Origin of the sequence: Bradyrhizobium sp. Pha-3 (assembly GCF_042258615.1) — a bacterium.
Taxonomy (GTDB): Bacteria; Pseudomonadota; Alphaproteobacteria; order Rhizobiales; family Xanthobacteraceae; genus Bradyrhizobium.
In genome coordinates, this window is record NZ_CP170152.1 from 2,122,080 (window position 1) to 2,179,750 (window position 57,671).

Annotated in this window: 47 protein-coding genes, 1 tRNA gene and 3 pseudogenes (1 of these 51 only partly in view); 26 read left to right on the forward strand and 25 right to left on the reverse strand. The window is 60.6% G+C overall.

The features are described from left to right. Positions 1 to 111: 111 nt before the first annotated feature. The 5 genes from ACE10Z_RS09940 to ACE10Z_RS09960 all read right to left on the reverse strand — a co-directional run bounded on the left by ACE10Z_RS09940 (position 112) and on the right by ACE10Z_RS09960 (position 5,411). The gene (locus tag ACE10Z_RS09940) at positions 112 to 876 is read right to left on the reverse strand and encodes a cupin domain-containing protein (RefSeq protein WP_375787761.1); all 765 of its coding nucleotides are present in this window, start codon (positions 874 to 876) and stop codon (positions 112 to 114) included. Next, a complete protein-coding gene (locus tag ACE10Z_RS09945; protein ID WP_375787762.1) occupies positions 873 to 2,714 on the reverse strand; it encodes an acyclic terpene utilization AtuA family protein in 1,842 nt (613 codons plus the stop codon). The genes ACE10Z_RS09940 and ACE10Z_RS09945 overlap by 4 nt, the downstream gene beginning before the upstream one ends. 31 nt (positions 2,715 to 2,745) lie before the next feature. After that, positions 2,746 to 3,522 carry an enoyl-CoA hydratase/isomerase family protein gene (locus tag ACE10Z_RS09950; protein WP_375787763.1) on the reverse strand — a complete coding sequence of 259 codons (777 nt, stop codon included), beginning with the start codon at positions 3,520 to 3,522 and terminating at the stop codon, positions 2,746 to 2,748. A 42-nt stretch (positions 3,523 to 3,564) separates the two neighbouring features. Further along, the gene (locus tag ACE10Z_RS09955) at positions 3,565 to 4,803 is read right to left on the reverse strand and encodes a CaiB/BaiF CoA transferase family protein (RefSeq protein WP_375787764.1); all 1,239 of its coding nucleotides are present in this window, start codon (positions 4,801 to 4,803) and stop codon (positions 3,565 to 3,567) included. Between the two features lie 131 nt (positions 4,804 to 4,934). After that, positions 4,935 to 5,411 (reverse strand): ABC transporter permease, encoded by a 477-nt coding sequence (locus ACE10Z_RS09960; protein ID WP_375787765.1) that lies wholly within the window; start codon positions 5,409 to 5,411, stop codon positions 4,935 to 4,937. 86 nt (positions 5,412 to 5,497) lie between these two features. Between ACE10Z_RS09960 and ACE10Z_RS09965 the strand changes: the two genes are divergently transcribed. Beyond that, positions 5,498 to 5,854, forward strand: coding sequence for a hypothetical protein (locus ACE10Z_RS09965; protein WP_375787766.1), 357 nt, complete (start codon positions 5,498 to 5,500; stop codon positions 5,852 to 5,854). 80 nt (positions 5,855 to 5,934) lie between these two features. Continuing rightward, the gene (locus ACE10Z_RS09970; RefSeq protein WP_375787767.1) at positions 5,935 to 6,519 is read left to right on the forward strand and encodes a TetR/AcrR family transcriptional regulator; all 585 of its coding nucleotides are present in this window, start codon (positions 5,935 to 5,937) and stop codon (positions 6,517 to 6,519) included. 17 nt (positions 6,520 to 6,536) lie between these two features. Here ACE10Z_RS09970 and ACE10Z_RS09975 read toward each other — a convergent pair whose 3' ends face one another. Beyond that, entirely contained in the window at positions 6,537 to 7,199 is a 663-nt protein-coding gene (locus ACE10Z_RS09975) for a TetR/AcrR family transcriptional regulator (protein ID WP_375789793.1), read from the reverse strand. A 206-nt stretch (positions 7,200 to 7,405) separates the two neighbouring features. On the opposite strand from ACE10Z_RS09975, the gene ACE10Z_RS09980 reads away from it, so the two are divergent. From ACE10Z_RS09980 to ACE10Z_RS10015, 8 genes are all read left to right on the forward strand, one after another. After that, complete coding sequence (locus ACE10Z_RS09980; protein ID WP_375787768.1) at positions 7,406 to 8,272, forward strand: histidine kinase dimerization/phosphoacceptor domain -containing protein; 867 nt, start codon at positions 7,406 to 7,408, stop codon at positions 8,270 to 8,272. 71 nt (positions 8,273 to 8,343) lie between these two features. Continuing rightward, on the forward strand, positions 8,344 to 9,399 hold the full coding sequence (locus tag ACE10Z_RS09985) for an efflux RND transporter periplasmic adaptor subunit (protein ID WP_375787769.1): 1,056 nt from the start codon (positions 8,344 to 8,346) through the stop codon (positions 9,397 to 9,399). Next, complete coding sequence (locus ACE10Z_RS09990; RefSeq protein WP_375787770.1) at positions 9,396 to 10,472, forward strand: efflux RND transporter periplasmic adaptor subunit; 1,077 nt, start codon at positions 9,396 to 9,398, stop codon at positions 10,470 to 10,472. The genes ACE10Z_RS09985 and ACE10Z_RS09990 overlap by 4 nt, the downstream gene beginning before the upstream one ends. Continuing rightward, entirely contained in the window at positions 10,469 to 13,621 is a 3,153-nt protein-coding gene (locus tag ACE10Z_RS09995; protein ID WP_375787771.1) for an efflux RND transporter permease subunit, read from the forward strand. Before ACE10Z_RS09990 ends, ACE10Z_RS09995 begins: the two co-directional genes overlap by 4 nt. A 13-nt stretch (positions 13,622 to 13,634) precedes the next feature. Further along, complete coding sequence (locus tag ACE10Z_RS10000) at positions 13,635 to 14,144, forward strand: hypothetical protein (protein ID WP_375787772.1); 510 nt, start codon at positions 13,635 to 13,637, stop codon at positions 14,142 to 14,144. Positions 14,145 to 14,578: 434 nt separating this feature from the next. Continuing rightward, positions 14,579 to 15,730, forward strand: a complete 1,152-nt coding sequence (locus ACE10Z_RS10005; RefSeq protein WP_375789794.1) for a DUF3734 domain-containing protein — start codon at positions 14,579 to 14,581, stop codon at positions 15,728 to 15,730. Positions 15,731 to 15,769: 39 nt separating this feature from the next. Beyond that, positions 15,770 to 16,561 (forward strand): acetoacetate decarboxylase, encoded by a 792-nt coding sequence (locus tag ACE10Z_RS10010; protein ID WP_375787773.1) that lies wholly within the window; start codon positions 15,770 to 15,772, stop codon positions 16,559 to 16,561. A gap of 31 nt (positions 16,562 to 16,592) precedes the next feature. Then, a complete protein-coding gene (locus ACE10Z_RS10015; RefSeq protein WP_375787774.1) occupies positions 16,593 to 17,381 on the forward strand; it encodes a 3-hydroxybutyrate dehydrogenase in 789 nt (262 codons plus the stop codon). A gap of 601 nt (positions 17,382 to 17,982) precedes the next feature. Here ACE10Z_RS10015 and ACE10Z_RS10020 read toward each other — a convergent pair. Further along, the gene (locus ACE10Z_RS10020; protein ID WP_375790126.1) at positions 17,983 to 18,291 is read right to left on the reverse strand and encodes a hypothetical protein; all 309 of its coding nucleotides are present in this window, start codon (positions 18,289 to 18,291) and stop codon (positions 17,983 to 17,985) included. A gap of 335 nt (positions 18,292 to 18,626) precedes the next feature. Further along, positions 18,627 to 19,523 (reverse strand): LysR family transcriptional regulator, encoded by an 897-nt coding sequence (locus tag ACE10Z_RS10025; RefSeq protein ID WP_375787775.1) that lies wholly within the window; start codon positions 19,521 to 19,523, stop codon positions 18,627 to 18,629. A 279-nt stretch (positions 19,524 to 19,802) separates the two neighbouring features. On the opposite strand from ACE10Z_RS10025, the gene ACE10Z_RS10030 reads away from it, so the two are divergent. From ACE10Z_RS10030 to ACE10Z_RS10045, 4 genes and pseudogenes are all read left to right on the forward strand, one after another. Beyond that, positions 19,803 to 20,537 (forward strand): SDR family NAD(P)-dependent oxidoreductase, encoded by a 735-nt coding sequence (locus tag ACE10Z_RS10030; RefSeq protein WP_375787776.1) that lies wholly within the window; start codon positions 19,803 to 19,805, stop codon positions 20,535 to 20,537. 30 nt (positions 20,538 to 20,567) lie between these two features. Further along, on the forward strand, positions 20,568 to 20,978 hold the full coding sequence (locus ACE10Z_RS10035) for a nuclear transport factor 2 family protein (RefSeq protein WP_375787777.1): 411 nt from the start codon (positions 20,568 to 20,570) through the stop codon (positions 20,976 to 20,978). 80 nt (positions 20,979 to 21,058) lie between these two features. Continuing rightward, a pseudogene (locus ACE10Z_RS10040) lies at positions 21,059 to 21,651 on the forward strand (malonic semialdehyde reductase). A gap of 135 nt (positions 21,652 to 21,786) precedes the next feature. Further along, positions 21,787 to 22,419: a class I SAM-dependent methyltransferase gene (locus ACE10Z_RS10045; RefSeq protein WP_375787778.1), complete on the forward strand. Its 633-nt coding sequence runs from the start codon at positions 21,787 to 21,789 to the stop codon at positions 22,417 to 22,419. A gap of 246 nt (positions 22,420 to 22,665) precedes the next feature. Here the strand turns inward: ACE10Z_RS10045 and ACE10Z_RS10050 are convergent, their stop codons facing one another. Then, a complete protein-coding gene (locus ACE10Z_RS10050; RefSeq protein ID WP_375787779.1) occupies positions 22,666 to 24,042 on the reverse strand; it encodes a tyrosine-type recombinase/integrase in 1,377 nt (458 codons plus the stop codon). Between the two features lie 118 nt (positions 24,043 to 24,160). On the opposite strand from ACE10Z_RS10050, the gene ACE10Z_RS10055 reads away from it, so the two are divergent. After that, positions 24,161 to 24,235 (forward strand) — tRNA-Glu (locus ACE10Z_RS10055). Positions 24,236 to 24,549: 314 nt separating this feature from the next. Beyond that, positions 24,550 to 24,909, forward strand: a pseudogene (locus ACE10Z_RS10060) (transposase); the annotation flags it as partial. Positions 24,910 to 25,375: 466 nt separating this feature from the next. Here the strand turns inward: ACE10Z_RS10060 and ACE10Z_RS10065 are convergent. Continuing rightward, the gene (locus tag ACE10Z_RS10065) at positions 25,376 to 27,616 is read right to left on the reverse strand and encodes an NADP-dependent isocitrate dehydrogenase (protein ID WP_375787780.1); all 2,241 of its coding nucleotides are present in this window, start codon (positions 27,614 to 27,616) and stop codon (positions 25,376 to 25,378) included. 1,183 nt (positions 27,617 to 28,799) lie between these two features. Between ACE10Z_RS10065 and ACE10Z_RS10070 the strand changes: the two genes are divergently transcribed. After that, positions 28,800 to 30,539, forward strand: coding sequence for a PHA/PHB synthase family protein (locus tag ACE10Z_RS10070; protein WP_375787781.1), 1,740 nt, complete (start codon positions 28,800 to 28,802; stop codon positions 30,537 to 30,539). A gap of 131 nt (positions 30,540 to 30,670) precedes the next feature. On the opposite strand, the gene ACE10Z_RS10075 is transcribed toward ACE10Z_RS10070, so the two are convergent. From ACE10Z_RS10075 to ACE10Z_RS10100, 6 genes are all read right to left on the reverse strand, one after another. Next, positions 30,671 to 30,817 (reverse strand): hypothetical protein, encoded by a 147-nt coding sequence (locus tag ACE10Z_RS10075; RefSeq protein ID WP_375787782.1) that lies wholly within the window; start codon positions 30,815 to 30,817, stop codon positions 30,671 to 30,673. 47 nt (positions 30,818 to 30,864) lie between these two features. Beyond that, positions 30,865 to 31,020, reverse strand: coding sequence for a hypothetical protein (locus ACE10Z_RS10080; RefSeq protein ID WP_375787783.1), 156 nt, complete (start codon positions 31,018 to 31,020; stop codon positions 30,865 to 30,867). Positions 31,021 to 31,104: 84 nt separating this feature from the next. Continuing rightward, positions 31,105 to 31,227, reverse strand: coding sequence for a hypothetical protein (locus ACE10Z_RS10085; RefSeq protein ID WP_375787784.1), 123 nt, complete (start codon positions 31,225 to 31,227; stop codon positions 31,105 to 31,107). A gap of 544 nt (positions 31,228 to 31,771) precedes the next feature. Then, positions 31,772 to 32,125: a hypothetical protein gene (locus tag ACE10Z_RS10090; protein ID WP_375787785.1), complete on the reverse strand. Its 354-nt coding sequence runs from the start codon at positions 32,123 to 32,125 to the stop codon at positions 31,772 to 31,774. Between the two features lie 76 nt (positions 32,126 to 32,201). Beyond that, positions 32,202 to 37,034, reverse strand: coding sequence for an NAD-glutamate dehydrogenase (locus ACE10Z_RS10095; RefSeq protein ID WP_375787786.1), 4,833 nt, complete (start codon positions 37,032 to 37,034; stop codon positions 32,202 to 32,204). A gap of 313 nt (positions 37,035 to 37,347) precedes the next feature. Then, on the reverse strand, positions 37,348 to 37,527 hold the full coding sequence (locus ACE10Z_RS10100; RefSeq protein WP_375787787.1) for a hypothetical protein: 180 nt from the start codon (positions 37,525 to 37,527) through the stop codon (positions 37,348 to 37,350). 490 nt (positions 37,528 to 38,017) lie between these two features. Between ACE10Z_RS10100 and ACE10Z_RS10105 the strand changes: the two genes are divergently transcribed. Beyond that, a complete protein-coding gene (locus tag ACE10Z_RS10105; protein WP_283018008.1) occupies positions 38,018 to 38,218 on the forward strand; it encodes a hypothetical protein in 201 nt (66 codons plus the stop codon). Positions 38,219 to 38,647: 429 nt separating this feature from the next. Further along, a pseudogene (locus ACE10Z_RS10110) lies at positions 38,648 to 38,810 on the forward strand (aldehyde dehydrogenase family protein); the annotation flags it as partial. A gap of 740 nt (positions 38,811 to 39,550) precedes the next feature. On the opposite strand, the gene ACE10Z_RS10115 reads toward ACE10Z_RS10110, so the two are convergent. Then, positions 39,551 to 40,810 (reverse strand): ATP-binding protein, encoded by a 1,260-nt coding sequence (locus ACE10Z_RS10115; RefSeq protein ID WP_375787788.1) that lies wholly within the window; start codon positions 40,808 to 40,810, stop codon positions 39,551 to 39,553. A gap of 687 nt (positions 40,811 to 41,497) precedes the next feature. After that, on the reverse strand, positions 41,498 to 41,932 hold the full coding sequence (locus tag ACE10Z_RS10120; protein WP_375787789.1) for a DUF2721 domain-containing protein: 435 nt from the start codon (positions 41,930 to 41,932) through the stop codon (positions 41,498 to 41,500). 613 nt (positions 41,933 to 42,545) lie between these two features. Here ACE10Z_RS10120 and ACE10Z_RS10125 point away from each other — a divergent pair. After that, positions 42,546 to 43,847, forward strand: coding sequence for a TAXI family TRAP transporter solute-binding subunit (locus ACE10Z_RS10125; RefSeq protein WP_375787790.1), 1,302 nt, complete (start codon positions 42,546 to 42,548; stop codon positions 43,845 to 43,847). Here the strand turns inward: ACE10Z_RS10125 and ACE10Z_RS10130 are convergent. The 6 genes from ACE10Z_RS10130 to ACE10Z_RS10155 form a co-directional block, all read right to left on the reverse strand. Beyond that, positions 43,844 to 44,668, reverse strand: a complete 825-nt coding sequence (locus ACE10Z_RS10130; protein WP_375787791.1) for an LssY C-terminal domain-containing protein — start codon at positions 44,666 to 44,668, stop codon at positions 43,844 to 43,846. The two genes, ACE10Z_RS10125 and ACE10Z_RS10130, sit on opposite strands and share 4 nt — an antisense overlap. A 374-nt stretch (positions 44,669 to 45,042) precedes the next feature. Beyond that, positions 45,043 to 45,555, reverse strand: a complete 513-nt coding sequence (locus ACE10Z_RS10135) for a helix-turn-helix domain-containing protein (protein WP_375787792.1) — start codon at positions 45,553 to 45,555, stop codon at positions 45,043 to 45,045. A gap of 136 nt (positions 45,556 to 45,691) precedes the next feature. Then, complete coding sequence (locus ACE10Z_RS10140; RefSeq protein ID WP_375787793.1) at positions 45,692 to 46,309, reverse strand: response regulator transcription factor; 618 nt, start codon at positions 46,307 to 46,309, stop codon at positions 45,692 to 45,694. Between the two features lie 1,920 nt (positions 46,310 to 48,229). Next, positions 48,230 to 49,534: an ABC transporter substrate-binding protein gene (locus ACE10Z_RS10145; RefSeq protein ID WP_375787794.1), complete on the reverse strand. Its 1,305-nt coding sequence runs from the start codon at positions 49,532 to 49,534 to the stop codon at positions 48,230 to 48,232. Positions 49,535 to 49,555: 21 nt separating this feature from the next. Further along, positions 49,556 to 50,497, reverse strand: coding sequence for a helix-turn-helix domain-containing protein (locus ACE10Z_RS10150; RefSeq protein ID WP_375787795.1), 942 nt, complete (start codon positions 50,495 to 50,497; stop codon positions 49,556 to 49,558). A gap of 223 nt (positions 50,498 to 50,720) precedes the next feature. Then, complete coding sequence (locus ACE10Z_RS10155) at positions 50,721 to 51,716, reverse strand: helix-turn-helix domain-containing protein (protein ID WP_375787796.1); 996 nt, start codon at positions 51,714 to 51,716, stop codon at positions 50,721 to 50,723. Between the two features lie 417 nt (positions 51,717 to 52,133). On the opposite strand from ACE10Z_RS10155, the gene ACE10Z_RS10160 reads away from it, so the two are divergent. From ACE10Z_RS10160 to ACE10Z_RS10185, 6 genes are all read left to right on the forward strand, one after another. Continuing rightward, positions 52,134 to 52,634: a DUF992 domain-containing protein gene (locus ACE10Z_RS10160; protein WP_375787797.1), complete on the forward strand. Its 501-nt coding sequence runs from the start codon at positions 52,134 to 52,136 to the stop codon at positions 52,632 to 52,634. A 123-nt stretch (positions 52,635 to 52,757) separates the two neighbouring features. Beyond that, positions 52,758 to 53,060 (forward strand): hypothetical protein, encoded by a 303-nt coding sequence (locus tag ACE10Z_RS10165; RefSeq protein WP_375787798.1) that lies wholly within the window; start codon positions 52,758 to 52,760, stop codon positions 53,058 to 53,060. A gap of 393 nt (positions 53,061 to 53,453) precedes the next feature. Next, positions 53,454 to 54,203 carry an outer membrane protein gene (locus ACE10Z_RS10170; RefSeq protein ID WP_375787799.1) on the forward strand — a complete coding sequence of 250 codons (750 nt, stop codon included), beginning with the start codon at positions 53,454 to 53,456 and terminating at the stop codon, positions 54,201 to 54,203. 202 nt (positions 54,204 to 54,405) lie between these two features. Beyond that, positions 54,406 to 54,759 carry an HdeA/HdeB family chaperone gene (locus ACE10Z_RS10175; protein WP_375787800.1) on the forward strand — a complete coding sequence of 118 codons (354 nt, stop codon included), beginning with the start codon at positions 54,406 to 54,408 and terminating at the stop codon, positions 54,757 to 54,759. Positions 54,760 to 54,881: 122 nt separating this feature from the next. Beyond that, positions 54,882 to 55,835 (forward strand): helix-turn-helix domain-containing protein, encoded by a 954-nt coding sequence (locus ACE10Z_RS10180; RefSeq protein WP_375787801.1) that lies wholly within the window; start codon positions 54,882 to 54,884, stop codon positions 55,833 to 55,835. Between the two features lie 129 nt (positions 55,836 to 55,964). Then, positions 55,965 to 56,711 carry an outer membrane protein gene (locus ACE10Z_RS10185; RefSeq protein ID WP_375787802.1) on the forward strand — a complete coding sequence of 249 codons (747 nt, stop codon included), beginning with the start codon at positions 55,965 to 55,967 and terminating at the stop codon, positions 56,709 to 56,711. A 487-nt stretch (positions 56,712 to 57,198) separates the two neighbouring features. On the opposite strand, the gene ACE10Z_RS10190 is transcribed toward ACE10Z_RS10185, so the two are convergent. After that, on the reverse strand, positions 57,199 to 57,671 hold the 3' portion of the coding sequence (locus ACE10Z_RS10190; RefSeq protein ID WP_375787803.1) for a phospholipase D-like domain-containing protein. It continues 532 nt past the right edge of the window; the window shows 473 of its 1,005 coding nt (coding positions 533-1,005); its start codon lies off the right edge, out of view; its stop codon occupies positions 57,199 to 57,201.

Sequence of the window (57,671 nt, forward strand, 5' to 3'; positions counted from 1 at the left end):
CTGCGAGATCATGGCGGCCCAAAGCGCGTCAAATTGCTTTGCGGCGCGGCAACAACGTCGCCCGGGCTAACTCGGCTTTGCACGCGGCGTGATGCGGAAAGTAGCTGCAGGTCAGATCGGTAAAGGGTTCGCGGCAAAGCCGTCGATCACGAAGAACGTCGAGCCCGCCCGGCCGGATCGCCATTGCCAAACAGCCCCCTCCGGAATGAAAACCAAGCTCCCGGCGCCCGCTTCGAAGGCGCGTTGATCCGCCTGCCCCTCGACCGCGCCCTCGAGAACGTAGAGCACGCGCTCCTGGTTCTCCAATTGTCTCGCGCGCCCGCGGGCGCCGGCAACTGCAACGACGCGATGGATCGCAAGGTGCTGCGCGCCTTCGGTAGCGGTGTCCACAATGGTCTCAACCCGCGCGCCCTCGGTGCCTTCCCAACGGACGGGTACCGGCGCCACAGCAGTCTTTACCGGTGGCCGAGGCTCCGGCTGCGGATACGCCGGGTTGTGCACGACGACGGCCTGCGGATTCTCCTGGTAAGGTGGCGCGTAGACGACGAGCACCTGCGCCGGTTCTTCGCTGGTGACTGTGAAGGAGTGGAACACGCCCTTCGGGCTAAAGCCCCAGTCGCCTGCACTGAGGTGCTGCTCTTGCCCGTATACCTCGCTAACGCCGGCGCCGCGCAGCAGATAGGAGGCCTGTTCGAGGGGCGGGTGGGCGTGTCGTTGCGCGCCGTGTCCCTTGGAGATGGTTCCGATCAACACTTCCAGGTGCCGCGCGCCAACAGTGTCGCGGCTGATAATACGGCGATTCGAAGTACCCGTGTGATTGGCCGGCTGATAGGGGGCGACCTGATCGGGGTAGAGGACGTGAGGCGAGGTGTTCATTGGCCTGTTCCTTGGGTGGGTCCATTGACGGTGCGAACGAGAGACAAGAGGGCAACCGGAATGCGCACGGGCATTGCCAGGAGAATCTGCGCCATGCCCTTGCCCAGCGCATCGTTGCGCAGGGACTTCATGCCGCCGCCGCGGAGCGCCTGCTCGCAAACGAAATTGAAGGCGTGGATGCCCGGCACTTCGTGGCGCGTGACGGGGCCACGGACCAGATGCGCCAGGTGCCCTGCGACGCGCTCGGGCGTGAGCTGGCCGCGAAGGAACGGCAGCAACCGGGGATGCCGCGCGATGATGCCGATGTTCGAGCTATCGCCCTTGTCGCCGCTGCGTCCCCAAGCCACGCGGATCAGTGGAAGCTCGATCGCGTCCATGCCGGAATCCGCAACGTCCTGGGGCGCAGCGGGCGCGCGGGGCGCCGCGACGCCCTGCGCCGTGCCCTCAGGCACGCGAACATTCAGAGTGCGGCCGTCGATGAGAACCCGCGGCCGCAACCGGGATTTGTCGAGCAGGAACGCGTATTGACTGATGGACGGCGAAGCCGAAGCGCGGCCGCCCCCGCCCGTCGTGCCGGGCGCCCAGGACGTTCCCGCCGGGGCCACCTCGCGGGCCAGCAGTTCGAGTGCCGCCTTGTCGCGGTGCGTCGCCGTCAGCCGTAGCACCGCTTCGCGCGTTCCGCCCGCGCGCGCATGGGGCCCGTAGCAGGATTCCGTGCCGAGCATCTCGATCATCGTCTCGGTATAGGGCGGGAGTCCGCGCGCGCTTAGCAACTCGCTGGTGCGCTCGAGAATCGCCTCGCCGGTCCGCCGGGCCTTGGCGTTGGCATCGAAGCCGACGATGGTCAGTTGCGCGGAGAGCTTGAATCCATTCACGTACGTGGCGCAGACCTTGTACGTCGAAGTTGGCGCGCGACCGCGGGCACCACTCACGCGGACACGGTCCGCCCCTTCGGTGTTCAGCGTAACGCCAGTGAAGTCGCAGGTGACGTCCGGCAGCAGGTAGGCGGAGGGATCGCCGATCTCATACAGTATCTGCTCCGCCAGCACTGCCGGTGCGACGAGGCCACCGGTTCCCGCCGGCTTCGTGACAGTGAAGTCGCCATTGAGGCTGCATTCGACGATCGGGTAGCCGATGTGCGCCCAGTCAGGCACGCAATCCCAGTCGGTGAAGAGACCCCCGGTAGCCTGACAGCCGCATTCGAGGATGTGGCCAGCAAGGCTACCTGCCGCGAGTCGATCGAGGTCGTCGACGGACCAGCCGAACTCGTGCATCAACACGCCCAATGTCACGGCAGAGTCGACGCACCGACCGGTGATCACCACGTCGGCCCCCGCATCTAATGCCGCCTTGACCGGCAAGGCACCGAGGTACGCATTCGCCGAGACGACGCGCTCGGGGAGTAGCACGCCGCTTTGCAGCTCGCGCGGGGGCTCGTTCGCCTCTCGCAGCTGCGGGATGAGTGGCATAACGTCGTCACCGGTGACCACCGCGATCTTCACGTTCACCCCCAGTTCCTCGGCGAGGGTCTGAAGTGCCGCCGCGCAGGCCTGCGGGTTGACGCCGCCCGCATTGCTGACCACGCGGATCCCACGCTGGACGACGTCTTTCAGGACGGCGCGCATGGCCACGGTCACGAAGTCGGTCGCGTAGCCGAGCGCGGCGTTCTTCTGCCGCGCCGCGGCCAAGATCGACATGGTCAGTTCGGCCAGATAGTCGAAGACCAGATAGTCGATTTGCCCGCTGGCAACGAGCTGCGGCGCACCTACGCTACTGTCGCCCCAGAATCCCGAGGCTCCACCAATGCGGACGGTTCGTTGTTGCGGCGATAGGTTCACTGCCATCTCCTCGTCAATTGCTCGTGCGTCATCAGCGTCCGGTCCAGTTCGGCGCCCGCTTTTCGCGGAATGCGAGCTGCCCCTCCGCAGCATCTTCCGTCAAAGCAAACACTGCGATTTGGCTCTCGGTGAAGCGCATCGACTCTTCGAACGACATCGCTTCGATGGCTTTCATCGTGTACAGGCCGCGACGGATCGCGGCCGGCGACTTGTCGAGAATACGGCCCAGCAGGGCCTGCAGGCCTGTATCCAGGTCGTCGACGACCGTATTGACTAGCCCCCAGTTCAGCGCCTGCGCTGCGGAGATGGGTTCGCCCGTCAGGCACATCTGCGCCAGTGCGCGCCGAGGCAGCAGATCATCGAGTACGCTCAGGACCTGCGCCGGGAGCAGGCCGACTTTCACTTCGGGCAGGCCGAACACCGCGTGCGGTGCTGCCACAGCGAGATCGCACATGGCCAGCAAGCCCATGCCGCCGGCCATGCAGGCGCCGTTCACGCGGGCGACCAGCGGGACAATGCTACGTCGCGCCAGCCGGAGCAGATCTGCAAAAGCTGCATAGGGCTCGGAATGGTCAAAGCGAAAGGCCGTGCCGGCCGCAAGGTCGGCTCCGGCGCAGAAGGCCTTGTCTCCGGCACCCGTGAGGACGACAGCCCGCACATCGCGTTCATGTTGGACACGCTCGATCGCATCGCAAAGGCCTCTGAGCACACCTGGACTGATCGCGTTGCGGCGCGCCTCCCTCGATATCGTGAGCCAGAGGACATCGCCGCGGCGCTCATCGAGCAGTTCTGAAGAAGGGTTGGTCATGAATCCCCCGGATGCGGATCGAACGCGAAGCGAGATATGAGCTCAGGCAGCTTGCGGCGGCTGGAGCACGACCGGCCGCTGGAATACGATGTTGTCTGCCACCAGTTGATGGATCCGCTGCTCGCCGAGCCCCGCCTCACGCAAGACATCGACCGTGTGTTCGCCGAGCGCGGCCGCCGGATGTCGATTGAGCGGTACGGTGCCTGACCACTCGCTCGGAACCGCGGTCTCGCGGATCCTTCCGACGATCGGATGCTCCACCTCCGTGAAGAAGCCCGTGGCGGCCAGGTGCTCGTCCTCGAGAAGTGTTTCCAGCGTGTGCATCGGGAAGATCGGAATCTCGTTTTCCGGCAGGAGCTCGAGCCATTCGCGCGTGGTCCGCTGCTCGAGTTCTTCAGAGACCAACTGGTAAAGCTCGTCGATGTGCGCCGTGCGGTTACGGATGTCGGCGAAGCGCGGATCCGTCTTCAGCAGATCGCCCTTGCCCACCGCCGTCAGGAAGATCTTCCATTGCCGGTCGGTGTAGATGAGACAACACACATACCCGTCCTTGGTCTTGTACGGACGGCGGTTCTTTGCCGTCAGCCGCGGATACCCGAACTCCCCCTGGCTGGGAACGAACGTGTGACCGTAGAGGTGGTCCCCCAACACATACGGCACCATCGTCTCGAACATCGGAATGTCGACGCATTGCCCCTTGCCGGTCCGAGTTCGCGCGTAGAGCGCCGCGGCAATGACGCCGAAAGCGTAGAGGCCTACCGAGCGATCGGCGATCGCCAGCGGCATATAACGCGGTTCGCCCTCAGCCTGCTGACCCATCACCGCGGCCAAACCGGTCGCCGCCTGCATCATGTCGTCGTATGCGGCCTTCGGACCGTAGGGCCCCCTCTGCGAGAAGCCGACCATGCTGGCGTAGATGAGCTGCGGGTTCAGTTCGGCCAGGCGCGCGTATCCGAGGCCGAGCCGCGCCATCGCCGCGGGTCGGATGTTGGTGGCAAGCACGTCCGCAGACTTGGTAAGTTCGAGCAGCAACTCCGCGCCGGCAGCCGACTTCAGGTCGATGACGATGCTGCGCTTGTTGCGGTTGAGGCCAAGAAACAGCGGCCCCAGACCATGCTCGCCGTTCGGCCCAAGTGTCCGGGTCGAGTCGCCACCGGGCGCCTCCACCTTGATGACATCGGCGCCGAGGTCGCCCAGCATCTGTGTCGCAGAGGGCCCCATGAAGACGGTCGTGAGATCGAGTACCTTGATGCCTGACAGCGGCCCGGAAAATTCAGTCATTTGGTTTACCTCCCTAGGCGCGCAGACAGCCGCCCTCGTGCATTCGCCTAGATTTTTTAAAGTACGCCGCGTTGCCGTGTCTCGCCGTGCTGTTCGCGGTCAAATTTGTGGTGGGATGAACATCATCCTTCTTATCGCCACCTGAGCAGGCGGTTTTCCAGCGAGGTCATACCCCAGCTGATGCCAACGCCGATCATCGACAACAGGAAGATGATGCCAAACACGCCATCCGTCTTGAAGCTGGCAGCGAGCACCGACAACGTCTGACCAAGGCCATGCTCGGATGCGAAGATCTCCGCGCCGATCACGCCGAGAAGCGCGAACACGAGACCGAGTCTGAGCCCATTGAAGATCACCGGCACGGCGCTAGGCAGCACGAATTTACGGAAGATCTGGCTTTCGCTTGCGCCTAGCGTGTGCGCCAGCGTGGTGTGATCCGGATTGACGCCACGGCCGCCCGCCACAGTCGAGGTCAGCACGATGAAAAAGGTGAGGCTGAAGCCGACTGCGACTTTGGATCCGAGTCCGAGACCAAACCAGATGATGAACAGCGGCGCCAGCGCAATGCGCGGCATGGCATTCAGGGCAGTGAAAATCGGGTTGAACACCGCTTCTGAACACGATTTATGCTCCCGCTTTCGCCGCGTTCGGCGGCTCGGCCTTCGGCGCGATCTCCACGATCATAACTGGATGGGTGACCCGGCGCCGCAGGCTTCGCGAGCGTCACTATTCCCGGTCGATTTCCAAGCGCGAGCGGCTCTATCGAAGCTTCATCGAGGAAGCCTCCCGAGTCTACGCCGACGCGCTCGTCAGTGACCGATCCGAGATTCTGCAACTGGTCAATCTGTATGCGCTCATCGGGCGGATGCGGATTCTGTCCAGCGATCAAGTGGTACAGGCCGCGGAGCGAGCAGGTCGCCTGATCATCGAAACCTACCTGTCACCTAACCGGGAATTTGGCGATCTTCCTGAATTTCTGGAGGAAATGGATCCTTTGCGTGGCTTCGGAGAAGCCTGCCGACGCGAACTGCATTCGATCCCATCTCACTGAGGTCCCAGGCAATGAAGGAACGCATACCTCAGCCCGGATCGCCGTGCATTCGTCAGAGAATCCTACAAGCAGCGATCCGATTGTACCGCCAAATCGGGTTCAAAAAGACCACCGTCGCCGATATCGCTCGCGGAGCGTCGATGTCGCCCGCCAACGTCTACCGCTTCTTTGCTTCAAAGCAGGCGATCGAGGAGGCGGTCGTGGCGGATTTGTTCAAACAGGTCTCAGCGGCCGCAACGCTTGCGGCTCTCTTGAGCGGCTCGGCTCTGGAACGTCTAACGGCCGCATTGAGCGCAATCGCGCAGCTGCACGAACATCGGCTGGAGAACGACCGCAAGCTACACGAATTGGTCGCCGCGGCGGTACGCGGGAATTGGGCAGTCGCGCTGTCTTACGCAGACCGGATCCGAGGGCTGGTGCGCACGATCATTGCTGGCGGACAGGCGAGCGGCGAACTGCGACCGGGTAGTCCGATGGCGATGACATGTTGCCTGCTTGAATCAATGGACGGATATCTCAATCCGTCGCGTATCATCGCGACTACCGTTAGTCCCACGTTTGACGAGATGATGGATTTCTGCGCAAGCGCCCTGCATCACGTACCTTGGGTTCAGTCGATCGACCTGGGCGCCGACTTAAGTCCCCAAGCCGTGGCCCAAGGATAGCGAGCGAGGTGGTTGATTCACGGCCTCCAGTCCGCCTCGCAAGCCGCGAGAAAGAAATTGACCCGTTCGTGCAGGAACGTCGGCAGCTCTTTTCTGAGGTCCTTCAATTCCTCACCCATCAGCGATCTCATGAGCATCGGAAGCAGAATGAGGTCCATGAACATCTGCGCGGTCGCTACGCTGCGCTTTGCGCTGAAAGGTCCCTTGGGTGAGCGCGCGACCTTCTGCGTTGCCTCGTTCAAGAGCTGCGATACCGCCCCAGCCGCACGGTCGCGCGCCGCGTCGTGAACATTTCGGCTCAGTTCGGGAAATCGCCGCGCCTCGGCGATCGTCGCACGAGTCAAATCCAACGTGTCCTCGACGAATCTCTCCACGATCTCGATGCCAAGATTGGTGAGCTTTTCCTGGATGGTGCGGCCTGCCGGCGTGAATCCCTCAAAATCCGTCAATCCGCTGATGGTCCGGGCCACCACAGCCACGAACAGCGCCTCCTTGTCGGAGAAATGGGCATAGATGGTCGGTTTGCTCGCAGGGGCCAACGCGGAGATGTCGTCGATGCTGGCACTCCGAAAGCCCTTCTCGAGAAAGAGCTGCTGGGCTGCATCGAGAATCCGCGCCTGGACGTCGCCGGCAAGGTCCTTGGACGGTCTGCCGCGTTTCGGGCTTTTGTTCTTCGCCATCACGATCTCCTAATTGCGAGTTTGTAAATCCCGCTTGACATGCACGGAAAGAAAATGCAAGAAAAAGAAAATATACGGTTTAGTGTAGTTTAAATCGCTGCGGACGGCTTTGATTGCTTGGGTCTGCGGCGACTCATCCAGACGACCGGCGGGCCGCCAAATGCGCATTCGGCCGCTGATCATCCGGACAACCAGAGGAGATCACAGTGAGTGTGTGCAGCCCGGACTCGCCGATCGTGGAGCAGGGCATTCTGCTGCGTGAATTGAATCACCGGATCAATAATGGGCTCGCGTCGGCAATCAGCCTGGTCTCGGCCGCGGCCGTCCGGGTTGAGGGGGCGGAGGCCAAGCGCGCCCTAAGCGACGTGGTCGAACTGTTGCATGGTCATGCCGATGTGCAGCAGGCGCTCGCCATACCCAAAGGCAAGGCGCTGATCGACGCCGCGACATACGTCCGCATGATGGGCAGCGCCATGCGCCGTTCGCTGCTGGATCGAATGAATATCGGGTTGGTACTCGCCACCGAATCTCTTCCGCTCCAACCAGATCGATGCCGGCGGCTCGGATTGATCGTCCATGGGCTCGTAGCTGACGCCGCGAAGCATGCGTGCTTCGAGACGCGGACCGGAGAAATCAGGATCAAACTGTCACGAATCGGCACGCTGGTGAATTGCGTCATTCTGGACAATGGGTCGCGGTCGGCACGGGGCGCCGAGGGGCGCGAACACCGGATCAGTAATGATCTTGCCAAGGGTCTCGGCGGCCGGGTCGAACACGGCTTTGGCGACGAATTCACATCCGTCGTCCTTTCATTTCCGCTGAGAGAGCGTGAGCGGCAGGCGAACTGTGCGATCGAAAAGCGTCGCATCATACGCTCGCCCCGCCGGTCGAAAGTCAACCCACCCGAAGGCCCGGCGCTTTGCACGCAAGCAAGCTCCCGGGATCGGGGCAGCCCCGTTGCACCACGACCCGATCCAATTGCGACTCGCGAAGCCCAGCCGGTCTCTGCCAGACCCGCGGCGGATGTGCTGGGCGAGTTGTTGTCACCCCGCCACCGCATGGATGTGTCATGAAACACAACACGAACCAAACTGAAGTCGTTGGAACTGCCCGCAAGGGCAAGTTGAGGGGGCCTGGTTGCCTTGTGGTCGCGCTCTTCGCAATCGCGCTGAGTGGCTGCAACGACCATGCCTCCGCTCCCGTCACGCGCGCGGCAATCGTGCGCACGGAGATCGTGCAACCGCGCGACCGGCAAGCCTCCGTCACCCTCACCGGCGAAATCCAAGCCCGTTTCCGCGCCGACCTCTCGTTCCGCGTCAGCGGACGTGTGCTTGCGCGCTATGTCGATGTCGGCGCCCGCGTCCAGGCTGGCGAAGTCCTGGTTCTGCTCGATCCGGCGGAGCAGCAGGCCGACGTTGATGCCGCGACCGCGGCGGTGCTCGCCGCAGAGTCCCAGCTGCGCGTGGCCAAGGTAACCTTCGAACGACAGAAGGCGCTGATCGCGAGCGGTTTCACCACGCGGACGGTCTACGATCAGGCGCAGGAAGGATTGCGAACCGCAGAAGGTGCGCTTGAAGCAGCAAAAGCGGAGCTCGGAACGTCGAAAGACGCCCTTGGATTTACCGCGCTGCGCGCAGAAGCGGCAGGCGTGGTCACTGCGCGCAATCTGGAAGTCGGCCAGGTCGTACAGGCCGCGCAGCCCGTTTTCTCGCTGGCGCAGGACGGGGAGCGGGATGCCGTGTTCGACATCTACGAATCCCTCTTGTTTGGTGATCTCGACGACAGCCGCGTATCGCTGGCGCTTGTCTCCGACACACGCGTGACGGCGAGCGGATACGTCAGGGAAGTCTCGCCCGCGATTGACGCGAAGAGCGCGACCATCCGCGTCAAGGTTGCCATTCAGGATCCGCCGACAGCGATGACGCTGGGAAGCGCTGTTGCAGGAACCGTCAAAGCGAAAGCCCGGCAGCAGATCGCATTGCCCTGGAGCGCATTGGCGGCGGCGGGATCGAAGCCCGCGGTTTGGACCGTTGATCCGGCGACAAAAACGGCTGCGCTCAAGCCGGTGACGATCGGCGGTTATGAAGCCCGCGAAGTGCTGATCAAGGCCGGCCTCGAGCCAGGCGAGCGCGTCGTGATCGATGGCGGCAAGCTGCTGAGCGTTGGCCAGGCCGTGACATTTGAGGGAGACCCATCATGAAGAAGCGAGCCATGATTGCAGCCGGCACATTTGCTTCCGCCCTAGTGCTGGCTGGATGTCAGCAGGAAGCGAAAGCGCCCGACCCTGTACGACCCGTGCTGTCGACGGTCCTGGAGCCGAGCCGCACGGACGGCATGGTCGCCGTGGGCATTGTTGAGCCGCAGTACAAGACCAATCTCGCGTTCCGCGTCTTGGGACGTTTGACCGGGCGTCCCGTCTCGGTTGGCGACCTCGTCAGCGAAGGACAAACTGTAGGTGTCATCGATCCCACGGCTCTCGAGCTTGCGGTACGCTCCGCCAAGGCTGAGCTGACGAAGGCCGAGGCGCAGCTTTCGACCACAACAGCAACGGAAGAGCGGCAGCGAACCCTCATCACAACAGACGCCACCACGAAGCAGACGCTGGACAATGCCGAGCAGGCGCGGGCCGGTGCCGCCGCGTCGGTGGCGCACGCACAGGCAAACCTGATCAAGGCCATCGAGCAACGCGGCTATGCCCAGCTCAAGGCCGATTTCGCCGGCGTCGTCACTGCGGTGAGCGCAGAAGTCGGACAGGTGGTCTCTCCTGGCCAAAATGTCGTGACGGTTGCGAAGCCCGACATCCGGGAGGCGGTGGTCGATATCGGGGATGATTTCCCGATGCCACTTGAAATTGGCTTGCCATTCATTGTCGGCTTGCAGCTGCTCCCCGCCGTTCAGGTCGAAGGCAAGGTTCGAGAGATCGCCCCGCAGGCAGACCCCGTGACGCGCCTGCGGCGAGTCCGCATCGCCCTGAACAAACCCCCTGAAAGCTTCCGCTTGGGTACGACCGTTACGGCGAAGGTCGGCAAAGCGCAAAGTCCGACATTGCACATCCCCGCCTCAGCGGTGCTCGCCAAGGATGGCGCGAATTTCGTCTGGGTCGTCGATCTGCCTGCGAGCTCCGTGTCGCTGCAGAAAGTCGAGCTCACCGTAGACCCCGCAGGTGCCCGCGTCACCGACGGGCTTACCCCCGGTGCGCGAATCGTGACCGCCGGAATCCATAGCCTCAAGCAAGGACAACACGTCCGTATCGAACAGGATCAGAAGCCATGAAGTCGTTCAACCTTTCCGACTGGGCGCTCCACCATCGTTCGCTCGTCTGGTACTTCATGATCGCTTTCATGGCGGCAGGCCTCTTTGCCTACCTTCAGCTGGGTCGTCAGGAAGATCCCGACTTCACCATCAAGACCATGGTGATCCAGGCGCAGTGGCCGGGCGCATCGCCTGAAGAGATGACGCGCCAGGTCACCGACAGGATCGAAAAGAAGCTCGAGGAGCTGGAATCGCTCGACTACACCAAGAGCGTGACGGTCGCGGGCCAGACCACCGTGTTCGTTTATCTGCGAGACACGACAAAGGCGGCTGACGTCAAGCCGACCTGGGTCCGGGTCCGCAACATGATCGCGGACATCAAGGGGGATTTTCCGCAAGGAGTGATCGGACCGGGCTTCAACGATCGCTTCGGCGACGTGTTCGGTAACATCTATGCCTTCACCAGCGATGGCTTGACCCAGCGTCAGCTGCGCGACGAGGTCGAGGGTATCCGCGCCAAGGTCTTGACCGTGCCGGATGTGGGCAAGGTCGATATTCTGGGCGCCCAGGACGAAGTGATCTATCTCGAATTCTCCACCCGGAAGATCGCGGCCCTTGGCCTCGACGTCCGCTCGATCATGGCCTCCCTGCAGGCACAAAACGCGGTCGCGCCGTCCGGGGTGTTTCAGGAGGGGGCAGAGCGGATCAGCGTGCGGGTGAACGGCCGTTTCACGTCGGAGGCAAGCCTGAACGCGGTCAATCTGCGTATCAACGACCGCTTCTTTCCGCTGACTGACGTCGCCACCATCACGCGCGGTTATGCCGATCCGGCCAAGACCTTGTTCAGGTACAACGGCCAGCCTGCCATCGGGCTTGCCATCGGCATGAAGTCCGGCGCAAACCTGCTTCACTTCGGCGAGGCGCTGAAGGAGCAAATGACGAAGGTCATTGCCGACCTGCCGATCGGCGTCGGCGTTCATCTGGTCGCCAATCAGCCGGTCGTCGTCGAGCATGCGGTGTCAGGCTTCACCGAAGCGCTGTTTGAGGCCGTGGTTATTGTTCTCGCCATCAGCTTTCTCAGCCTGGGCATGCGCGCCGGGCTCGTCGTCGCAATCGCGATCCCGCTGGTTCTCGCCATTACCTTCGTGGTGATGAACTATACCGGCATTTCATTGCAGAGAATTTCGCTTGGCGCTTTGATCATCGCGCTCGGCCTGCTGGTCGATGACGCCATGATCGCCGTCGAAATGATGGTGGCTCGGCTGGAAGTCGGCGATCCCCTGGAAAAGGCGGCAACCCACGTCTATACGTCGACCGCCTTTCCCATGCTGACGGGCACGCTGGTCACCGTCGCGGGCTTCATCCCGATCGGGCTGAACAGCAGCAATGCCGGCGAGTTCACCTTCACCCTGTTCGTGGTGATTGCGGTCTCCCTGATCGTGTCGTGGGTCGTGGCGGTGCTGTTCACCCCGCTGCTCGGCGTCACCATCCTGCCGGCAAAGATGAAGGGCCATCATGAGGCGAAGGGCCGGCTGGCGCAGATGTTCTCCCGGCTGCTGCTCGTCTGCATGCATCACCGCAGGATCACGGTCGGCGTGACGGTTGCAGCCTTCTTTGTCGCCTTGTTCGGCATGACATTCGTGCAGCAGCAGTTCTTCCCCTCGTCGGACCGTGACGAGCTCGTGATCGACTGGAATCTGCCGCAAAACGCTTCGATCGCCGACACCAATGCGCAGATGGCGCGCTTCGAGCGCGAACAGCTGCAGGGCAATGGCTCCGTGGAGCATTGGTCGTCTTACGTCGGTACTGGCGCCCCGCGCTTCGTGCTCTCATTCGACGTGCAGACCGCGAATACATGGTTCGGCGAAATGGTGGTCGTGACCAAGGGCGGTATCAAGGCCCGCGACCGCATCAAGGCGCAGTTCGAGACCTATCTGAGGAAAACGTTCCCCGGGACCGATACCTACGTCAAGTTGCTCGAGGTCGGCCCCCCCGTGGGACGTCCCGTGCAATACCGCGTGAGCGGACCCGACATCGCAAAGGTGAGAGACCTCTCGCAGCAGCTCGCTGGCATCGTCCGGAGCAACCCCGATCTCGGCCACGTCGTGTTCGACTGGATGGAACCCGGGCGCGTCGTCAAGGTCGACGTTCTCCAGGACAAGGCGCGCCAACTCGGCGTGACGTCGGAAGACATCGCCACGGCCGTGAACTCGGTGCTCGATGGCTCGCCGATCACACAGGTTCGCGACAGCATCTATCTTGTCAATGTCACTGGACGCGCGACCGCGGTCGATCGCGGCTCGATCGATACGCTCCGAGATCTGCAGTTGACCGGGCAGGGTGGGCAGTCGGTGCCGCTCGGGGCCGTGGCCAACCTGCGCTATGAGATCGAGCAGCCGACCATCTGGCGTCGCGCGCGCATTCCCACGATCACGCTGAAGGCTGGCATCGTCACCAACGTCCAGCCGAAGACAATCATGGATCAGTTGGCACCAAGGGTGGCGGAGTTCAGCAAAGCACTGCCGGCGGGCTATTCGGTGGCGATCGGCGGCTCCGTGGAGGAAAGCGCCAAGAGCCAGTCGCCGATCGTGGCCGTCGTTCCGCTCATGCTGTTTGTCATGGCTACCGTCCTGATGGTTCAGTTGCAGAGCTTCCACCGCCTGTTCCTGGTGTTCGCGGTCGCACCGCTCGCCGTGATCGGCGTCGTCATGGCCCTGTTGCCGAGCGGCGCACCTCTCGGCTTCGTTGCCATCCTGGGTGTGCTGGCGCTGATCGGCATCCTGGTCCGAAACTCGGTGATCCTGATCGTGCAGATCGAGGATCTAAGGAAGCAAGGGCGTCCGGCCTGGGATGCCGTTGTGGAAGCGACCGAGCATCGCATGCGTCCGATCCTGCTGACGGCGGCCGCCGCAAGTCTCGCGCTGATTCCAATCGCGCGCGAGATTTTCTGGGGTCCGATGGCCTACGCGATGATGGGGGGCATCATCGTCGGCACGCTGCTGACGCTGCTCTTTCTGCCGGCGCTCTACGTGGCGTGGTTCCGGATCCACCCTGTCCAAGACGATGGCCGGCCAATGTCTGAGACGGTTGAGCCTGCGTACGAGACTCATTCGTCGAACCCGACTCTTGCGCCGGCCGCGCCGGTGCCGGTCCTTGAAACGCAAATCTGAAACGGAGGCTATCATGTCCAGGAAGACACTCTTGCCGCTGTCCGTCAGCGTAATGCTCGCAACGATTTCATTGGTGCCAACTGCGGTGTTTGCGCAATTCCCCGGTCCGCCTCCAATGGGGCCGGGCGGCCCTCCGCCGATCGCTGCCGGCGGTCCCGCATTCGCAGGTCCGCCTCCCATGGGGCCTGGCGGTGTGCCCCATGCCGGCTTCGGCGGTCCGGCTCCCCGGCTGGGCGCCGGCGGTCCTCGCGGCGATCTAAGGGGGCCTGGCGGCGTCCGTGCCGGCGGTCGTGACGGACCTGCGGTTGCACGCTCGGTCGAGGCTCGCTCCGCATCGGTCGGCTACAGCCATTCCGGTCGCTTCAGCCATGGCTATGGCGGGCGGCGATACGGTTATGGTGCAGCCTACGCCGCAGGAGCCTATGCCGGTTATGCCTATGGCAGCGCTAACGATGGCAATTATTCCGATAGCGACTGCTATTACGCCTACAGTCGCCAACGACGCGTTCTGATTTGCAACTAGAGCATGATCCAGAAAAAGTATGACGCGGCTTTCCGAAATGTCATGCTCAAACAAAGACCTAAAGCGCGATGACGATTCATCCAAATCTCAGCGCACTTTAGCGGCGGACCGACCTCACCTGCGAACGCTGCGGTGGATATTGTAAGCGCCTTGGATTCGCTGGTGCCCGTGACGGAGACCGGCTCGTTAACCGCAGTTGCGCGACGTCGCGCGGACCTTGGCGTTGCTTCAGCATGTCGAGTTGGTCGGGCCACCAACAGCGTCGGGCGAACGTGGGACTCAATCAGTTGCAGCACGAGCTTGTGAACGAGTTCGCTTGACCGGAACTTTAATAAACTATACGGTATATTTTATTAAGCTGGATGAAGCTCGCCACGACCGCGATCCGGACAGAACGCGGGCCTGAGCAACCGCAAACCAAGAGTACGAAAATCATGAACTTTCAGCCTCGACCAGATCTCACGACCGCGGACCGGCGTCTGCCATTCGATTGCATCGCGTTGCTATTGCAGGGCGGCGGCGCTCTGGGCGCTTACCAGGGAGGCGTCTACGAGGCTCTGGCGGAAGCCAACATCCATCCGGACTGGATTGCCGGCATTTCGATTGGCGCGATCAACGCTGCAATCATCGCGGGCAATCCGCCCAATTCCCGCGTTGACCGGCTTCGCGAGTTTTGGACGCAGGTGACGCTGGACGCTCCGTTCACCGATCTGATGAATAGCGATCACACCCGCAATTTTCTCAATCAGGTGAATGCGAGCTTTGCGGCGATGTTTGGCGCAAGCGGATTCTTTTCTGCGCGGCCACTAGCGCCATGGCTACAAGCGGGTGGAACGCTTGCCGCCACGAGCATCTACGACACTAGCGCGCTGAAGACGACACTGGAGCGCCTCGTCGATTTCGATCGCATCAACGCCGGCATGACGCGGTTCAGCGCAGGAGCCGTCAATGTGCGGACCGGCAATCTGGTCTATTTCGACACTGCCACGCATACGATTCGGCCCGAGCACATCCTCGCTAGCGGGGCGCTGCCGCCGGGCTTTCCGGCGGTCGAAATCGATGGTGAACATTATTGGGATGGCGGCTTGGTCTCGAACACACCGCTGCAATATGTGATCGAGTGTGGCGACCGTCAGGACACGCTCGTGTTTCAGGTCGATCTCTGGAGCGCGCGCGGCCAGAATCCGCGCAATATGGCTGACGTCGTTACGCGTCAAAAGGAGATTCAATACTCGAGCCGCACGCGCGCGAGCACAGACCAATTCAAGAGCCTGCACCGGTTGCAGCGAGATTTGGCGGCGCTGTTGAGCAAGCTGCCCGAGAACCTGCGCGAGAAGGAGGACGTCAGGTTGCTCAGGACGGCCGCCTCTCACAACGTGCACAGCCTCGTCCACCTGATCTATCGCGCGCGGGACTACGAAGGCCACTCCAAGGACTACGAGTTTTCCCGCCTCTCGATGCAGGATCATTGGCGCGCCGGGTATCACGATGCATTGCGCACCCTTCGTCATCCCGAGGTGCTGGCCCGCCCGACCAGTGCGGACGGCGTCTCCACCTTCGATCTTGAGCAGGACGGTCGCGAATAGGCCAGCCAGCCGGTTATTCCCAGTCACAGGAGAAATTGAATGCACGAGAATGAAGTGGTGAGGCGGGCATTTGCGATGCCGCTCACCAATCCGGCCTATCCGCCGGGACCGTATCGCTTCGTCAACCGCGAATACCTGATCATCACATATCGCACCGATCCGGCGAAGCTGCGATCGGTCGTTCCGGCTCCGCTCGAATTTGATGAACGCGAAGCGCTGGTCAAATACGAGTTCATCCGCATGCCGGATTCCAATGGTTTTGGCGACTACACCGAGAGCGGCCAAGTCATCCCGGTGTCGTTCCGCGGTCGCAAGGGCGGCTACACCCACTGCATGTTCCTGAACGATGAGGGACCGATCGCCGGTGGCCGGGAGCTCTGGGGCTTTCCAAAGAAACTCGGCCAGCCAACCTTGCGGACCGAGGTCGATACGCTGATTGGCGCCCTGGATTACGGTCCGTTGCGGGTGGCAACCGGCACGATGGGATACAAGCACCGCGAAGCCGACCTGGCGCAAGTCAAGGCCGCTCTCGAGGAGCCGAACTTCCTTCTCAAGATCATTCCGCACGTCGACGGCAGTCCGCGGATCTGCGAGCTTGTCGAATATCACCTCGAGCAACTTGTCTTGAAAGGGGCGTGGACCGGACCCGCGGCTCTCGCCTTGACGCCTCACGCCCTGGCTCCCGTGGCCGAGTTGCCGGTTCTCGAGATCGTGTCCGCGGTTCACATTCGCGCAGACCTAACCCTGGGGCTGGGCAAGGTCGTTCACGACTACCTGCAACAGCCAAGCCGACGTCTCCTCGAAGCCCGCGAGATGAGTCTGGTCGGCTGAACATGAAGGCATACAACAGAAGGAGAGTGAATTGAGTATTCTGAAGGGCAAGACGGCCGTTGTGACCGGCTCGACGAGCGGCATCGGTCTCGCGTATGCGCGGGCATTCGCGGGTGCTGGCGCCAACATCGTGCTCAACGGGATTGGGGCACCGGCCGATGTCGAAAAAACGCGAATTGCAATCGAGAACGACTTCGAGGTGAAGGCCATCTATTCGCCCGCGAATATGGCCGAGCCAGTGGAAATCGCCAACATGATCTCGTTTGCCGAGAGGACGTTTGGCAGCGTGGACGTGCTCGTCAACAATGCGGGCATCCAGCATGTCTCCCCGATCGAGGATTTTCCGGTCGAAAAGTGGGACGCAGTCATCGCAATCAACCTCTCTTCCGCATTTCATGCGATCCGTGCCGTTACTCCTGGCATGAAGCAACGGGGCTGGGGTCGTATCATCACCACGGCCTCGGCGCATTCGCAGGTCGCGTCGCCCTTCAAGTCGGCCTACGTCACGGCGAAGCATGGCATCGTGGGACTCACCAAGACGGTGGCGCTGGAACTCGCCCGGTCGAAGATCACCTGCAACTGCATCAGCCCCGGCTACGTCTGGACGCCGCTAGTGGAGAAGCAGATCCCGAACACGATGAACGCGCGCAACATGAGCAGGGATCAGGTGATCAACGACGTCCTGCTCGCGGCCCAGCCGACGAAGGAGTTCGTCACGGTCGAGCAGGTGGCTTCACTGGCGCTGTTCCTGTGTGGCGAAGGCGCCGCGCAAATCACCGGCGCCAACCTCTCAATCGACGGCGGTTGGACGGCCGGGTAGGGCCCGCCGAAATACACCCTGGCTCTCAAAACGCACGGTGAAAAAAGACGGCCGACGAACCGCTGCGATAGATCAAGAGAAGACAACCGAGCACCTACGACTGCTGCCTACTAACATCAACGAATTCCTCTGGAGAGAAGATCATGAACAAGCGACTGATTGCGAATGTCATTGGCTGTGCTTGCCTTATGCTGGCGACGGCTGCCGAAGCCCGAACCTCTTACGACGGTCCCTGGAATCTCACCTTCGTTACGCAACGCGGAAGCTGCGATCCGAGCTATAATTTCTCGGTGAACATCAACGACGGCATTGTGACGCATCCCAATCTGGTGAAGTTTAGCGGGCACGTTGCAAGATCGGGCGCGGTTCGCGCGTCGGTGACGGTCCACGACAAATACGCATCAGGATCGGGGAGGCTGACGCGAGACGCCGGCCGCGGGACCTGGAGCGGCCACGCAGCGGGTGGGCGCTGCTCGGGATATTTGACCGCGCAACGAAACAACTAACGCGATCACCAGGAAGCCTCAAGGGCAGGTGCGGCCGAACGTGCTGTTCGAGGCTGGGCTGGCGATGGGGCGGCGGCCGGCCAAAACGGTTCTGGTCAGGCCTGTCGGCCATATCTCTCGGTTACCGCCGCCGCGACCAACTTCTTGCGTCCGGCGCTGCCCGGGCTTGTGCCATGGGCGGTGCACCAGTCTGGGAATGTGGCGGGGTCGATGTAAACACGGAGCACAACGTGTCCATAGGCCTTGAGCCCCTGCTCCATTTCCTCGGCCATCTTCAGCCATTCTTTCCAGCTCGGCGGCATCTTGTCGGCGTCGTCGAAAAGTTGCAGCAACGCTGCATAATCTTCCTCCTTGATCCAATAGGCCCCGACTGCCGGAGGCGGGTTATCCTCGGAATTAGTCATACGTGTTCTCCCTGCAGATGCTGCCTGTCACTGACGCGATCGAGGCGGGTCGCCAGCCTCGAACTGCCGCGAATCAGTGATTCTATCCTTGATGAAATTATCTCCGAATCGAAAGCGCTTCCCCTTGCAAAGTTGGGACCGCCGAACTTCCGCGGCATTCCCGGGATGCCGATCGCGGCGTAGGCATGACAGTTCCTCCGCCATCCCGCCCTCGGTGTCGCTCTATAACGAGCCGAAGACCACGTCTTGACCGCTGATCTCTTCCAAGCGGCCGTTTCTGACCGGCGCTTGTGGAGCGGACATAGAGGCCGCCGTCGGTCGCGAACTTCTGCAGATCAGCCGCGCGATACAGACAATCCCGCGAGAAGCGGAGCGTACTCGGTGAGCCTGCGGGATACGAACTCCGTAAAGAGCCGTACGCGCTTCGTCTTGCGTGTCTCCCCCTGTGTAAGAAGCCAGAGCGTCCCGTACATGTGCAGGTCGGTGCCCGGCACTCTCACCAGCAGGGGGTCGGCATCTCCGATGAAGCACGGCAGTGTCGTGATCCCGAGCCCTTGCCGTACAGCGGCGATCTGCGCCACGGCGTCTATGATCCTGAATGGAACTCCCGTTGTGCGAACCTCGCCCTCGCTTGCCCAATCGGGAATTCCATGAACGCTTATGACTATCCAGCGGACGGGATCCGATGCGCCCGAACGCCACGCGGCTAGGCGATCGCGAGAAATGTAAACGCCGCCGAACAGGTCCGGTCCCTTGAGTCCGTGAAGATTGAGCGGCAAGGTTTTGCGGTCATAGACGACGCGGATCGCGACATCGGCCTCCCGGTTGGTCAGATTTGCCAGTTCGCCGGACGACAAGATTTCCATCTCGATCTCCGGGTGCAGACGCGCGAAATCGGCGAAATCCGGCATGAGCAGGTGTGTCGCGAGCGGCGGCGCGAGCGTCACCCGCAAAAGCCCGCGGACGGCCTGGTCGCGACCCAAGACGCGTGTCTCCAATTTAAGCGACGACGCTTCCATCTGCTTCGCGAGCTCGAGGACCTCCTCGCCCGCAGCCGTCAGGCGGTAGCCCGCGGGCAGCTTTTCGAACATGAGCGCCCCAAGACGTTCCTCAAGCTGGGCGATGCGTCGCAGCACGGTCGCGTGGTTCACACCAAGGCTCTTGGCGGCAGCCCGCACGGAGCCTCCGCGCGAGACGGCAAGAAAGAAGCGAATGTCATCCCAGTCGATCATGGTGCAATCCAGCACCACGCGGTGCGCCTTCCAAAAGCTCGTATCTAACGGATCGTATAGCAGTATTGGCGGAAATTATAGCTTGGGGGCGACGAGCCCGACCCAAATCAGACCGGCACCCATGGATCATCGCGGCCGGCGTCAATCGCCGACCCGGATCGTTTTCGCACCACCGATGTGCGCTTTTCCGCACTCAACGCCTGACCCCGGCGGACCTATGTCGAGGTTCTCGGGGGCGTCCCCAAACGATCAGAGGCGGAAGCCTGGAAGGAAGCAGTCATGGGAAAGCTTGAAGGTAAGGTTGCAGTCATCACGGGTGGATCGAGCGGCATGGCGCTGGCGAGCGCCCGGCGGTTCGTTGAAGAAGGCGCCTATGTTTTCATCACGGGCCGGAAACAGGAGGCGCTGGACCAGGCCGTCAAACTGATCGGCCGGAACGTGACCGGCGTGCGCGGCGACGCGGCCAATCTCGACGACCTCGACCGTCTGTTCGACACGGTCAAGCGGGAAAAGGGCAGGATCGACATCCTGTACGCGAGCGCTGGCACGGGCGAAGCCGTCCCACTGGGCGAGATTACCGAGCAGCATTTCGACGCGACCTTCGGCCTGAATACGCGCGGTACGCTGTTTACGGTCCAGAAGGCGTTGCCGCTGTTCAACGACGGCGGATCGATCTTCATGACCGGGTCAGTTGCTTCGATCAAAGGTTTTCCTGGTTACAGCGTGTATGCGGCGAGCAAGGCGGCGCTGCACGCATTCGCACGCGGGTGGCTCAACGAACTCAAGGGCAGGAATATCCGGGTGAACGTGCTGCACCCAGGGCCGATCGCCACACCGATGCAGGACCAAGTTCTCACCGAGGAAGCGAAGCGGATGTTCGAATCCCTGATCCCGCGGGGAAAGATGGGTCGTCCCGAGGAAATTGCGACGGCCGCGCTGTTTCTTGCTTCAGACGATTCGAGCTTCGTGAACGGGGTGGAGTTGTCCGTCGACGGCGGCTTCTCGGCCATCTGAATTCGCGCCGAGCGAAAACGGAGAGATACGATGAGCACCGAAGAGAATGTCAAGCTTGTGAAGAATTTCTTTGCAGTCATGGGCAGCAGCAACGCGCGCGATCTGCTGGCGTTGGCTGCCGAAGATATCGAGTGGATCATTCCGGGCGAAGGCTGGCCGCTGGCAGGCACGCACCGCGGGCACGCGGAGTTGGCGGCTGTGCTCAAGAAGGCGTCCGAAGAGGTGGAAACGCAATACCCGAAGCCCCCCGAATTCGTGGCGCAGGGAGACCGGGTTATGGTCGTCGGCGTCGCTACGGGAAAAATCAAAGCCACGAATAGGCCGTTCAAGGACAAATGGGTCTTCGACATTACCGTTCGGGACGGCAAAGTCGCCCGCATCCAGGAGTACATCGACACGCAAGCACTGGCGCGGGCCTCGCAGATCGACGCAAGAACCTAGTCAAGTTCGACATGTGCGTCGTGATGGCATGACACGATGTTGTGCCGACCATCATCCATTTCCTGAAAAGGCTCCCGCCTATGACTTCCGCTTTAAACGATGAGTCGCTTGATCAGATCTTTCGCTCCGCTCGCACCCCCAACGGATGGGCAGATCTTCCTGTAGGGGACGATCAGGTACGCGAGATCTATGACCTCCTGAAATGGGCCCGACATCTGCGAACGGCAGCCCCGCGCGGTTTGTCTGGGTGCGTAGCCCCGATGGAAAGGCACGGCTCGCCGGGCTTGCTGCGGAACCGAATAAGCCGAAGATTCTGGAGGCTCCTGTCACGGTCATTATCGGCCACGATTTGGATTTCGCCAGCGAACTGCCAAAGCTTTTGCCTCACGCTGCCGAGGTCATGCAAAAATACTTTGCGGCACCAGACGTGGCCGAGGTGACGGCAATACGAAACGGAACGCTGCAGGGTGCTTACCTCATCGTCGCTGCGCGGGCGTTGGGACTGGACTGCGGGCCCATGTCCGGCTTCGACAACGCTGGCGTGGATAAGGCGTTCTTCTCAGGCACGCGGGTTCGGTCGAACTTCATCTGCAATATTGGGCACGGCGATCCAGCTTCCGTGTTCCCGCGCAACCCTCGCCCTAGTTTTGAGGAGGCCGGCCGCTGGGCCTAAGTCCAGGCTTCGAAGCGAACAGTGAAAGCGCTGGCCGTCTGCGGCCGCCGGTTCGGGGTCGAAGGTGAATGAGCCGTGGATCGCCGGCTCGCAGGCCGCGCGCTCGTCAAATACCCAACCGTAACGGAGATCCCAATGTATGACCAATCCAGGCTGTCCGAGTTGATCCGGTTCGCACGCGTAAATGCGGGTTCCACTGTCATCGACGTTTACCCAGGCGACGGCGATTGGACCCGTCTCTTCTCCGACGTCGTGGGACCCGAAGGACGGGTCTACAGCTTCGTGCCGGCCGAAGTCGCCCACTTCAAGAACGATCCGGTCGGCCGCATGCGGACGCTTGCGAAGGAGCCGGGCCGAGAGAACGTCGAAGCCGTCTCGGCGGACCTGGTCGCGATGCCGGAGGCCACCCAACCAGCGGACGTACTGTGGCTGCACCTATTCTACCACGATCTCCACACCGAGCTGATCCAGGCCAGGGGCGCGACGGCGGCCCAGTTCAATCGAGCGGTCTACGAACGGCTGAAGCCCGGTGGGTTTTACGTCATCGTAGACCACGCCGCCGCCGTCCGGGCGGGCACGAGCGACGCCCAGTCGCTGCATCGGATTGAGCCTGCATCCGTTCGCGTGGAGGTGGAGGCGGCCGGCTTCGTACTGGACGCGGAAAGCGCCATGCTCGCGAACAAAGACGATCCACACTCGGTCAAGGTGTTCGATCCCTCGATCAAGGGCGAGACCGATCGCTTCGCCTACCGTTTCACGAAGCCCTGATAGGGAGCGACTGGTGCGACCTGACCGACGGGAAGGCACGCTTGTCGCATCTCGACCTGTCTGCGGGTGCGCGGCGGTCCACCAGCATCTCCCGCTTCGCGCAGGTCTTCTTCACCCAGTCGTTACTTGGTCCGGTCGGGTATCGAACGGCCGCTTCTGGGGCGCAAAGCGGCCGTTCGTACGCAGACCGCCGTCCCGCGACCGATAAGGACACGTCACTTTTGGAATCAGGCTCGGGAAGGGCGCCTACGCGCGTTTTCCCATCGGCACCACGTTTCCATCACTCCGCCGCACCAGGGACACGACTGCAGCTCTTGCGAGGTCTTCCAAGGCGGTCGCAATGTATTTCGCGTAGTGTCGCTCGATCATTTTGACTGAGGTGTTGTGCAGTTTGGCGACCTGTTGGATGGGCAAGCCCTTTCGGAGACCGCGCACGATGCTCGAGTGCCGCAAAGCATAGGGAATCACCTCCGGCATACCAGCGCGCTCCCGAATGGCCTTCCACGGACGTGCAAGTTCGCCTCTTTTCCACGGACCGCGTTCAGACTTCTTCCACGCGATGCCCCCCGGCTCCTGTTCATGGATCCATCGCTCGAAAAGAGGTGCGTCGCCTGGGCGCCCGCCGATTGCGGGCAAAAGCACCTCAATCACATCGTCGCCTACCGGGACCGGGTCTGAGCCGCTATTGCCACCGCGCCCCTTGTAGGAGCCTGGCACCATCAGGCGCCGTGCAGAAACCTGCACGTCGCCCACGCGCATTCGCCTGACCTGGGCATACCGCGCGCCGGTCGCGGCCAGACAGACGACGATCCGATATAGATCGCCATCAAATCCTTGCTTCTGATCGACTTCACACGCAGCTTGAAGGATGGCGCCAACCTCCTCATCCCCCAGAATCTGGTTGTCCCGAGCAACCGACGCATCATCATCATCATCGATCCGCTCCGCTTTGAAGCCGGCCTTCACGATGGCGAGGAACGTCGGGTTTAGTTTCTTCCGTTCTGCGGAAAGCCGCGGCCACGCGGCATTTAGTGCGGCCTTGAGGTCATTCACGAACCGCTGTTTGGTCGTGACCTTTAAGTCGTCTGGCAAACTCTCACGCCACGTTATCAAGTCGTCTTCTTTCAAGGCATGCAGACGCACCGATGCAAGAGGAGCAGCTTCCTGATTGCCGCTCTTTTCTTGACCAAGAACGTAGCGTCGCAGCTTGGTGCCGGCGTCGGACCGGACGTCGCGACCTGTTCGGCGTCTTTCTCGAGCGTCTCGTTCCTTGACGTAGGCCTCAACGGCCGATCGCACGGTAGGAGCCGGGCCCGCCGCCTGCGACGCGGCTTCTGTCCTGGCTCGAGCTACGGCCTCCCGTGCCGTTCTCACGGCCTGTTCGAAGGTCAGAATCCCGTCGGCGGGCTTGTCATTGATGTCGTTGGCGACGCCGACTGGCTCCTGCTTGTAGTTGCCGCCTTCGTGGTGATTACGCCAGCGGACAAACCAAACGCCGCTTTGTTTTCCTTTGCGATAGCCCAGATGCGCTTCCGCATCGAGGCGACGCCAATGCACGCCGAGTTCGAGCCTGGAGCGCGCTTTAGCCGTCGTGACCTGAGCCTCGGTGAGTGTCTTCGACATATCGCCTGTTGCACCGTTACACGTCGAATATCCGTCGAATATCCGACGGTGTACGTCGGCGAACAATACTGGAATATGGACATTCAAGCTATTGAAATTATTGAATGTTGGCGAACGGGGGCGGATGGCGATGGAGCCATTACTTGGCCCTCTCAAGGCTGAAACAGGGGTTCGATTCCCCTAGGGAGCGCCAGCAAATTCAATCGGTTAGGTTTACCTAGAGGCGTGTGCTTGATCGCTTCTTCAACTTTTCTTCAAGTCACCTAACCGATAAACAGCACTGAATTCTCCTCATCGCGGCTAACGGTGCAGTCTTGTTTGAGACTTCGCCGAAGGAGGAACATGTGGCTGGCGAGTTGATCACTTTAGACCAAGCCCTTCTCGAACTTGAGAACCTCATCGCCACCCACGAACCGAGCTGGGCCGGTCATTGGAAGGCTGAGCTGGCCACCGCGTTGCTGAAACCGCCGGACGAGCCGAATGACGATGGTCTACCCGAAAGGTATCCGCGCCAAGCTCTCCAGGAACAACGACACGACCGAGGCGATCAATTACTGCCTCAGTCGCTGGGATGCATTCAGCCGCTTCCTCGATGACGGACGGCTTTGCATGTCGAACAATGCCGCCGAGCGCGAGCTTCGGGCTGTCGCCGTGGGCAGAAGAAATTAGACCTTTGCCGGCTCCGATGAGGGCGGCCGGCGTGCAGCTGCGATCTACACCCTCATCGTCACCGCAAAACTCAACGACATCGATCCACAGGCTTGGCTCGCAGACGTGCTAGCTCGCCTGCCGGATCATCCCGCCAAGCGCATCCACGAACTCATGCCCTGGAATAGGCGACCTCAAAACGTCGCTCACGTCACTTAAGCGCGGTCAGCCGTCCGCTCAGGATGAGCTAACCAGGGGCCGTCACCGGACGCGTACGATTCAAAACACCGCAGCCAAACACCGACGCATGTAGGAAAATCGCAGCGTCACGCCGCCGATGCTTCACAGCGTTGGATCGACGAAGCTTTCTTCTGGCTCGTCTCTTTAACTCGCGATGCTCGAATCGATGACAACAGCGCGTTCTGTGCAACGGTTCGTCGAGCGCAACTTGTTCCGGGTCTATTCCGCCAGTGACAACTGCGCGTCGTTCCATGCCAAATAGCTCTCGACGCTGTTTTGTCAGCGACACGCTGAATTCCTCCTATGCGCCGCCACTCCAGCCGTCTGCTGGCCGTCGGCCGAGGGCAATTCCGCGAATGGCCTTGCGCCCGCTCCAATGATCGGCCTCGCTGCCGTGAAATCGAGTTCACAGTAGGCGTTGTGCCGCTTGGCAAGCTTGGAGCCTCTACGAGCCTCCCATCTGAGCCAGTGCCGCATTGAGCGTCGGACTTGGGCGCATCACGGTTTCGCATTTGTGCGAGTCAGGCAGGTAGTAGCCACCGATGTCGGCAGGCTTGCCTTGCACGGCTGCGAGTTCGGCAACGATCTTGTCTTGATTGCGGGTCAGTATCTCGGCCAGCGGTTTGAATTGCGCCTGCAATGTCGCGTCCTCAGTCTGTGCAGCGAGTTCCTGTGCCCAATACATCGCGAGGTAGAACTGGCTCCCGCGGTTATCCAACTCGCCGGTACGCGGCGAGGGCGACTTCCGGTTGTCCAGCAGCTTTCCCGTGGCGGCGTCCAGGGTCTTGGCCAGCAGCTTGGCTTTCTGGTTGCCTGTCTTCAGGCCGAGATCTTCCAGTGATACTGCGAGGGCCAAGAATTCGCCGAGCGAGTCCCAGCGCAGGTGGTTTTCTTCCACCAGTTGCTGCACGTGTTTGGGCGCCGAGCCTCCAGCGCCGGTTTCGTACATGCCGCCGCCGGCCATCAACGGCACGATGGATAGCATCTTGGCCGACGTGCCCAGCTCCATGATGGGAAACAGGTCGGTCAGATAGTCGCGCAGAATGTTGCCCGTGGCGCTGATCGTGTCCTGGCCGCGGATCACGCGCTCCAGCGTGTAGCGCATGGCCCGCACCTGGCTCATGATCTGGATATCCAAGCCGGTGGTGTCGTGCTCGTGCAGGTACATCTTGACCTTGGTGATGAGCTGCGCCTCGTGGGGGCGGTACGGGTCCAGCCAGAACAGAACCGGCATTCCGGAATGACGAGCGCGATTGACGGCCAGCTTGACCCAGTCGCGGATGGCGGCGTCCTTCACCTGGCACATGCGCCAGATGTCACCCTGCTCCACGTCTTGGCTCAGGAGCACCTCGCCGGTGGCGATGTCGGTGATGTTGGCGACGCCATCCTCGGGAATCTCGAAGGTCTTGTCATGCGAGCCATACTCCTCGGCCTGCTGCGCCATCAGGCCGACGTTGGGCACGGTGCCCATGGTCCTTGGGTCGAAGGCGCCATGCCACTTACAGAAGTTGATCATCTCCTGATAGATGCGCGCGAAGGTGCTCTCCGGCATCACGGCCTTGACGTCCTTCAGGCGGCCGTCGGCCCCCCACATCTTGCCGCTGTTCCGGATCATGGCCGGCATCGATGCGTCGACGATGACGTCGTTGGGCGAATGAAAGTTGGTAATACCCTTGGCCGAGTCAACCATCGCCAGTTCGGGCCGGTGCTCGTGGCAGGCGTGCAGGTCGCGCTTGATCTCATCCTGCTTGCTCTGGGGCAGGCTGCTGATCTTGTTGTACAGGTCGACCATGCCGTTGTTGACGTTCACGCCGAGTTCTTCAAACAGCTGGCCGTGTTTGGCGAAAGCGTCACGATAGAATATCCTCACGCAGTGGCCGAACACGATGGGGTGCGACACCTTCATCATGGTGGCTTTCACGTGCAGCGAGAACATCACGCCGGTCTTGTACGCGTCTTCGATTTGCTGCTCGTAGAACTCCAGGAGCGCCTTCTTGCTCATGAACATCGAGTCGATGACCTCGCGGTCCTGAAGTGATACCTTGGGCTTGAGTACGATGGTTTTGCCGCTCTTGGTGATCAACTCCATCTTGACGTCACGCGCCTTGTCGAGCGTCATGGATTTCTCACCATGGTAGAAGTCGCCGTGATGCATGTGCGAGACGTGCGAGCGCGAAGCCTGGCTCCATTCGCCCATGCTGTGCGGATTTTTGCGCGCGTAGTTCTTCACGGCGAGCGGAGCGCGGCGATCGGAATTACCTTCGCGCAACACCGGATTCACGGCACTGCCGGTGCATTTGGCGTAGCGTGCCCGGATCACCTTCTCTTCGTCCGACTTTGGACTCTCGGGATAGTCGGGAATCTTGTAGCCCTTGTCCTGCAGCTCCTTGATCGCAGCCATCAGCTGCGCGACCGAGGCGCTGATGTTAGGCAACTTGATGATATTGGTGCCCGGCAGCAGCGTCAGCCGGCCTAGTTCGGCCAGATTGTCGGGCAAGCGCTGCTCTTCGGTCAGGAACTCCGGGAATTCGCCGAGGATGCGGCTCGCCACCGAGATGTCGCTGGTGACGACGTTGATACCGACGGGAGCCGTGAATGCGCGCACGATGGGCAAGAACGCTGCGGTCGCCAACGCCGGCGCCTCGTCGGTCAGCGTGTAGATGATGGTGGGAGATGCCGTACTCATGCATTGGCTTCCTTGGCGGCGGGGCAGCATCTATGCCCGATGCACCCACCGGCGTTGTCGTCTTGTGGGACGTTAGGTGGCGGGACGATCAGGCAGCGTGGTTTCCGGCAAATTGGATGACCTCAATGCCTGCCGCTGAATCTGACACCTGTGATGAGCTTCGGCAACTAATTTTGAGTTTTTTTAATTTTGAGTTTTTGAGACGCGACCCAGTCTTTTCGATCCGTTACGTCTGCGTCAACCAAACGTTGCGAGATTTGTGCCACATCGCCCCGGCCGATCTCCGTTGCGATAGCGGGCGCGTTGACCGCTTTGCCTCGTCGGAAGTGGTGAGTCCTGAATGCTTCTGCAGCCCGCTATCCCCTTCCTCCAGGTCATATTGCACCGACCGCCTAACAATCTCGGTCTCACTATCGTTACCGGCCGAAGTGCTTCGGAGACGTTACGCCATACTCCCAGAAAGCTCTTGCTGGACAAGGTTGACCCAATAGGCGGAGCCGAGCGTCAGGATCTCGTCGTTGAGATGGTAGGGCGGCGTATTGACGCCGTCGAGGATGCGCCGGGAGCAACGCCATTGCCGATGAAGATGAGCGAGCCCGGGCGAAGTGCGAGGGGAAAGGCCGTCTCGCACCTAGTCGAAGCCGCCGTACGCTAAAGGGACGCGCGGCGGCCAACGGATATCGAACGACTTGTACGGATCAAACAGGCGACGAGATCGCAGGCGCCCACTCGCCACCTCGATCGGCGCTTCTCTTGGCAACTTGGTTGTCGATCACTCGAACTCGTCCAGGGCTCACCGACCCGATAATACACGCCGCGCACGAAACAGCCCGAGCGAGAACCTTCGTACGCGCTGCGAGGCCCCACTATATTTGGCCGATGTATCGTCGCAAAAGGTTCGAAACGCCGGTGTTCAGGTTAGTTTTGGACATTGTAGAAACTATCGGGGATGTCGATACTCGTCCGTTCATCGGTGCTGGTGCGACGCAGAACGACACGTACTCCGTAGGCTTGTCCTGCGAAACCAACTCCGTGCGTCGGCGCATTGGCGTTGACTTGTTGCGATGCAATAGCAGTGAACGGGACCGCGCGACTAAGGTCGACAACAATTTATGTTGTCGGAAGAGCAGCTCTGGACAAACAATACAAACCTAGCTGCCAATCGACTGCGGAGGAGACACACATGAACGGCTTCACATCGCCAGGGGATCCGTCCGAGTATCTCGAGCGCTTGATGCAGGTCGGTCAGCAGTCGATGAAGCAATTCGACGAGGCGCTGGCGACGACGATGGGCGTGCGCGGCAAAAATCCGGCTCCGGCAGGGCAGGCGTTCTCGCCGTTTGCGTTTGCCGTGGACATGCAGCGCGAATACCTGACGCAGATCTGGCGTTTCTGGAACGCCGCGGCGATCAGGACATTCACCCTCGGGACCAAGTCCGAGATCCAGCCGGCACGCGGCGACAAGCGCTTCAAGGATAAGGCGTGGCAGGAGACGCCCTATTACGATCTCCTCAAGCAATCCTACCTGCTGGCGGCCAGGCAAATGCACGAACTGGTCGAAGGCGCCCAGGTCGACAACAAGACGAAGTTGCAGCTCCGCTTCTACGCCCGGCAATTCATCGATGCGATGAGCCCGTCAAATTTTCCGGCAACCAATCCCGAGGTGATCCGGACCGCCATCGAGACACGTTCGGCCAGCCTTGCCAGCGGGATGGCCAACCTTATCGACGACATAAGGAAGGGTCGTATTACGCGCGTCGATGAATCCGCGTTTGAAGTCGGCGGCAATCTTGCGGTCACGCCCGGTTCGGTCGTCTTCGAGAACGAATTGATACAGCTCATTCAGTACACGCCGCAGACCGCCGAGGTCGAGCGAACGCCGCTGCTGATCGTGCCACCCTGCATCAACAAGTACTATCTTCTCGACCTCGGCAAGGGCAATTCGCTCGTCGAATACGCCGTTGCGCAAGGACATCAGGTCTTCCTCATCTCTTGGCGCAGCGCGGTTCCTGAAATTGGCCGTCTCACATGGGACGACTATCTGACAAAAGGCGCCTTGCAGGCGATCGACGTGGTACGCGACATCGCGAAGGTGGAGCAGGTCCATGCACTTGGGTTTTGCGTCGGCGGCACGATCATGAGCTGCGCCGCGGGGGTGCTGGCAGCGCGCGGCGAGAACAAGCTCACGAGTCTTACGCTGCTGACGACGATGCTTGACTTCACCGATACCGGCGACATCGGGCTCCTGATCGACGAAGGTTCGGTCGCGCTGCGCGAGGCAACCATCGGCCGGGGTGGCATCCTACCCGGCAAGGAGCTCGCATTCACCTTCGGAACATTACGCGCCAACGACCTGATATGGCGCTATGTCGTGGACAGTTACATGAAGGGGGCAACGCCCGACGTATTCGACCTGTTGTACTGGGATTCGGACAGCGTCAGCCTGCCAGGCCCGATGTATTGCTGGTATACGCGCAACACGTATCTTGAAAACAAGATCAGGGAGCCGGGCAAGACCACGCAGTGCGGACTGCCGATCGACCTCTCGCGCGTCCAGGCTCCGCTCTATGTGCTCGCTTCGCGCGAGGACCACATCGTGCCGTGGCAGAGCGCATTCCGCTCAAAGGATCTCATAGGTGCGCATCCCCGCTTTGTGCTTGCTGCGAGCGGCCACGTCGCCGGCGTGATCAATCCGCCCGCCCGCAACAAGCGCAGCCACTGGCTGAATGACGATCTCAATTGTGAAGCCAATGACTGGCTCGGCCGCGCCGAGGAGAGGCCCGGAAGCTGGTGGCCTGACTGGGATGCGTGGATGAAGCGGCATTCAAGTGGAACGGCTCCGGCCCCGACGCAGGCCGGCAACGAGAGATACGGGGTTATCGAGCCGGCGCCCGGCAGGTACGTCAAGCTGAAATCGAACTGACGACGCCGCGCCGGCGCGCGATCGCGCGATATCGATGGTGAAGGTGTTCGCCTCGGTTGAGGTGTCCAATGGAGCAGAAAAACGCGGCGCGTGTCCTACTGCCAAAGAGCCATGTATTCGCTGGTCTGGGACTAGCCGCTGTTCCTCGATGGTGCGACGAACCCGCCGAATTCGCGTTCGAGCAGCCGCACAAAGGTCAGCGGCGTCCTGTCTTCCAGAAATGGTCCGACGATCTGCGCACCCATCGGTAGTCCGGTGGAGGTGCGCGCGATCGGCATGACGGTCGCGGGCAGGCCCGGTGGCGTGGCAAGTGTCGCCCACACGATCAGCGACAGGTAAGGATGGACCTGTCCGTCGATCTCGATGACATGATCCGCGCCGAGGGCTGCAGCAGGATGTTGAAGAGATGGATCTCGCCGGAGACATGCATCTGGATGCGGCGCGACCCCTGCGGTCCGACCACCACCGTTTCCGGGGACATCTGCAACGGTCCGCCTTCGATTCGCAGTCGATGCCGATCCTTCAGCTGGATGTCGATGATCTGGTGCGGCCGTGCGGTGAGCGGCTAGGTCAGGACCTTCGAGCCAAGGGAGCCGCGCCGCTCGCCGAAGGACCTGATGATGCCGCGAAGCGCCGGATGCGGCAGGACGCGTCTGACATGCACGTTCGCCTCCGTCGTGCTGACCAAGTGTATCTCAATCGAGAGCGACGAGTTACTAAGATTTTCGCAGCCTGCTGTCCTTACGGGGCATCATCCTCTCCGTTGCAAGCTGCAGTTTGCATGGTCGGGTCATCTCTTGAGGCCATCACGCAAAGGCAACGGCCTTGCGAAGGATCATGCTCGATCGAATACCGAGAGCGCGGTAATATCCAAACAGGTCTCATCATACTTTATTCCGGCAGCCCCACCTTGCTCAATGAGCCGCCTGGCTTCGACGCTAGCTCTGGTGCGCAATCGACTCCAGCGAACTGCAGGCTGAAGCGGAAGGCTGGCTGCAATCGATGACACGCGCCGCCGCGGATTTCGCCTCGTCGAGCCGGCCGAGGGCAACCAGCGGCTCAATCAGAATGACATAGTTGATACTGTGAGCGGGGTTCGCCTGGACTGCCCTGTAGGCGGCTTTCGCCGCTTCATGCGGCGGCCGAAATTATATTACAATTTCAATGACATAAGACTTCGCAGTTTTATTCTGAATGGCGCTCCATGCCCGCTTAGCTTGCGATGCGGCCGATCAATCGTCGCAATTGCTGGCGCCTCCCGTGGCGTTCCGGATTCTTGCCACAACCTCCGGCCGGTTGCTCTCGAGCCAGGCCACGGCGTCGGGCCCATCGACGACGCACGCGAAGGTTTCCCAGGTTGGGTCCTCCAGGGATTCCGGTTGCAGTCGCTTCGCCGCATACTCAACGAGGTCGTGCAAGCGTTCATAGCCTCGTCGGCGCTCAAGGGAATCTGCAATCGCCGTGCTGGCCCATCCTCGCTGGGCCAGATCGATAATGCTCGGAGCATCAGCCTCGCTGAACCAAGGTGTGGCATCGAACTCGATGCAGCGGACATTATCGGCGGTATGGCAAGTCGCGTGGATCATCGGATTCCTCCGTTCGCCGGCTAACAACCTGCGCCAGCGTTGCTCTTGAGAGTTTCACATCACTGCCTCGCACGGCTCAAGCTTTGACCAGGTCCCCCAGCAGGTTCGCCGCCACTGCCAGCTTGGCGAGCGTCAGGCCGCTGGCTGCGATCTCCTCGACCGAGCGGCGGATGCGCGTCGCCTCGGGGTGAGCCGCGAGCCAGGTTTCGACAGCGAGCTGGCCGGATTGGCCGGTTGCCAGCATATCCGCGGCCAGTCTTCTTTCGGCGCCAGCGATCTGCTCAACGGCGCGATCGATCGCCATGCGTTCGAAATAATCGTTTGCCGGCACGCTGCGCGCGGCAGCGACGATGCGGTCGAGGCGGAAATTCGCCTCGGCGGCGAAGAAGGTCGCGGCGGCGTCGCCGATGGGGCGGGCGGTGCGCTCCGCAACCGTCACGATATCGGGTGCCGAGACCAGGGCGTCGAGATCGGCGAGCTCGCCGGCGAGGCCGGCCGGGACACCGGCATCGGTCAGGTCCTGCCGACGCTTGGCACGTGCGGCCTGCAAGTCCGGCGGCAGCGCGGTGTCGAGCCCGGCGACGATCTGGCGGATCGCCGGGCCGAAGCGCGCGACGACGGCCTCCAGCCCGTCCTTGAAATCGACATTGCGTACGTACCAGACCATGCGGGAGAGCAGGAGGTCCTGGACAGAAGCGTAGAGCGACAGCTGCACCTGCCCGTCGATGCAGGTATCGAGTGCATCGATCGCGTCACTGAGCCACTTGAGCCCGTAGCATTCATCGACTGCCACATAGGCCATGACGATGGTCGGGATATCGGCGTCCGTCTCGTCGATCAGGCGCACGACACAGGCCGGGCCGCCGCGGTTGATCACCGCATTGGCGAGGCTAGTCGCGATGATCTCCCGCCGCAGGCGATGGGATTCGACCGCTCTCGGGTATTTGTCCTGAACTTCGCGTGGAAAATACTGAGAGAGTTCCCGGGCAAGATAGGGATCATCCGGCACGCTGGTAACGAGCAAGTCGTCGTAAAGCGTCAGTTTGGCGTAGGCGAGCAGCACGGCAAGCTCGGGCCGCGCGAGGGACTGGCCGCGCCGTGTGCGCTCGGTGAGTGCTGCGTCGTCGGGCAGAAACTCCACCGCGCGGCTGAGCAAATCGCGCTGCTCGAGCGACTGCATCAGCCGCGTGAGGAAGCCGGTCTCGGCCACGCCCTTGCGTTCGGCGAGCGAGAGCGCCAGCGACTGCAGATAGTTGTTGCGCAGCACCAGCGTGCCGACCTCGTCGGTCATCGCGGCCAGCAGGCTGTTGCGGTCCGCGGGGCTAAGCCTGCCCTCGCGCTCGAGCCGCGCCAGTGCGATCTTGATATTGACCTCGACGTCGGACGTGTTCACGCCGGCCGAGTTGTCAATGGCGTCGGTGTTGAGTTTGACGCCCTTCTGCGCCGCTTCGATGCGGCCGCGTTGGGTGACGCCGAGATTGGCGCCTTCGCCGATCACCCGGGCCCGCACGTCGCTGCCTGTGATGCGGATGGGATCGTTGGCGCGGTCGCCGGCCTGATCGTCGCTTTCCCCGGCGGAACGGACATAGGTACCGATGCCGCCAAACCACAGGAGATCCGCGCGCGCCTTCAGGATCGCCGTCATCACCTCGAAAGGCGTCGCTTGCGGCTTGTCGAGATCGAGCAGGGCGCGTACCTGCGGAGCGAGCGGGATCGCCTTGAGCTGGCGCGAGAACACGCCGCCACCTGCCGAGATCAGCGACTTGTTGTAGTCCTGCCAGCTCGATCGCGGCAGGTCGAACAGGCGCTTGCGCTCGGCGAGGCTGATCGCAGGATCAGGCGAGGGATCGATGAAGATGTCGCGGTGATCGAAAGCCGCCACAAGCTTTGTCGCCGGCGAGAGCAGCATGCCATTGCCGAAAACGTCGCCGGACATGTCGCCGACGCCGACCGCGGTGAACGGCGTGGTCTGAATGTCGGTGCCGAGCTCGCGGAAGTGGCGCTTGACCGCTTCCCAGGCGCCGCGCGCCGTGATCCCCATCTTCTTGTGGTCGTAGCCCTGGCTGCCGCCGGAAGCGAAGGCATCGCCGAGCCAATGGTTCTTCTCGGCCGAGATCGCGTTGGCGACGTCGGAGAAGGTCGCGGTGCCCTTGTCGGCGGCGACGACGAGGTAAGGGTCGTCGCCGTCATGGCGCACGGTGGATTCGGGCGGCACGACGATGTCGCCGTCGAGATTGTCGGTGAGCTCCAGCAGCGAGCGAACGAAGATGCGATAGGCTTCGGTGCCTTCCGCGAGCCAGGCGTCGCGATTGGAAGGCGGCGGCAGGCGCTTGGGCACGAAGCCACCCTTGGCGCCGACCGGCACGATCACGGCGTTCTTGACCTGCTGTGCTTTCACGAGGCCGAGGATCTCGGTGCGGAAATCCTGCGGCCGGTCGGACCAGCGCAAGCCGCCGCGCGCAACCTTGCCGAAGCGCAGGTGAATACCTTCGACACGAGGTGAATAGACGAAGATTTCGTAGAGAGGTCGTGGAGCCGGCAGGTCGTCGATCCGGCGCGCGTCGAACTTGAAGGAGATCACCGGACGCGGATGTCCATCCTCGCCGATCTGCCACAGATTGGTGCGTATCGTCGACTGCACCAGGTTGGTGAAACGGCGCAGGATGCGGTCTTCGTCCAGAGAGGCGACGGATTTGAGTTGCTCCTCGACCTCGGCAAACAGGGCGGTTTCGCGTGCCGAGCGCTCGGCATCCGTGGAAGCGAGGCGTGGATCGAGGCGGGTCTGGAACAGCGCGACGAGGCTGGCCGTGATCGCGGCGTTCTTGCGCAAGGTCTCCCACATGTAATCCTGGGTGAACGGCGCGCGGATCTGGTGCAGGTAACGCGACAACGCCCGGATGGTCGAGACTTCCCGCCAGCCCAGGGCGGTGCGCAGGATCAGGCCGTTGTATCCATCGGATTCAGCGTGATCGCGGACCACCGCCATGATCGAGGCTTCCAGGCGATGGCTGAATTCCGAGCTGATCATGATCGGCTGGCCGTCGCTGGTCTCGATCGTCATTTCGTGGAGCCAAACCGGCGAAGGCGCCGGCGTGGCGCGCGGCGCGATCTGATAGGTGCGTTCGTTGACCACGCGCAGGCCGTGATTTTCGATTACAGGCACGCGGTAGGACAGCGACAGGGGCGCGCCGTGCGAGAACACCCTCAGTCCGAAGCGCTTGGGATCGGCCTCGCTTTCGTCACGGTGAACCGAAATCGCCACGGGGCGGGCTGGCGTAAGCTTTTCGATGGTGGCGATATCGGTGATCGCCTGTTCCGCGGCGAACACCTCGGTATAGCCGCCGCTAAAGGCCTGGGCATATCGGTTGGTGAGCATGCGTGCCCGCATGCCGTCGGTGGAGGCAGTGAGCGCGGCCTTCAGCTTGTCGGCCCAGGTTGCGGCAATGGCGCTGATCCCGGCTTCGAGCGTGGCGCGTTCGACGACGGGAGTTTTGCCATCATAGCGTCCGATGATGTAGTGGACGCGCACAAGCGCCCCTTCAGGGAATGAAACGTAGGAGGCCGACAGCGTCCCCTTGTAGACCTGCGACAGGAAGGCACCGACGCGCGTGCGGACGTCCGTGTCGTATTTCTCGCGCGGAATGAAGGTGAGGATGGAGACGAAGCGATCGAACTTGTCCACCCGCGCCAGCGCGCGGACGCGCGGACGCTCGTAGAGGATCAGGATCTCCATGACGAAATTGTAGAGCGTGTCGACATCGATCTGGAACAGTTCGTCACGCGGATATTCTTCGAGAATATGCATGAGGGCCTTGCCCGAATGGCTGTTCGGGTCGAAGCCGGCGCGTTGCAGCGCCCGCGTCACCTTGTGGCGGACATAAGGAATCTGCCGTGCGGAGCGGGTATAGGCGCCCGAGGTGAACAGGCCGACGACCCGCAATTCGCCCTCCAGCCGGCCGTCGGGCGTATAGAGCTTGATGCCGACATAATCCATGCGAATGCGACGATGAACGCGGCTGGAGACGTTGGCCTTGATGACGATGAGCAGGGTGGGGTCGTGCATGAACTCGCGTATTTCCGACGTCATCACCACCATTTCGCTACCGCGGCGCAGCACCTTCGCATCGGGATCGCGGAGGACGCCGAGGCCTTTTCCGGTCGTGATGTCGTCGGACGCATCGCTGTCGGGCGAGAAGCGATATTCGCGCACGCCGAGGAAGGTGAAATTGTCCGCGCAAAGCCATTGCAGGAACTGGTTGGCCTCGGCGACCTCGTCGATCGGCAGCGGCGGCGGATTGGAAGAGAAGGTCTTGATTGCGTCCTCGACCCGGTCGCGCATGGCACGCCAGTCGGTGACGCAGGCGCGGACGTCGTTCAACGTCCTGGTGAGGCCGTCGATCAGCTTTTGGCGATCGGCGTCGGCGTCCAGGCGGGTGATGTGGAGATGAATCAGGCTTTCCCGCGTGCCGTTTGCCCCCTCCGGCAGAGTTTCGCCGTGGAAGCGCAGGAGCTTGCCTTGGTCATCGCGCTCCACCGCGAGGATCGGGTGAGCGACGAGGGTGACTTCGATGCCTTGCTCGGCCAGCTCCGCCGTCGTCGAATCGAACAGGAAGGGCATGTTGTCGTTGAGAATCTCGAGCACGGAAATCTCGCGCCCGTCCGGCATCATCGGATTGACGACGCGGATATCGGCGCCGCCGGCCGTACGCCGCTGCACGTGCTCCCAGGCTTGTTCCGCCAGGAAGGCCAGCGACAGGGCATCGTGATTGGCGAGGTCCTCGACATTGGTGTAGCCGAACAGAAGTTCGGCAAAGCTCCGGGGCGCCTTGCCCGGCTGCACGCTTCCCGCTGCATCGCGGATCAGGGTTGAACGGGCCTTATCGTCACGCCAAGCCATAATGTCCTCCATTTGCCGCGCCGTCCGATCGCGGATCATCAGCTTGATTCTGGAGTGCATCGCTTCGAGCGCCACAGCCTTGACCGCGATCGAGCGCGTACGCGAAATCCCCGGTCTCAAAGCTGCGACAACTCCCGACGACAATACTCCGATCCCAAAGCTATCCAAGGCGCATGCTGTCGTGAGAAGTGCTGAGATGCCCTGCTGCAGCGCGTGAGGCCGAAGTCGGCGCTGGCGGCCGCCGGATCACTGGCAAGACAAAATAACAAGCAATTTCAATTGTGTATGAGTTAGCAGTTTTGTTCTGAGTGGCGTGCCAGCAAACTCAGGCACTTAGCTTGCCATCAGCCGCGTTCGTCGAATAATTGTTGAATAAGACGCTGGTGAACAGCGGCGAACGCTTGCGGAATTCGCTGCCGACCTTCGCCAAATTGCCTCGGCGCGATGCCTCACTGTGGCTGGCGCATTCGCGAAAAATTTCCTCGTCGTGTCCGGAAATATTCAAACCGCCGCTGACGTGCGCTTTCGTACGCGAGTGCCCTCGGATGTTCGCATTGACGTTGCTCGTCGCACAGCCAACTCTCGTCCTGTCGAGCTTTGTGCGAATAGGAGGGCCACGTGAGATACAATCGACGAGAGAAAACTGGCGACAACATTCACACGTCAGTCTATCCGCTCCGAAAGCCGCAGAACCGAGCACGATGCCATTCGCCCAGCGGCTCACCTGCACGATTGACGAAGCATGCGAAGTGATCGGCTTGGGACGCACGAAGCTTTACGAGTTGATGGGAACTGGGCTTATCGTCACGACAACAATCGGACGTCGGCGACTAGTAGTGGTGCGCTCACCTCTGGTGCCTCCTTGACACTAACATGTCGAACTAATGGACGTGCGACTTAAGGGGTGAAGTTAGTGCCACCAGTGTGAGCTGATGGAGGGTTGCGCCTCAATGCAGCTGTGCTAGTACGCCCACTCTCGAATCGAGGAGCTAAAAGTGGCGAAGAAGGCAAAGAAGACGGCTACGAAGAAGAAACCTGCGCGTCGCGAATACACAAAGGCTGACGTGAAGGAGCTGCGCGCTCATTCGAAAGCGAAGACACCGGTTGCAAAAATCGCGAAGCTCACAAAGCGCTCCGAAGGCTCACTCCGCCAAAAGGCGCTCAAGCTTGGAATCCGGCTCGGTCACCAGCGCTAGAAGGCGGCATGATGACGCTCTTCAATAGAGTGTTCTCGACCAGAACGTTGTTGCAAATCATCTGCGTTCTTGTCGCTGTTGTCGCAATGAAGTTTTGGGTGCTCACTTCAGCTGGGCCGCCGCAGTTGGCGGTTAACTAGAAGAACGCTCTGGAAGGCTGAGCAGAAAAGAACCACTTGGTGGCGAGCTATCACGCGGCGTTCAAGCGTACGAAGTAATGGCGTCTTCAGTGCCGCAGGGCGAAGGAGACTAGTCAAAAAAATCTAGCGCGGGCGATTTCCCTCGCGGCCGGACCAGCAAGTACGCGCGCAAGGCGTAAGATCGCCTTGTCTGGATTCGTCTTCATGAGCGGCAGACTATCGATCAGGTTCGTTGATTTTGCTGAGTTTTCATTCGAATTTGATTGCGTTCGTCGTGCTTTGTTGAGGTAGGGTCGCGGAAGCTCTCGAGTATGCATGATCGGCGTCAATACCGGTCTCATATCGACCGAAGTCGCCCCTTTGGTGGCGTGAAGCAGTCGGGTATGGGACGTGAGGGTTCGAAATATGGAGCCGATGATTACGTCGAGCTCAAATATCTATGCGTCGAAGTCGAAGACGCTGCCGGGTACGGCACCAGCGGGCCTGGAATTGCTTGGCCAACCCCTTTACGTCAGGATGAGGTGGTCTCAGGCAACCATTGGGGCCGACCATGGCTAGTCAAAATCCTGCTTACGCTATTCTCCTTGAGGCAACCATTATAACAATTCTCTTTGCAGCGACGCCGCTAAACGCTCAACCAAACAGACAAGACGCGAGATGCTTCGAAGGCGTATACACGCTCGAAGAGTTTAAGAGAGATGGTGAAGTCTTTAGGCCGCCGCAGGTGAGTGGCCGATATGTGCTAATGGACGGCGTTATCATCTGGATATTCAATGACCGGACGCAACCGTCAAAAGAGACGAGCACGACCGCCTTTGGGCGATATACGCTCGATCAAAGCTCATTCGCATACGGGTACGACGAATACGAAGCATACGCACGGACCGACGCAGGTCTGTCCGTGTCCCGCAAGGTGCCTTGGCAAGGCTTGCGGCCGTACGCTTTTGACACGGATGGCTCGCACATTCGCAATACGGAAACGAAGACTGAATTTTCGTGTTCCGCAGATGGTCTGACATACTCTTACGGAGACGGAAATTATAGGAAATACCGCCGCGCGAAGTCGGGTGAGTAACTAGGCGACCAGCTTGTCTTCGCCGGCGAGCGGGAGGCTCGCCGACGACGCTCCGCCATCAGCAAAAGCCACCTTATTGCCGCATCAGGCGGACTACGTCCTGCCTCAGGAGGCGCATTATGCGCGCGCATCGATCGACGTGCGGGTTTGGCGGCCGTCCGGGCCAAGCTGAGCTGGCGCCACCCGCGGAAGGACGAGTTGAATTGTTGTTCCAGCGCCGGGTTCGCTATCGAGATGCAGCCTGCCGCCCAAGCAATTCGTAACGACGGTGTGGACGATGTGGAGACCGAGGCCAGTGTTGCCTTGATCGCGGCGCGTCGTGAAGAACGGATCGAACGCCTTGCGCCTGACATCAAGGCTCATGCCGCAGCCATTGTCGGAAAAGACAATTTCAACGCAGTCATCTTCCGCAGCCGTTACCTTGATGTCGACGGTGCCACCCTTGCCGTCGGGAAACGCATGGGCAGTTGCGTTGAGAAAAAGGTTGGTGAGCGCCTGTCCGTACGGTCCGGGATAGCTGTCCATCGTAAGATTGGGTTGGCAATCGACGTTCAGGATCAGATTACGTTTCCCAAGCCCTGACCGGAGGCTTATCGCGAATTGTTCGGTCAGATGGCCAAGGTCGAATACGCGTCGATTCGAATAGCCCCGGTCGGTTGCCACCTGCTTGAACGACTCGATCAGTTCGGCTGCGTGCTGCAGATTGGCAACCAATTGCGATGACGCCTCGCGACTGATCTCGAGAAATTCCGTCAGATTTGATCGCCTGAGACGGTCCTGCGCAAGTTCCGCCGCGATCGAGGCAATCTTGCGTTCTAAGGTAGAGGCGACGGTCAGACTCGTGCCAACAGGATTGTTGATTTCATGCGCAACACCGGCCACCAGCCGTCCGAGTGCCGCGAGTTTTTCTGCTTCGATAAGGCTGTTTTGGGTCGCGCGCAGCGCGGCCTCGGCACGCTTGCGCTCGGTGATCTCCTCGGCCGCGACGTTGACGGCAACAATTTCACCACTCGGGCTGCGCAGCGGATGCCAATAGGTGATCCAAAACCGTTCGTCGGCCTGGTCGGCGCGCTGGCCCGCAACCTCGATACCTATCACCGGTTCGCCAGTTTGCATGATTGAGCCGACAATGCCCTCGACTGCCTCGGCCAAAGCCGGCACGCAATCCCTAACCGAGCGTCCCAGATGATCCTCGATAGAGATGCCGCATATCTCGGTGAGGCGCTGGTTGATTTGCAGATAACGGCAGTCGGGTGAAAGGCAAGCGAGGCCGATAGGCGCCGTGTCGTAAATCAGTTGCAGAACAGGTTGCTGAGGAAACAGCACGACAGACGACGACTTCACCGCAGCCGCACCGCTATTCGGATTCTTGGACAACGAATGCCTCCTGCTGGCTGTTACCGGTCGCGTCGCACAGCGGCAGTTTGTCTTCGCTCGCGGCGCTCAAACCCGGCAATTTCACAGACGCATCCGGAGACGGCTTAGGCACGGCGCTCGTCCCCGGGGCGCTGATCCTGAAGCACAAGGTTATCAAAGCGGACGCGGCAGACTATGCGAAATCGGCTGCGTGGTCGGATACGCCCAGCAGATTGGCCTAGCGTTCCACCAGGACCGGAAACGAGGCCCTGTTGTCGGATTTTGCATAGTCGAAAGCGGCCCACCTTAAGTACAAATTGAATTGGACGAGCGTTTGAGCGCTCGTTTGAGGGCCTGCTAGCCGCCGTGATAATCGGGAGGGACGAATGCCCATCTCATTTTCGATGATTATTCTGAACTCGCAATTGGTCGTGGCCGTGGCCGACAATGTGCCGAGGTTCGATGTCGCGCGGAGCTGCAAGCTCGATGTTGCCGCTACAGCCAGGCTTACTGTCGATCAACCAATAAAGCGTTGCATAAGCGATGAACAGAGAGCACGGCAGCAGCTCGCAAGCCAGTGGTCCAAATTCCCGGCGTCAAACAGGGCGAGCTGCACCGCGGATGAAAGCGTTGGAGGTACGCCGAGTTACGTCAGCTTGCTCACATGCCTCCAGATGAGCCAATGGGCTCGGTAATCGATCGGATGCGCTACCCGTAATGATCGTACTCGCTTAGCGCTATGCGGACCTCTCGGGCAAAATCAACCAGCGATACCGTGAAAGCCCCGAGCGAGACAATGAACAGGATAGCAACCCCGCGCTCGTGTTGAACCTCAAAGAACGCCGTCACGAACGCGACGATGATGAGAATACTTATTGAGATACTGCCGATGACCGCCCAGAAGATGGCCCTGTTCATCATGACGGCGCGTTGAACAAGACGTGGCAGGTCGGCTTTGAGCCGGCTTCTGGCCGTGTCTTCGTCGGGGATCCCGTTCAGGAAGATTGATCTATCGATGATCCTGTTTAGTCGGGATATCAGCACCGCGATGAAGGCCGCCAATGCACCGAGAAGAAACGCCGGCGCCGCCGCCTGCGAAATCACATGCGAGAGCTGACTGACCGTTGGGGTATCTGGCAACATCGAGCTGAGCCTATGCGTTACACTGTCTCGCTACGTCGGGGGTGCGCGCTGCTGTCCGCCATTACCCGGGATCTGGACATGGTGAGGGTGCCTTCATGCCGTGGCAAGTCCAGGTCGGGTAAGGGGTTTAGGCACGGGCAGGGGCGAGCAGAAGCAGCAGCAGAAGGGCCGCTGCAATGACAACGGCAGGCTTCATTTGAACCTCTCCTCGACACTGGTAGGTGCGGTGGAACGAAGCAGGTCGAGTCTCGTCCACTTTCCGACCCCTTCTTGGTTCAATCCGTACGTGAACGCCCATGCGCCACGTGCGAAGTCCAGTTGACCAAGATAAGTCTACCCTGCGCGAACGACTATGCAGAATCAGACAACGCGAGTGCGTCTGCTTAACTTCGAGAAACCAGTTCGCAAAACTCCCAGAATGAGCGCAAGTATTTCGCGCCTCAGCGCCGGATTTTGCATAGCCAGGCCACCCTGCGGGTTCGTACTAGACGTGGTTCGCCGGCCCGGTTCACCTTCGCGGTGAGCCGGGTAGGGTCCGGAAAAAGCGATTGATCATGTCAGGAACGTCATGACCAGCCTTCCAGTCCATCTATGGCCGCGATGGCTCAGGATCATGATCGTCGGGGTCGTAGCCGCCGCCGTCATCGGCTCCGGCTGGTTCGCGTATCGCTATTTCGCAAACCCGGTTTTCCTCACCGTCGCCGCTGGGTCGGCCGACGGTGAAGCGCTTGTGCTCACCTCAGCGATCGCTGCGCGCCTGACGACATCGGGCGCGCACGTTCGCTTGAAGGTCGTCGATGCCGGGACGTCCGCGAAGGCGGCCGAAATGTTGGCTGGAGGCAAAGCTCACCTCGCCGTGGTTCGTGGCGATACCGGCGGGCTGTCGGATGCGCGGAGCGTGCTTCTTCTGACCCACGGTGTGGTTTTGATCATGGCGCCTTCGTCGGCGAATGCCGATCGTCTCGCTGATCTGCGAAACACCACGATTGGCGTCATTGGAGGGGCCATCAACCCGCCCGCGGTCGAAGCCTTGAAGCAAGTCTATCCGTTCGATCGCGCCAATGTCCGTTTCAAGGACGTAGCCATAGGGGAGGGAGCTTCTGCGCTGTTGTCGGGACAGGTTCACGCGCTCTTTGTCGTTGTTCCTCTCACCGAGAAATATCTCGCAAAAGTCCGGCAGTTTTTCCAGCCAAGTGGTGCCAAGGGATCGGCTCCAAAACTGATCGAGATCGAATCGGCCGGCGCTGTGGCAAACGTTGCGCAATATTATGAAAGCTACGACATTCCAAAGGGTACGTTGCGCGGTGCGCCGCCCGTTCCTTCGGATGATCTGACGTCGCTACGCGTTGCATTCTATCTTGTCGCCAATAAATCGGTGAACGCCGACACTATCACCGACCTGACGCAGGAGCTGGTCGACGTTCGCAGGGATTTGCTGTCGCAATATCCGATACTGGCGCAAGCCGCCGAGCCGAGCACCGATACCGACGCGCTGATTCCGATCCATCCAGGAGCGGCTACCTACTACAACGGAAATCAGCAGAGTTTTCTCGATAGATACGATGACAAGCTCTACTACACCTCATTGCTGATCGGATCGCTGATCTCAGTCATTGTCGCGGCGTGGCGTTTTACCGGCTCGGGCATCGCATCGCAAAGCATGCTCGAACCGCTCTACGAGCTCGGGAATGAGATCAAGGGCGCGCAGAGTGAGGCCGAGCTGGATGAAATCGAAAGGAAGATTGATGACATTCTGAAAGCGGAGCTTGCCAGGAACGCGAATGGTGATGGTGCCGACAGCACGGACATGGCTGCGCTTGGTCTTGCGGCTCAAAGGCTGCAATATCTGATGAGCCACCGCCGCACGCTGCTTCGGAAGACGCCGGCGACCAAGCGAGTTGCGGAGGTCAATTAGGGCGCACCGGAGCGGTCAGTGTGGCCCGGAGTCGCCCAGGAAAATACGGCATCCTTTATCTGAATCAATGCCGGCGGCGGCAGCGCCGTGGCAACCTCGTCCGCCTTGTTGCCTCGGCGAACAAGCCTGGCCACCCATATCTCTCCATCCGTATAATAGGGGTCTCCCTCGCCATTCCGTCCATAGAGCGTGGGACCGATCCCTCTCATTTGATAAATGCCGGTGACCATCTGCGCCTGGTTCAGACCGTCAACCAATTGGTCGCGCTCTTCATCAATGTTCGGTGCGATCTTGTGCGTCACCTGACCGGTGTCGCGGCTCAGCGTCACTCCCTCATCGAAAGTAGCAGAGCCAAGCCACACCGGCCTTGCATCTGCCCCGTTCTCGAGGACCAGCCATAGCCGGACGTGTTGCCGGCGGTCGGCGCTCACTCCGTCGGGTTTTTCAAACGCCAAGTCCTCACGCCGGCCTTCGAAGAAGAGCGGACTAACAGGCGCGTCCTTGTAAGGCCGGTCAAATAATACGCTGCCCACGATTTCTGCGCTCGTGCGTAACGTAATCGGGTCTGCGGGATACCAGCCGGCGGCATGAAATGCAGAAACGACGTCTTCACGGCTTCCAACGAGGCCGACGTTGATGGGACCGCCTGGAATTCCCTGCGCCGTCGCAGTCAGCATCGGCCGATGCGAGAGTCCGCGCTCGTGCTCGATCCGCGACCATGTCGCAGGCAGAATCAGGTAGCTGATCGTGACGTAACAAGCGATCACCGCTGCTGGGAATAGCAAATAGCGGCGTCCGAGTCCTCCTGGATCGACATTCATGGTACCGCCTTCGAAATTTGATCGTGGCAGTCGACGCAATATCTGCGAGCCTATACTGCGGCCGGGTGACGCGACCCAGCTCCGGGTAAGTCGCTTACTTCGTCACGATCCGCCGCGTCGGCGTGACCGTGCTGGTGGGCGCCATCGGCGAGACCGCGAACGCCATCTAGGCATTCAAGCCGGATGGCTGTTTCTGCGCTTCGATCTCGCCATAGGCGTTCGGGTTGAGGTACCCCTACATGTCGCCGACGGGAAACAGGAAGCCAACCTGAGGGCCGATGCAGTGCACGCGCGACTACTGCGGATCATCTGCCTGCCCCCCCGATGGCGGCGTGGATAAGCGCAACGATCGGACGTCTCAACTCGGGCCAATGCTATGCAAAATTCGGCTCGGTTCTGAATTTCGTCCTCACTGTATCAGCAAGATCACGCTGGAATTGTATTATTCCGGATTTCGCTGAAGCCTGCTCTCTGCTGTCGGCATGGGCCTGACCTGTGGCACTCCGCTGCAGGGTTTTCGAAGGACTTTCGCCATACACCTTGCGATACTCGACCGAGAATCGGCCCAATTCCACGAAGCCGAAAAGAGTGGCGATCTCGGTTACCGTTGCGAGATTGCCGTCGGCGGACAGAAGCGCGCGCCTGGCCTGCGACAGCCGCTGCATACGAAGATGGCGGCACGGGGGGGCGCCGTGAACGGTATGAAATGCCTTGCGCAGCGTGCGCTCGCTGACGGCGAGAGCGTCGCAGAGAGCCGAAATGTGCAGCGGCGAGTCGGGCTCTGCGAGCGCGATCGCCTCGGCCCGGTCGACGAGACTGCGCCAGGTTCTGCTAGCTGATTGGTAGGAAACGTCTGAAAAGTTTTCTGACCAATAACGGATAGTCATTAGTGCCCCCGACTATACGATCGCGGTACAAGCGCTTGACCTGTCGACAACAAAGCATCAAGCCGTGGGGGCGCGCTACTGTACCTGGGGGCAAACGGTGCCTGGTCGAGTGGACTAGGCACTCATCCGGCGATAGTTATGAAGCGCCTTTGAGGTCAAGCGAGGGCTCAGGCGTCAGCATCCCAGCGCGCTCCGCCACAGAGACTGCCTCCGCAAACGAGCCGACCTGAAGCTTTTGCATGATCATCTGCCGATGATATTTGATGGTTCGCTCTGAGGTACCCAGCGAATAGGCAATCTGCTTGTTCATCTTGCCGCGGACCATCAGCGCGAACACTTCGATCTCGCGAGGAGTTAGTTGCGCAATCAGCGCCTTTAACGCATCGAGCCGGCTCTGATTCCGTTGGACCTCCCGGAAGCGTGACAGCGCGCGCTCAATCGCTTCCAACAGCGTCTGCTTGAGGATCGGCTTGGAGAGAAAGTCCTCTGCGCCGGCCTTGATGGCGCGAACGCTCGTGGGAATGTCGCCGTGACCGGTCATGAAGATGATCGGCCAGCGATGCGACAATTTTGCCAGCTCCTGCTGAAGCTCCAGACCGCCGAGTGCAGGCATCTGCACGTCGAGGAGAAGGCAGCCGGGCTCGGCGTTGGTGGCTTCTAAAAAGCTCGCCGCCGAATCGTAGTCGGCAACGGCATAGCCTGAAGCTTTCAACACCCGGGAAATCGCGCTGCGAAACGCTGCGTCATCGTCCACGATATGAACTATGGGAGCGCCCGCTATTCCCAATCTCTCGCCCTCGTCGTGGCTCGTCGGCTAAGTCCCCGAAAGATCTCCGGAAACGATTTGCTGCGGGCAGACCAAGGCTCAACTAAGCACCGCAGCAAGAAATATCCGGAAACGCGAGAATAAGTGGGTGGCCCCCGGGCAGTCAACGTGGAGTGTACATGTATGGATTATACAAGTCTGTGCCTGGCTGCCGGAATATGCAATTTGTGCCAAGCCAGCGAGGCTGGTTACAGGTACGCCGTGTAGGAGCTGACCATTCCCGAATTGACGCCACCGGGCCGATGACGCCAGCGTTCGCGGCAAATGCCGTGGCATCTCCAGACATTCCTAGTCGCAGCGAGCCGCGGCTCATCTCTTCCGGGATCGAGATCGTTGCTGGAAATCCTGTTGTCCCGCCGAGCGGCGCGCATTGGCACACCAATCGGCAATTTAGAAGTTGCGCGCTGATAAGTCATTGAAATATCTGGCTCAAGGCGATGGTTCGCTTGGCTGTCCGCAAATGTAGTGGAGCGTTAGTCCCCGTCTATGCGAAATCGGAATCGACCGTTCAGTCATGCTCCCGAGGTCTTTCGCAGGCTTGATGAGCTTCAGGACTTCGTGAGGTAAGCGAGATAGACCGCCAGAGCACCTGCCGTCATCGCCCCAGCGATAATCAGCGACCTTCCCTTCCACAGCACAACGGCCACCCACTGCCCGACGCTTGTCGTGTGTTGTCGACACAGCTTGCTACCGCACCGAAGATGGCAATAGCCAGCGTCGCGATCCCAGCGAATAGCGCGACACCGATCGCAGCCTGATCGGATCGCTCTATGCAAAAACAGACCGCGCCGTAATTTGAAAGCTCGACGTGGCTGCTACCGCAAGACTAGCGGCAAAACTCCGCAGGTACCATTGGGGCGTGCTGGCCCGCGGATTGCCGCCGTTATCCTGTCCTCATCGCGCTCTTGCGCGTCGACGACGCACGGCTTGTTGCTATCCCGCACGATTGAAAGCCGACGCGTCAGAGCGTCTGTCAATTGTAACAGGCAACCCGCCAACTCCTCTTGAGAATTCACACTAGGTGCTCCTGCTTCTTGTCGGGCACGGCGACCGCACGCTGTAGAGAAGAACCCCGAAGGGGTCGATCACATGGACCAGCGCCATCTCTACCACTTCGCGGGAGAGCTTGGAGGCACGACACGCGTCCGCGTCTCGCTTGATAGATAACCCCGACCGTGCGCGCCTGTCAGTATCGACGCACTCCAACGGCTCCCCTTCGGTATCCATACCGGCCAACTCCAACCGCCGCGCATCCCCGTGGCCCGCAACGAGCTGCAGCGCAACCTCTTGGCCCACATCCCGCCGCGCCTGCTCTATAGTACGCTTCGCTCCGACCACCACCAAAGGTGACGAGACCGAGAATTACGGTGAGACTTAAAGCCATGACACGAATAATCGGTGACATTCTCTTCTCCGGCGCTATCGATGTTGTCGCGCTACTTTGTACAGATCAGGCTTGACGTGATTATCAGAAGCCTCGTGGCGTCGACTATGCAAAAGCGGACAGTGAGCAAAAGAAAATGTCAGCGCGCCACAGAATTAGCATTGCCAGCGCAAAGTAGGTCGCTGTGCCAAGCTAGCCGGGATGGCCACTCTGGCTGGTTCGTCGGGTCTCTCCGAGACGTGCGCCCAGCAAAAGCGCCCCGGGTCGGAGCTCAAGTTTGCTGAAGATTAGAATGAAACTGTAACGGGCGACGACGGGCCGCCGAAACGGCCGTTCACGCGCATAATGACCACAAACGGCGGCTGCGGAACGAGCGGCAATTGCTGGAGTTTCGTGCCAGTAGTTGGCGTGGTCACCACCAGGCGGGCCGCCGATGCAAAATCGATAGAGATAACGCAGACCGACTATGACGCTTTCAGCATGGCCCGGCGCGCTTGTATGAGGCCCTCAACCCTGTTGGCGGCAACGTTCAACGTCGCCATATCTGCTGCATTCTCGTCCCCATCCGCAATTTTGAGGCGCTGGTCGCTCAAGATGTCATCAATCCGGTTCTCTATCTCTGACAATTCCTCCTCGCGCTCCGCCTTGCGAACCCGACGAGCCAGGCCATAGAACGAGTCGAGTGCCGCTTCATCCGGTTTCGATGTCCGCAGGCCGATGAACCGCCAGGCCGCTGCGAGAATCGAGGCCAATCCGCCAAGGATCATCGGCGTCAGGTAGATCGCATTGCTCCATTCGTCCAAAAAGCTCTGCTGGGTGCCATTGAAGTACTCGGCCGCCCCCGCATGGACCGGCAGGAAGGCGTCGGGATCCGTGTCGGGAGCGGTGACCTGGGCGAGCATCGGCAGTTCGCGGATAAGGTCGCGCCGCGCGGCGAGAAGCGATTTCGTCAGGTCGGCAATGGTGTCAGGATTGAGTTTTTTTTGCGCGACCAGGTAGAATGACACACGCAATGTCGTCAGGTCGTCGCTCGGAAGTGGCGGTGCGCCGCGCAGCGTGCCCTTCGGCACATCGAAGCTCTCATACGCGCGATGGCTTCCCGCGATTGCCCCGGCCGATTCGATCGGAATGAGCACCGGCTGGGATTTCGCATTTTGCGGGAAGAGGCTGCGCGCCAGCGCCAGGTATTTTTCGGTCAGGGGAAGCACAAGCAGAAGGGCGTCGACGCTCCTCGAGGCGATAGCGCGGCGTACGTCAGGCGCCGGGATATCCTTGAAGGTGACTTTCGCGCGGTCGAGATCATATTCCTGACGCAGCGCGTCGACGACGGTTCTGTTGATCTCCCCGCCGACCACGCCGACGCTGTGGCCTTTCAGGCTCGGCACATCAGTCAGCGACGAACCGGGAGGGGCCAAAACCAGCACGACGGCGTGGGTAAGTACGAGGACGGCCTGGGCCTGCGACAGGTCACCGACGTCGCCACGGACGACGGCGAGATCGACCTTGCCCGATGAAAAGGCCTTGGCGGCGTCGAGCGTGCCCGGTTGCTTGACGATCCGCAGCCGTACCGGTGCCCCCGTCGCGGTCAGCCGATTGGCGATGGCAGACAGGATTTTGTCGGCTTCGCCATCAAGCGATCCGACGGCAACTGTCAGTGAGACCGGACGGACATACCAGAGATAGGCGAACAGCCCGGCGCCAATGGCCAGAAGGAAAGCGCCGCTCACCATTACGATACGTAGCCAGGCCGGTAGTTTGATTGCGGTCATCGGGCAGTTCTCCGAACCTAGCTAAGCCTTGCGTTGCAGCGTCGTCAACGGCGCTTCTCCGAAAGCGGAACGATACGTCGCGGCGAAGCGTCCGAGCTCGAAGAATTGATGGTCCCGCGCGATGCTCGCGACGCTCGCCGCGGACGGATCGGCACGCCGTAGCGCAGCGCGGGCCTTGTTCAGCCTGCGCAACAAGAGGTATCGCATCGGGCTGACGCCGAGAAACTCGCGACAGCACATCCGCAATGTGCGTTCGGCCACGCCGATTTCGGTGCAAAGATCAGCCAGCGCGACCTTCCGGTCGACGGATTTGAGTAGCGCCGTTTCGAAGCGGGTCATCAAGGAGGTGTGCTTGGAGCGTGTCCCGGGACTGTCTTCAGTCCCGTCGCCGGTCAGGCAATGGATCACGGCATGAAGCGTGTCTTGTTCGAGTGCTCTTGCCACTTCGGGTTGCTCAATTAGTTTGCTTGTGGGGGCCGCCAGGTGACAGGCGTGTTGGAATAGGCGTCGAAAGCGGGACAGGTCCGCGCCGCAAGGGTGGAGCAGTCTGGTGGAGCGCGGTGCGAGGATCGGCTGGCCGGTCAATGCCGCAGCACTGCTTGCGAGTTGATCCAGGGGCAGGGATATCAGGCCCCATTGGCATTTCCCGCTCGATAGCTGGTGCATCTGCTGGCCTGGGCCATGAAAAGCGATCTGGTCACTTTGAAAAGCAAACCCGTCGCATTCCAGGCTCGCCCGGCCAACTGGAAAGGACAGAAAAACCCTGTCGGTTGCAAGCGAAATGCAGCCAATGCGCGGCAGCCATTCGCGCAGCCGCATGATGACGAGGTGGTTCAGTTTCAGCCGCAGCAGCTCTGCTTCGAAATCTCCGGGACCGGTTATTGTGAGATTGAGCCTGGTGTCGCCAAAACCGGCTTCGTATGCTCCAGGATCGTCAAAGCTTAGAATAGAGCGCTCAGCCATATCCGGTGTTCCATCGGACGGGCGAACGGCTCTTACGGCCTTTTGATGCCCGTGGGTATCCCTCGACGAGGCACCATCAGTCAACTGATAGGCGTCGACTATGCAATTCCGGCGTCGTGACACGAAATGGCGCGCTTCAAGAAGCACGGAAGGATACTTCGAGCGAAAGCTGCGCTGTGCAAATCGGCCGGCCGGTTTTCGCGGTTGGGTTGGGTATGCTGTGTTAGTGAAGGCGTCCCACGATGATCTCGGTCGGCAGGCTCGTGGGACGATTGAGATGGATATCGGGATCCTGCGCGGGCCGTCGCAGTGTTTCCGACGGCAATTCTCCAAAGAGCTGGCGGTAGGCGACCGAGAAACGCCCGAGCTCCCAGAACCCGTAGTCGGTCACGATGCGGGTAACGGTGGCTTTGGATGCGTCAGCACGCAGCAGCGCGCGCCGGACCAGATACATTCTTCGCAAGGCGAGATAGCGCATTGGGGCCATGCCGAGATGTTCTTCGCAAGCCGATCGCAGCGTCCGCTCGGAAACGCCAGTCGCAGCGCAGAGTTCGGTCAGATAGATGGCCCGGTCCGGATTTGCGGCCAGATGATCCTCAAGCCGCGCGATGATCGCATTGCGACGCAGCCTGCCGGCGGTAATCTCGATGCCGGCGCCTTCCGCAAGGCAACGAACCATCAGATGAGACAATTGTTGTTCGAACCCGCGAAGCAGCTCCGGCGATTCCAGTGCGTCCGGCGCCGTATGAGCCAAATCGCCGACGGTCTGGTGCACCTTCAACAGGCGCGACATCAACTCCGGGCGGGGCCGAACCACGCGGGTTGTCAATTTTTCCAGAAAGTCAGCTCCGATGACGGTCGCGAGGGTTGCATTCATATCCTCCTCGGAGAGGGACATCCCACCATGGCGATGGTTGGCGCCGGAACGCTTGTGCGACACGTCGAACTTGTCGATGATGATATCACCCGGCGAGACGTCCATGCCGCAGTGTTGAATTGAAGGGCCTTCCAATTGCGTCAGAAAGCTGATGGATCTGCGGCCCGGCCGGACGGCAAGTTTGTTAACTTGAGGTAGATTGACCTCGTATCGACTCATCCAAAGCCGATTCAATCCAATCTGCTCTATCTTTAGATCAAACTCACCACGCTTTGTCGGAAATACGTTGAGCTCGCATCCTTGAACGGCACTCGGGCAAAGCAGCGGATCTTCGATCCTCATCGTTCTGACCCAAAACACTTCGGATGCTCCTGCAATAGTTGGATGTCTCAGAAAGATCGCTCGAAATTAACGCAGCATTCCAAAAGTAGAGTTGAAATTCAATATCGCATGCAACTTCCGATCAATGAAGCTGTCATGACGAACAAAAAGGCAATTTTCGACGCGTTGGCGCATCCGGCTACAGAGAGGTCTCGGTATCACGGGAACGATGGAAGGTTGGAGCGCTGAGGCGTTTGAATTTCGAAGCCACGGATTTGCTACGAATTCGGTGCCGTGAGCCAAGGGCGCAATCTTTTTGCTCTCGGAGAGTTAGTCGTGCCGATATTGCATAGTCTCGGCTTCGCGCATGCTGCTCTATGAAAAGCAGAAGGCGGTTCAGGGCCAAGCGCCTGCCCGCGATCAACGAGGTGGTGCGAGATGATCGGGAAGCGAGCGCATCTACGAGTTCTGGCTGTTCTCTGCGCCATCTGCGCATGGTCCGGCTCCGTGTCTTCCGCAGGTGCCCAACAGGCATCGTGGACTCAAATCGGCATGCTGGCGTGCAAGGTCGACCCCAGCGTCGGATTCGTCATATTTGGCCATCAATCGATGTCGTGTCGCTTTACACAAAATCCGCCGTTCCCGCTTCAACTTTATGAAGGCGCGCTCAACACCGTCGGAATCGATATCGGCGTTTCGGCCGGAGGCGCACTCGCCTGGGCGGTGTTTGCCCCGACGGCAGGCCCTCCGGTCGGAGCTCTCGCCGGCGAATATGTCGGAGCGTCAGGTGATATCGGCCTCGGCTTGGGTGCCGGCGTCAATGTGCTTGTCGGTGGCTCGGCGCGGTCATTTGCGTTGCAGCCCGTTTCCGTAGAGGGATCGATTGCTATCGATGTCACTGTCGGCCTTTCCGGCCTGCAGCTGCGTCCGATCTATTGAAGCTCCGCGCCTCTTTGGCGTGACGGGATGGGACGTGGCCCAGTTCGTGATGCCGAAAGCGCATTGCGGGAGCGAGCTCGCAGAGATAGGCGAGCCCACAGGGAAAGAAAATCGGAAACCCCGGTGCCAACTGACCTGCCGAAAACATGGTATGTTTCATTTGAGGTGCCGAAGAAGGTGCGCAAAGCGTCGGCGCAGCGACGTCCGAGACGAAGTGAGAGCTTTCCGACCGAGTTCGACGCCCAGAGGTTTGCTCGCCAGAAATTCGAGCAAGGATACGTCGTGACCGCGGGTACCATCAATCCCTGCACACCGCGACGCGCAATTCCTTCGACGCTCATTCATCACTGGTTTGCGGAAATGTCCGAGCCGCCATTTGTCGAACCGGCCTCATTCGAGGATACCAAGGAGCGGGATCTGCCATAGGAGCTTGCCGTGATGCGGTGCCCATGCATTGGCAGATTTTGCACAGACCGTTCCGGCGAGTTGTCGATCTGGTTCGAACATCCAGCAATCTCCCGGAATGTAGAGCAGGGTTCGCTGGACGACGGACAACGCAAGGTTTGACCGAGATATTGTCCGCCCCTCCCTCGATCAATCAGCTTGGCCGCATCACTGGCATCAGCCAGATTGTCAGTATTTGCATATTCGTCAGCTCGCTCGCCTGACACCCAGAGGCCATTCGCGAAGGTGGCCCGTGGTCAACACCAATGGCGCGTGTGCTTCCGCTGCGGCAACTTGGCCACAGTCGGGAAAACTGAAGGCGGGCGTCAGATTCTGCATAGCGGGTTGCGCGAGTTCGATGCGATTTGATGCTGCATGAATTTCTTCAATCAATCAGGTGGGGCTATGAACAAGATTGGAAAGCTGGCAGTTGCGATCGCGGCTTCGGTAATGATGGGTGGCTACGCAGCCGCGGCGGATTTGCCGGCGGCGCCCGCCTACAAGGCGCCGGTCCCGGTTGCGGCCGTCTACAACTGGACGGGATTCTATGTCGGCGGCAACGGCGGTTATGGCTGGGGTAACCAGGACCCGCTTGTGCTGTTCTCCAACAGGTTCGATCGTGCAAGTTTCGACATCAATGGCGGCATGATCGGCGGCACGTTTGGCGCGCAGATTCAGCAGGGATATGTCGTGCTCGGCTTGGAAGGTGATGTGGACTGGGCCAACATCAAGGGCTCGTCCGTCGTAACACCCCGCGTTCTCGGCATCGGGCAGGGCGTCACACTCAACACGTCGTCGAGCATCAGCGCCTTGGCAACGGTGAGGGCGCGTGTCGGTGTCGCCATGAACAACGTGTTGATCTACGCCACCGGCGGCGGAGCCTTCGTTAAGTCGACCGCCAGCGCATCGAGCATCGCGGGCGTACCCTGCGGCACGCTTGGTGTCTTGCCGGATTGTTCCGGCTCATCCTGGCGTCCGGGCATCACCGCGGGGCTGGGCCTGGAATATGGCTTTACGCCGAACTGGTCCGTGAAGGCCGAGTATCTCTACACGAAAGTCGTCGGCAGTGGAATCAGCACGGATCAACTGAATGTCGTGCGTGGCGGCGTCAACTATCGATTCTGAATGGAGCGGCATTGATGACGCATTCGGTCGTGTTCGATGCGCGATGCGCCGCCTCAATCATCCGATAGTGCTGCATGGGTCCCGATCGCGCATCCGAGCCGATGGTTTTCAGCTCGGATGCCGGTCGCCCGCGAAGGCGCCCGGGCGCTGAAAGTCATCTGAAGTCTTTCCACATCTGATTCATTCCAAATGAGGGCTCCCAATGCGTTCGAAACTACTGCTTTCCGCCGCTCTGCTTGCCGCCGGCATGGCTTCAGCCAAGGCCCAAGTGCCGCTGTCGTCCTATGTCGATGCGAACGGATTCATCGACGTCCAGACGCTGACCTGCGCGCAACTCGCAGGGACTTACCAGGAGGACGCCGATGCGCTGACAGCTTGGTACAGCGGATGGTACAATGGCCTTGCCAAGAAGCATTTCCTTGATCTGCGCAAGGGCAAGCTCGTCGAGCACGAAGTCATTGTCTACTGCAAGGCCAATCCGGACAAGCGCATCATCGATGCTATCGCTGTCGTATTCAAAGCGGAGCGGGAGCTGATGGGCATCCAGATGAAGTAGATCGTCCCGGAAACGGCGTCGTCGCGGCTGCAGACCTGTCCCCTTATGCTGCTTTGCCAAAGCCGCACAGCCTGCCATCCATTTCATGTGAGATGCCGCTCTGACGAGCCGGGATTCTAGATTTGAATGATTTCGGGCAATACACCGACGCCATTCGGGGTGCGACGGTGACATTTCTGAAATCCGCCCCATCGTCCCACCGTTGGGAGGTGAAGTATCTCCCCTTGAATCGCACGGTCCTTCAGTTCGGAGCCGACGGCGGCCCGGGGATATCTCATGGCGTCACCGCCCCGAATTTGACGACGGTGATGATCCAGTCGTCCAGTTTCGATGATCGCGTCGTGCTCGATGGCGTGCCATGCCATGTGTCGGACCTGGTCATTATGCCCCCGGACTGTCAATTTACGTTTGTCCGGTTCGGTCACGTCGAGTGGATAGCATGGTCGCTGCCGGGGGATGGGGACGTCGCGAGGAAGATCCTTCCCGTGGCCACAAGTCGGGAATCGCCGAACACCGCCAAGCATCGCGTCCGGTTGCCGATACCGATCGCATCGGGATTGGTCGAAGCATTGAGGCGGGCCCTGCGTTCCATCTCCGATTCCGCTCCCGCCGATCGGCCCATGATTGCCTGTGAGACGGAGCGGGCTTTGATGGATGAGCTGGCTTACGTCTGGGACAATCGCGTGAGCGAAACACTCCTGCCAAACAAGTACACCCTCTCGTCCGAGCGAGTCGTTCTGGAGGCACTCGAATTCGTGCGGAGAAAGCCGGAGAGCATCGTCCATATCAAGGATATCGTGAAAGCTACCAGGGTGGAGTACCGAACCTTGCTGCGCGCTTTCGAGCGCTATCTCGGCTTCTCGCCAAAGCATTATCTGAAGCTGCGACAGCTAAACTTAGTTTACCATGAGATCCGTCGCGGGAATGGTGCATCCGCCAGGCTCGGCGATATCCTGGCGGCCCACGGCGTCACCGAGTTCGGCAGGTTTGCCGGCCACTACCGGTCGCTGTTCGGCGAGTTGCCATCCGAGACATATCGCCGGTTTCGCGCAGTGAAGTCTGGCAACTCGCTGTGAGTCCGGCGTGGTGTTTTGGTGCAACACCGCGGTGAAATGCTCGGCGGTGACAGTTTCTGCATATCAGATGAGCCGGGAGCGATGGCAAATGGCTAGACTATTTTCCACCTTCGAAAAGGCTCACAGACGATGAAAAAATTCAGTTTACTCGCCGCAGCGGCGGTGACGTCCGTTTCACTGACGGGTATTGCAAAGGCCGCTGACCTTCCTCAGAGACCAACCTACAAGGCAGCGCCGATCGCAGCGCCGATGATGTACAACTGGTCCGGCTTCTATCTCGGCGCGAACGGGGGATATGGCTGGAGCAACCAGTGCATCGATGTCACCGCCATCAACGGAATTGGCGGCATCTTCGCGGAAGGCTGCAACAGCAAAGGCGGCGGCATCATCGGTGGTCAGTTTGGCTATCGCTGGCAGGCTGGACAATTGGTGTACGGTCTGGAAGCGCAGGGCGACTGGGCCAACCTTCGCAACTCGCGCGCCAGCTTGCAGAACCCGGCCAACACCTTCAAGTCGACCCTTAACGGTTTGGGCCTCTTCACGGGTCAAATCGGCTACGCGGCCAATGAGGCTCTGTTCTACGTCAAGGGCGGCGCCGCGGTTGGTAGCCAGAATTTTGCCCTCATCAACAACGTGACCGGCACGGGCCTTGCTTTTGCGAACCGGACCCGCTGGGGTGGCGTCGTGGGTGTCGGCTTCGAGTACGGCTTCTCTCCGAATTGGACGGCCGGCATCGAGTACGACTATCTGTGGCGGGTGAACGAGAGCAACACCTTCCCGACGCCGTCATTGGGGCCCATCGCGTCGATCACCACCAACACCAAGACGGATGCGAATCTGCTCGCGCTCCGCGTCAACTACAAGTTCGGTTACTGATCAAGAGAGGAGGCCGGCCAATTCGGCTGGCCTCCATTCGGTCCCATCATGTGCCTGGGCCCAGGAAGTCCCCGATTCTGGAACGGATCATGCTGCCGAATACGACGTCGAGCGGGTCGAGTAATTCGTGCCGCACACCGGCTTTCGGATAAAGCAATTGGAGACATTCATTACCGTTACGCGTCGCACCTTGCGCTGCTCGGCTTAGGCCTGTTCGCTGCTATGTGGCTCGCTCCTTTAGCAGCCGTCACGCCCGCGCTGGGCAAATCTCGACCAACCACTTCATCCGCAGATCTCAACGATCAGTTGATCCATCAACGCGCCATCGAGAGAGCCTGAGGAAGCTGAGGAATCCGTCTTCTCCCTCTTAGTTGCCCGCGTAGCACCCAGTGTTTGCCTGAACGCAACCGTTCAACTCGGCGCAGCGTACGAGTCCAGTTCTGCGCCGGCATTTGTTTCCGTGGGGCTATCGCGGCTGCCCCCTTGTTTAAGAGGAACGCTTCTTTGGCTTCTTGCTTATGGCAAGCGTCTCCGCTCCCTTGGTCCCGTGCTTTTCGAAATCGGCCAGAATTCCCTCGTCAGACAAATCGAGCTTTTTTGAATTTTTCCAATCCTGGCGCGACGTCTTGACGAGCCGTTTCACGACATGCTTGGCGTCTGTCTCGACGGCGAGTTCCCGTCTTGCATCGAAACTTCCCGGCGTGAGGTTGATCGATCCTACAATCGCGCGCTTCTCGTCCGCGAGCAGCATCTTGCCGTGCAGCTTGAGGTCTTTGAGTTTATGAATCTTTGCACCGACGTCGTGCATGATGCGGAGACCGCCGACCGCTTCGACGAGCTTGTTCCGCTTCAGCTTGTGCGCGGGCCGCGCCATGATTCGGACGCGAACGCCACGATTTAAGGCTTGAACCAGCCTTTCGATAATTACCGTGTCCTGGTAGCGCTCGTTTTGAATCCAGA

Bases quoted from the DNA above. Each gene is read 5' to 3' on its own strand.
- ACE10Z_RS09950 (WP_375787763.1), bottom strand. From the start codon at position 3,522: ATGACCAACCCTTCTTCAGAACTGCTCGATGAGCGCCGCGGCGATGTC.
- ACE10Z_RS10020 (WP_375790126.1), bottom strand. From the start codon at position 18,291: ATGACTAATTCCGAGGATAACCCGCCTCCGGCAGTCGGGGCCTATTGG.
- ACE10Z_RS09995 (WP_375787771.1), top strand. From the start codon at position 10,469: ATGAAGTCGTTCAACCTTTCCGACTGGGCGCTCCACCATCGTTCGCTC.
- ACE10Z_RS10135 (WP_375787792.1), bottom strand. From the start codon at position 45,555: ATGACTATCCGTTATTGGTCAGAAAACTTTTCAGACGTTTCCTACCAA.
- ACE10Z_RS09955 (WP_375787764.1), bottom strand. From the start codon at position 4,803: ATGACTGAATTTTCCGGGCCGCTGTCAGGCATCAAGGTACTCGATCTC.
- ACE10Z_RS10130 (WP_375787791.1), bottom strand. From the start codon at position 44,668: ATGAATGTCGATCCAGGAGGACTCGGACGCCGCTATTTGCTATTCCCA.
- ACE10Z_RS10160 (WP_375787797.1), top strand. From the start codon at position 52,134: ATGATCGGGAAGCGAGCGCATCTACGAGTTCTGGCTGTTCTCTGCGCC.
- ACE10Z_RS10185 (WP_375787802.1), top strand. From the start codon at position 55,965: ATGAAAAAATTCAGTTTACTCGCCGCAGCGGCGGTGACGTCCGTTTCA.
- ACE10Z_RS09975 (WP_375789793.1), bottom strand. From the start codon at position 7,199: ATGGCGAAGAACAAAAGCCCGAAACGCGGCAGACCGTCCAAGGACCTT.
- ACE10Z_RS10025 (WP_375787775.1), bottom strand. From the start codon at position 19,523: ATGATCGACTGGGATGACATTCGCTTCTTTCTTGCCGTCTCGCGCGGA.
- ACE10Z_RS10075 (WP_375787782.1), bottom strand. From the start codon at position 30,817: ATGCCGATCGCGCGCACCTCCACCGGACTACCGATGGGTGCGCAGATC.
- ACE10Z_RS10000 (WP_375787772.1), top strand. From the start codon at position 13,635: ATGTCCAGGAAGACACTCTTGCCGCTGTCCGTCAGCGTAATGCTCGCA.
- ACE10Z_RS10150 (WP_375787795.1), bottom strand. From the start codon at position 50,497: ATGGCTGAGCGCTCTATTCTAAGCTTTGACGATCCTGGAGCATACGAA.
- ACE10Z_RS10145 (WP_375787794.1), bottom strand. From the start codon at position 49,534: ATGACCGCAATCAAACTACCGGCCTGGCTACGTATCGTAATGGTGAGC.
- ACE10Z_RS10065 (WP_375787780.1), bottom strand. From the start codon at position 27,616: ATGAGTACGGCATCTCCCACCATCATCTACACGCTGACCGACGAGGCG.
- ACE10Z_RS10155 (WP_375787796.1), bottom strand. From the start codon at position 51,716: ATGAGGATCGAAGATCCGCTGCTTTGCCCGAGTGCCGTTCAAGGATGC.
- ACE10Z_RS10030 (WP_375787776.1), top strand. From the start codon at position 19,803: ATGGGAAAGCTTGAAGGTAAGGTTGCAGTCATCACGGGTGGATCGAGC.
- ACE10Z_RS10080 (WP_375787783.1), bottom strand. From the start codon at position 31,020: ATGTCCCCGGAAACGGTGGTGGTCGGACCGCAGGGGTCGCGCCGCATC.
- ACE10Z_RS09990 (WP_375787770.1), top strand. From the start codon at position 9,396: ATGAAGAAGCGAGCCATGATTGCAGCCGGCACATTTGCTTCCGCCCTA.
- ACE10Z_RS10035 (WP_375787777.1), top strand. From the start codon at position 20,568: ATGAGCACCGAAGAGAATGTCAAGCTTGTGAAGAATTTCTTTGCAGTC.
- ACE10Z_RS10175 (WP_375787800.1), top strand. From the start codon at position 54,406: ATGCGTTCGAAACTACTGCTTTCCGCCGCTCTGCTTGCCGCCGGCATG.
- ACE10Z_RS10005 (WP_375789794.1), top strand. From the start codon at position 14,579: ATGAACTTTCAGCCTCGACCAGATCTCACGACCGCGGACCGGCGTCTG.
- ACE10Z_RS10170 (WP_375787799.1), top strand. From the start codon at position 53,454: ATGAATTTCTTCAATCAATCAGGTGGGGCTATGAACAAGATTGGAAAG.
- ACE10Z_RS10045 (WP_375787778.1), top strand. From the start codon at position 21,787: ATGTATGACCAATCCAGGCTGTCCGAGTTGATCCGGTTCGCACGCGTA.
- ACE10Z_RS09940 (WP_375787761.1), bottom strand. From the start codon at position 876: ATGAACACCTCGCCTCACGTCCTCTACCCCGATCAGGTCGCCCCCTAT.
- ACE10Z_RS10095 (WP_375787786.1), bottom strand. From the start codon at position 37,034: ATGGAGGACATTATGGCTTGGCGTGACGATAAGGCCCGTTCAACCCTG.
- ACE10Z_RS10125 (WP_375787790.1), top strand. From the start codon at position 42,546: ATGATCGTCGGGGTCGTAGCCGCCGCCGTCATCGGCTCCGGCTGGTTC.
- ACE10Z_RS10070 (WP_375787781.1), top strand. From the start codon at position 28,800: ATGAACGGCTTCACATCGCCAGGGGATCCGTCCGAGTATCTCGAGCGC.
- ACE10Z_RS10120 (WP_375787789.1), bottom strand. From the start codon at position 41,932: ATGTTGCCAGATACCCCAACGGTCAGTCAGCTCTCGCATGTGATTTCG.
- ACE10Z_RS10090 (WP_375787785.1), bottom strand. From the start codon at position 32,125: ATGATCCACGCGACTTGCCATACCGCCGATAATGTCCGCTGCATCGAG.
- ACE10Z_RS10010 (WP_375787773.1), top strand. From the start codon at position 15,770: ATGCACGAGAATGAAGTGGTGAGGCGGGCATTTGCGATGCCGCTCACC.
- ACE10Z_RS10050 (WP_375787779.1), bottom strand. From the start codon at position 24,042: ATGTCGAAGACACTCACCGAGGCTCAGGTCACGACGGCTAAAGCGCGC.